This window comes from Xanthomonas arboricola pv. populi (assembly GCF_002939945.1).
In the GTDB taxonomy this organism is placed as follows: domain Bacteria; phylum Pseudomonadota; class Gammaproteobacteria; order Xanthomonadales; family Xanthomonadaceae; genus Xanthomonas; species Xanthomonas arboricola_A.
In genome coordinates, this window is record NZ_MDEB01000004.1 from 337,122 (window position 1) to 389,963 (window position 52,842).

General features: G+C 65.7%; 42 protein-coding genes and 1 other RNA gene. 29 read left to right on the forward strand and 14 right to left on the reverse strand.

Annotation, left to right across the window (positions count from 1 at the left end; translation table 11 throughout):
• Positions 1–31: 31 nt before the first annotated feature.
• From XaplCFBP3123_RS13715 to XaplCFBP3123_RS13720, 3 genes are all read left to right on the forward strand, one after another.
• Positions 32–2,923, forward strand: coding sequence for a TonB-dependent receptor plug domain-containing protein (locus XaplCFBP3123_RS13715; RefSeq protein ID WP_104534528.1), 2,892 nt, complete (start codon positions 32–34; stop codon positions 2,921–2,923).
• Between the two features lie 495 nt (positions 2,924–3,418).
• The gene (locus XaplCFBP3123_RS21245; protein ID WP_146091345.1) at positions 3,419–3,628 is read left to right on the forward strand and encodes a hypothetical protein; all 210 of its coding nucleotides are present in this window, start codon (positions 3,419–3,421) and stop codon (positions 3,626–3,628) included.
• A 27-nt stretch (positions 3,629–3,655) separates the two neighbouring features.
• Entirely contained in the window at positions 3,656–4,729 is a 1,074-nt protein-coding gene (locus tag XaplCFBP3123_RS13720; protein ID WP_104534529.1) for a 3-deoxy-7-phosphoheptulonate synthase, read from the forward strand.
• A gap of 412 nt (positions 4,730–5,141) precedes the next feature.
• On the opposite strand, the gene XaplCFBP3123_RS13725 is transcribed toward XaplCFBP3123_RS13720, so the two are convergent.
• The gene (locus XaplCFBP3123_RS13725; protein WP_102596496.1) at positions 5,142–6,656 is read right to left on the reverse strand and encodes an acetyl-CoA hydrolase/transferase family protein; all 1,515 of its coding nucleotides are present in this window, start codon (positions 6,654–6,656) and stop codon (positions 5,142–5,144) included.
• Between the two features lie 403 nt (positions 6,657–7,059).
• Between XaplCFBP3123_RS13725 and XaplCFBP3123_RS13730 the strand changes: the two genes are divergently transcribed.
• From XaplCFBP3123_RS13730 to glnE, 9 genes are all read left to right on the forward strand, one after another.
• A complete protein-coding gene (locus XaplCFBP3123_RS13730; protein WP_104534530.1) occupies positions 7,060–9,237 on the forward strand; it encodes a hypothetical protein in 2,178 nt (725 codons plus the stop codon).
• 205 nt (positions 9,238–9,442) lie between these two features.
• Complete coding sequence (locus XaplCFBP3123_RS13735; RefSeq protein WP_104534531.1) at positions 9,443–11,857, forward strand: hypothetical protein; 2,415 nt, start codon at positions 9,443–9,445, stop codon at positions 11,855–11,857.
• A 420-nt stretch (positions 11,858–12,277) separates the two neighbouring features.
• The gene (locus XaplCFBP3123_RS13740; RefSeq protein ID WP_104534532.1) at positions 12,278–12,787 is read left to right on the forward strand and encodes a sigma-70 family RNA polymerase sigma factor; all 510 of its coding nucleotides are present in this window, start codon (positions 12,278–12,280) and stop codon (positions 12,785–12,787) included.
• A gap of 9 nt (positions 12,788–12,796) precedes the next feature.
• On the forward strand, positions 12,797–13,846 hold the full coding sequence (locus XaplCFBP3123_RS13745) for a FecR domain-containing protein (protein WP_104534533.1): 1,050 nt from the start codon (positions 12,797–12,799) through the stop codon (positions 13,844–13,846).
• A 119-nt stretch (positions 13,847–13,965) separates the two neighbouring features.
• Complete coding sequence (locus XaplCFBP3123_RS13750) at positions 13,966–16,497, forward strand: TonB-dependent siderophore receptor (protein WP_172453260.1); 2,532 nt, start codon at positions 13,966–13,968, stop codon at positions 16,495–16,497.
• A gap of 64 nt (positions 16,498–16,561) precedes the next feature.
• Positions 16,562–18,160, forward strand: coding sequence for a PepSY-associated TM helix domain-containing protein (locus XaplCFBP3123_RS13755; RefSeq protein ID WP_253254207.1), 1,599 nt, complete (start codon positions 16,562–16,564; stop codon positions 18,158–18,160).
• A complete protein-coding gene (locus tag XaplCFBP3123_RS13760; RefSeq protein ID WP_104534535.1) occupies positions 18,157–18,480 on the forward strand; it encodes a hypothetical protein in 324 nt (107 codons plus the stop codon). The genes XaplCFBP3123_RS13755 and XaplCFBP3123_RS13760 overlap by 4 nt, the downstream gene beginning before the upstream one ends.
• The gene (locus tag XaplCFBP3123_RS13765; RefSeq protein WP_104534536.1) at positions 18,468–18,818 is read left to right on the forward strand and encodes a DUF3325 domain-containing protein; all 351 of its coding nucleotides are present in this window, start codon (positions 18,468–18,470) and stop codon (positions 18,816–18,818) included. Before XaplCFBP3123_RS13760 ends, XaplCFBP3123_RS13765 begins: the two co-directional genes overlap by 13 nt.
• Before the next feature lie 238 nt (positions 18,819–19,056).
• The gene (gene glnE, locus XaplCFBP3123_RS13770) at positions 19,057–21,888 is read left to right on the forward strand and encodes a bifunctional [glutamate--ammonia ligase]-adenylyl-L-tyrosine phosphorylase/[glutamate--ammonia-ligase] adenylyltransferase (RefSeq protein ID WP_104534537.1); all 2,832 of its coding nucleotides are present in this window, start codon (positions 19,057–19,059) and stop codon (positions 21,886–21,888) included.
• Between the two features lie 135 nt (positions 21,889–22,023).
• Here the strand turns inward: glnE and XaplCFBP3123_RS13775 are convergent, their stop codons facing one another.
• From XaplCFBP3123_RS13775 to XaplCFBP3123_RS13790, 4 genes are all read right to left on the reverse strand, one after another.
• Positions 22,024–22,581, reverse strand: a complete 558-nt coding sequence (locus XaplCFBP3123_RS13775; protein WP_104534538.1) for a VUT family protein — start codon at positions 22,579–22,581, stop codon at positions 22,024–22,026.
• 287 nt (positions 22,582–22,868) lie between these two features.
• Entirely contained in the window at positions 22,869–23,372 is a 504-nt protein-coding gene (locus XaplCFBP3123_RS13780) for a hypothetical protein (RefSeq protein WP_104534539.1), read from the reverse strand.
• Complete coding sequence (locus XaplCFBP3123_RS13785; RefSeq protein ID WP_104534590.1) at positions 23,369–24,232, reverse strand: DUF2145 domain-containing protein; 864 nt, start codon at positions 24,230–24,232, stop codon at positions 23,369–23,371. Before XaplCFBP3123_RS13785 ends, XaplCFBP3123_RS13780 begins: the two co-directional genes overlap by 4 nt.
• A gap of 50 nt (positions 24,233–24,282) precedes the next feature.
• Positions 24,283–25,230, reverse strand: coding sequence for a mitochondrial fission ELM1 family protein (locus tag XaplCFBP3123_RS13790; RefSeq protein WP_104534540.1), 948 nt, complete (start codon positions 25,228–25,230; stop codon positions 24,283–24,285).
• Between the two features lie 136 nt (positions 25,231–25,366).
• Between XaplCFBP3123_RS13790 and XaplCFBP3123_RS13795 the strand changes: the two genes are divergently transcribed.
• Together XaplCFBP3123_RS13795 and XaplCFBP3123_RS13800 are read left to right on the forward strand one after the other, a co-directional pair.
• Entirely contained in the window at positions 25,367–25,957 is a 591-nt protein-coding gene (locus XaplCFBP3123_RS13795) for a malonic semialdehyde reductase (RefSeq protein ID WP_104534541.1), read from the forward strand.
• A 231-nt stretch (positions 25,958–26,188) separates the two neighbouring features.
• A complete protein-coding gene (locus XaplCFBP3123_RS13800; RefSeq protein ID WP_104534542.1) occupies positions 26,189–26,908 on the forward strand; it encodes a YceI family protein in 720 nt (239 codons plus the stop codon).
• Positions 26,909–27,001: 93 nt separating this feature from the next.
• Here the strand turns inward: XaplCFBP3123_RS13800 and XaplCFBP3123_RS13805 are convergent, their stop codons facing one another.
• The 5 genes from XaplCFBP3123_RS13805 to XaplCFBP3123_RS13820 form a co-directional block, all read right to left on the reverse strand.
• Entirely contained in the window at positions 27,002–27,430 is a 429-nt protein-coding gene (locus XaplCFBP3123_RS13805) for a twin-arginine translocation signal domain-containing protein (protein WP_146091346.1), read from the reverse strand.
• A gap of 279 nt (positions 27,431–27,709) precedes the next feature.
• Entirely contained in the window at positions 27,710–28,387 is a 678-nt protein-coding gene (locus XaplCFBP3123_RS21250; RefSeq protein WP_146091347.1) for a radical SAM protein, read from the reverse strand.
• 811 nt (positions 28,388–29,198) lie between these two features.
• Positions 29,199–29,962 (reverse strand): IS5 family transposase gene (locus tag XaplCFBP3123_RS13810; RefSeq protein ID WP_104534543.1). Its coding sequence is split into 2 segments (ribosomal slippage): positions 29,199–29,647 and positions 29,647–29,962, totalling 765 coding nucleotides; the frame shifts between segments, so codons are not numbered across the junction.
• Between the two features lie 147 nt (positions 29,963–30,109).
• Positions 30,110–30,898 (reverse strand): siderophore-interacting protein, encoded by a 789-nt coding sequence (locus XaplCFBP3123_RS13815; RefSeq protein WP_104534544.1) that lies wholly within the window; start codon positions 30,896–30,898, stop codon positions 30,110–30,112.
• Positions 30,899–31,251: 353 nt separating this feature from the next.
• Entirely contained in the window at positions 31,252–31,794 is a 543-nt protein-coding gene (locus XaplCFBP3123_RS13820; protein ID WP_104534592.1) for a PadR family transcriptional regulator, read from the reverse strand.
• 192 nt (positions 31,795–31,986) lie between these two features.
• Between XaplCFBP3123_RS13820 and mdcA the strand changes: the two genes are divergently transcribed.
• The 9 genes from mdcA (at position 31,987) to XaplCFBP3123_RS13865 (ending at position 40,901) form a co-directional block, all read left to right on the forward strand.
• A complete protein-coding gene (gene mdcA, locus XaplCFBP3123_RS13825) occupies positions 31,987–33,633 on the forward strand; it encodes a malonate decarboxylase subunit alpha (RefSeq protein ID WP_104534545.1) in 1,647 nt (548 codons plus the stop codon).
• 9 nt (positions 33,634–33,642) lie between these two features.
• On the forward strand, positions 33,643–33,960 hold the full coding sequence (mdcC, locus tag XaplCFBP3123_RS13830; RefSeq protein WP_104534546.1) for a malonate decarboxylase acyl carrier protein: 318 nt from the start codon (positions 33,643–33,645) through the stop codon (positions 33,958–33,960).
• 124 nt (positions 33,961–34,084) lie between these two features.
• On the forward strand, positions 34,085–34,987 hold the full coding sequence (locus XaplCFBP3123_RS13835; protein WP_172453271.1) for a biotin-independent malonate decarboxylase subunit beta: 903 nt from the start codon (positions 34,085–34,087) through the stop codon (positions 34,985–34,987).
• A complete protein-coding gene (gene mdcE / locus XaplCFBP3123_RS13840; protein ID WP_104534548.1) occupies positions 34,978–35,682 on the forward strand; it encodes a biotin-independent malonate decarboxylase subunit gamma in 705 nt (234 codons plus the stop codon). Before XaplCFBP3123_RS13835 ends, mdcE begins: the two co-directional genes overlap by 10 nt.
• A 2-nt stretch (positions 35,683–35,684) precedes the next feature.
• Positions 35,685–36,326, forward strand: coding sequence for a malonate decarboxylase holo-[acyl-carrier-protein] synthase (gene mdcG, locus XaplCFBP3123_RS13845; RefSeq protein WP_104534549.1), 642 nt, complete (start codon positions 35,685–35,687; stop codon positions 36,324–36,326).
• Positions 36,327–36,676: 350 nt separating this feature from the next.
• Positions 36,677–37,489, forward strand: coding sequence for a triphosphoribosyl-dephospho-CoA synthase MdcB (mdcB, locus tag XaplCFBP3123_RS13850; protein WP_104534593.1), 813 nt, complete (start codon positions 36,677–36,679; stop codon positions 37,487–37,489).
• A gap of 178 nt (positions 37,490–37,667) precedes the next feature.
• Positions 37,668–38,588, forward strand: a complete 921-nt coding sequence (gene mdcH, locus XaplCFBP3123_RS13855) for a malonate decarboxylase subunit epsilon (RefSeq protein WP_104534550.1) — start codon at positions 37,668–37,670, stop codon at positions 38,586–38,588.
• Positions 38,589–38,746: 158 nt separating this feature from the next.
• Positions 38,747–40,102 carry an SLC13 family permease gene (locus tag XaplCFBP3123_RS13860; protein WP_104534551.1) on the forward strand — a complete coding sequence of 452 codons (1,356 nt, stop codon included), beginning with the start codon at positions 38,747–38,749 and terminating at the stop codon, positions 40,100–40,102.
• Positions 40,103–40,181: 79 nt separating this feature from the next.
• Complete coding sequence (locus XaplCFBP3123_RS13865) at positions 40,182–40,901, forward strand: GntR family transcriptional regulator (RefSeq protein ID WP_104534552.1); 720 nt, start codon at positions 40,182–40,184, stop codon at positions 40,899–40,901.
• 175 nt (positions 40,902–41,076) lie between these two features.
• On the opposite strand, the gene XaplCFBP3123_RS13870 is transcribed toward XaplCFBP3123_RS13865, so the two are convergent.
• From XaplCFBP3123_RS13870 to XaplCFBP3123_RS13885, 4 genes are all read right to left on the reverse strand, one after another.
• A complete protein-coding gene (locus tag XaplCFBP3123_RS13870; protein WP_104534553.1) occupies positions 41,077–41,697 on the reverse strand; it encodes an HAD hydrolase-like protein in 621 nt (206 codons plus the stop codon).
• Positions 41,698–41,939: 242 nt separating this feature from the next.
• Positions 41,940–42,359, reverse strand: a complete 420-nt coding sequence (locus XaplCFBP3123_RS13875) for an STAS domain-containing protein (protein ID WP_005923815.1) — start codon at positions 42,357–42,359, stop codon at positions 41,940–41,942.
• Positions 42,356–42,787 (reverse strand): ATP-binding protein, encoded by a 432-nt coding sequence (locus XaplCFBP3123_RS13880; protein WP_104534554.1) that lies wholly within the window; start codon positions 42,785–42,787, stop codon positions 42,356–42,358. The genes XaplCFBP3123_RS13875 and XaplCFBP3123_RS13880 overlap by 4 nt, the downstream gene beginning before the upstream one ends.
• The gene (locus tag XaplCFBP3123_RS13885) at positions 42,784–44,736 is read right to left on the reverse strand and encodes a SpoIIE family protein phosphatase (protein ID WP_253254210.1); all 1,953 of its coding nucleotides are present in this window, start codon (positions 44,734–44,736) and stop codon (positions 42,784–42,786) included. The genes XaplCFBP3123_RS13880 and XaplCFBP3123_RS13885 overlap by 4 nt, the downstream gene beginning before the upstream one ends.
• Positions 44,737–45,032: 296 nt before the next feature.
• Between XaplCFBP3123_RS13885 and XaplCFBP3123_RS13890 the strand changes: the two genes are divergently transcribed.
• The 6 genes from XaplCFBP3123_RS13890 (at position 45,033) to XaplCFBP3123_RS13920 (ending at position 52,824) form a co-directional block, all read left to right on the forward strand.
• Positions 45,033–45,632: a hypothetical protein gene (locus tag XaplCFBP3123_RS13890; RefSeq protein WP_172453261.1), complete on the forward strand. Its 600-nt coding sequence runs from the start codon at positions 45,033–45,035 to the stop codon at positions 45,630–45,632.
• Positions 45,629–46,951 (forward strand): XVIPCD domain-containing protein, encoded by a 1,323-nt coding sequence (locus XaplCFBP3123_RS13895; protein ID WP_104534556.1) that lies wholly within the window; start codon positions 45,629–45,631, stop codon positions 46,949–46,951. Before XaplCFBP3123_RS13890 ends, XaplCFBP3123_RS13895 begins: the two co-directional genes overlap by 4 nt.
• Before the next feature lie 85 nt (positions 46,952–47,036).
• Positions 47,037–47,112: non-coding RNA, sX9 sRNA (locus XaplCFBP3123_RS13900), on the forward strand.
• Between the two features lie 837 nt (positions 47,113–47,949).
• Positions 47,950–48,951, forward strand: a complete 1,002-nt coding sequence (locus XaplCFBP3123_RS13910) for an arabinogalactan endo-1,4-beta-galactosidase (RefSeq protein WP_104534558.1) — start codon at positions 47,950–47,952, stop codon at positions 48,949–48,951.
• Between the two features lie 500 nt (positions 48,952–49,451).
• Positions 49,452–52,139: a pyruvate dehydrogenase (acetyl-transferring), homodimeric type gene (gene aceE, locus XaplCFBP3123_RS13915; RefSeq protein ID WP_024937855.1), complete on the forward strand. Its 2,688-nt coding sequence runs from the start codon at positions 49,452–49,454 to the stop codon at positions 52,137–52,139.
• 229 nt (positions 52,140–52,368) lie between these two features.
• On the forward strand, positions 52,369–52,824 hold the full coding sequence (locus XaplCFBP3123_RS13920; protein ID WP_216361733.1) for a hypothetical protein: 456 nt from the start codon (positions 52,369–52,371) through the stop codon (positions 52,822–52,824).
• The last annotated feature ends 18 nt before the right edge of the window (positions 52,825–52,842 follow it).

The window sequence follows — 52,842 nt, forward strand, 5'->3', positions numbered from 1 at the left end:
GCCGGCCATGCCGGCCTCTCCCGGGGATCTTATGAACTGCCGCAGCCATCGCCTTGCCTTGTCGATTTCCTTGTCCCTTGCCCTGACCGCCGCCGTCGCACCGTCGGCGGCTGCCCAGCAGGCCGAGCCGGATCCACCGCGCGCCACCTCCACCCTGGACGCGGTCAGCGTCACCGGCTCGCGCATCAAGCGCGCGCAGGTCGAAGGCGCCCAGCCGGTGGTCACCATCTCCGCACAGCAGATCCAGCAGGAGGGCTTTGCCACCGTCTACGACGTGCTCAACAGCATGAACCAGCAGGGCTCGGTGGAGGCCGATACGCAGTGGGGCTCGCATACGCCCAACGCCTCGCCGATCAACCTGCGCGACCTGGGGCCGGGCCGCACGCTGCTGCTGGTCAATGGGCACCGCGTGGCCGATTACCCGCTGCCGTACGGCGGCGAAAGCAACTTTTCCAACTACAGCAACATCCCCTCCGCGGCGGTGGAACGCATCGACATCCTGACCGGCGGCGCCTCGGCGATCTACGGCTCGGACGCGGTGGCCGGCGTGGTCAATGTGATCCTCAAGCGCGACTATCAGGGCGACCAGGTGCGGCTGCGCGGCGGCACTGCGACAGAAGGCGGGCGCGACAGCTTCGACGTGTCATGGGCAGGCGGGCGCACCGGCGAAAACTGGAGCCTGACCTACGCGCTGCAGGCCACCCGGCGCGATCCGTTGAGCGGGCGCGATCGCCCCGAGATGGACGATTCCGACGACATGGCCTATTCCAACTGGACCGGCCAGAACCGCCGCTACGGCTTCAACCCGTTCACCGGCCTGAGCCTGGTCGATGCCAACACCAACGAACGCCTGGCGCCACCTGCCGACACCTGCGCGCGCTTTGGCGGCGAGTTCATCGACGCGCAACGGCTGAGCTACGACCAGAACACCGGGGTGGTCACCAATGCCGGCGATTATTGCGGCGTGGCGCGCGACTACGGCGACTGGGGGCTGGTCACCGGCAGCGAGGACTACTCGGCCTATCTCTACGGCACCTGGAAGTTCGGCGAGCACACCGAAGCCTGGGCCACGCTGTCGGCCAACCGCAGCATCGGCCGCTGGACCTACGACCCGCCGTACGTGTACCTGGGCCCGTTCCAGGACGCCGACACCGGCCGCTCGCTGTATGCGATCCGGCAGCTCACCCGGCGCGAGGCCGGTGGCTGGGACCGGCTGGCCAACTACAACAAGGAGCAGTCCTGGGACCTGAGCGCCGGCTTGCGTGGCGTGTGGGCCGACCGCTTCGACTGGGAGCTGAGCGTGGGCCGCTCGCGCTACACGGTGGACGAATACGTGCGCACCGTGGATACCGCACGTGCCACCGAGTACTTCCTCGGCAGCCCCACCGGCACCGCTGCCGATGGCGCGCCAATCTACGCGATCAACGAAGCACGGCTGTATGCGCCGCTGTCGTCGAGCGAATACGACGACCTGGTGGCCAAGTCGCACAACTCGGCGTATTCGTGGGTGAACCAGGCCAGCTTCAGCCTGAGCGGCGATCTGGTGCAGGGCTGGGCCGGGCCGATCCGCTTCGCCACCGTGGCCGAAGTCGCCAAGCAGGGCTACCAGCTGTCGCCCGACCCCTGCGCCAACGAGTGCTATCCGGTCGATGTGGTGGACAGTGGCGGTGGCGAGCGCATGCGCAGTTCGGCCGGGCTGGAACTGCAGATTCCACTGCTGTCGACGTTGAGCGCGAACGTCGCCGGTCGCTACGATCGCTACGGCAGTTACCGCTCTTCGGCCGCGATTGCGACCGATGTCGGCACCCAGAGCGACACCACCTGGAGCGCAGGTCTGGAATGGCGCCCGGTCGACAGCCTGTTGTTGCGCAGCACGCTGGCCACCAGCTTCCGCGCGCCGGACATGCATTACGTGCTCGGCGAACCCAGCTCCACCAACCAGACCGTGATCGATCAATACCGCTGCATCGCTACCGGCGCGTATCTCACCGGCGGGTGCAACGACGAGAACAGCAACATCTACTACACGGTGGATGTGAACCGTCGCGGCACCCCGGATCTGCGCTCGGAAACCGGCCGCTCGTTCACCGGCGGGGTGGTGTGGGACATCGTGCAAGGCCTGTCGCTGAGCGTGGATTACTACCGCATCGAGCTGGAGGAAATGATCAAGGATCTGGACCGCGACGAGATCCTGTCGGCCGAAGCCGGCTGCCGCACCGGCACCACCATCAGTGGCGGCGCCTGGAACAATCCCGGCGGTGCCGGCTATTGCGACACCATCACCTCGCGCGTGCTGCGTAATGCCGACGGCACCATCGCCAGCATCGAGCGCGGCCCGATCAACCTGGCGCAGATGGAAACCTCCGGCATCGACGCCTCGCTGAAATACCGGCTTGCCACGGCGGGTTGGGGCAACTTCCAGCTGTCGCTGGACTACAACAGCCTGTTGGCCTATCGCGAGCAGATCTACCGCACCGACAGCGACGAAAACCGCCGCGACGAACGCGTACGCAGCCGCGTGCGTGGCAGCGTGCATTGGGACAACGGCGGCGCCTGGGACTGGACGGTGTACTTCCGCCGGCTCGGCTCCATGCGCGCGGTCAACTGGGGCACCTGCGCGCGCTTCGACGACGGCTATCAACCCAGCGCCGCCGACGCATGCGTGGTCACCGACACCGCCAACGTGCATCTGGGCCAGAGCAGCAAGCGCTACTTCGGCCGCGTCGGCCCGGCGATCTACTGGAACCTCAGCACCGGCTACAGGATCACCGACCACGCCAAGGTCAACTTTTACGTCAACAACGTGTTCAACGAAGTGGGCTACGAGAACAAGGAGCGCTTTTACGGCTATGGCTTCTACAACACCACCTTGTTCAACCCGATCGGCCGCGAAGTGGCGGCGGAATATGTGTTCACCTTCTGATTGACGTGGCAGCCGCACCACACGTCACGGCATAGCGCCGTGACGTGTGGTGCAGGCAAAAACGGGCGCGCCGTTTGTCGTCCACCCTGCAGCAGGTGGGGTTGCGTGGTCACCGACGATGGTCGACACGAAACTTTTTTGCCGCAGGGCCTGACTGGATCTTGGCAGCGCGGGAGTTACCGCTACTTGTCGCTGGGTACGTTGTCCGAGTACGCAGCGCAGTGACCCAACATCGAAGCCGGCGCTGGTTGAAGCCATGTAAGGGAAAGAGGGCTGCTCGGGTGTACCGCGCCCAGTCCTGAAGTCCGCGGAGTTGGTGATCGATTGTTCGCATCGTCATGATCGGCCGTGCTTATGCCCGCGGCGTATCGGCGTTGCATCCCTGCGCAGGTTGCGTCTGAGACGCCGCAATTGCAGGGGTTTGGAAACGATAAAGTGCGGATCAGGCAATCGACCCGGATGGCGCCGGCAGCGCGCTGCAATGTTCCGTTGCCGATGAAACAGTGGCAACGTCGAAACGCGCGTGGTATCAATGCACCCAATGAACGCACCCCGCAGCCAGTTTTATTTTTGGTACTACGGTTTTCCGATGCCGCTGGCGGAGGACGGATTGCGCTCACCCTGAAGAAATCTTCAGCAGCATTCCCGAAAAGCCGCCAGCGCACACTGGCGGCTTTTTTGTTGCCGCCGCGCCTGGCTCCCTGATGCAACACCGCCCACCGAGACACTGTTATGCCGCCTGTGACCGATGACCTGCGTATCCGCAAGATCGAAGCCCTTGCCCCGCCTTCGCAGCTGCTGTCGCTGCTGCCCTGCGACGAGCGCGCTTCCGAGACCGTGACCAATTCGCGCGCCGTCCTGCACGCCATCCTGCATGGTCGCGACGACCGCCTGGCGGTGGTGATCGGGCCCTGCTCGATCCACGACCCGGTCGCGGCGATGGACTACGCGCACCGCCTGCGCCCATTGCGCGAGCAGTTCGGCGATGCGCTGGAGATCGTGATGCGGGTGTACTTCGAAAAGCCGCGCACCACCATCGGCTGGAAGGGCCTGATCAACGATCCGGATCTGGACGGCAGCTTCCAGATCAACAAGGGCCTGCGGGTGGCGCGCGGTCTGCTGCGCGACATCAACAACCTCGGTCTGCCGGCCGGCGTGGAATTCCTCGACATCATCTCGCCGCAGTACATCGCCGACCTGGTGGCCTGGGGCGCGATCGGCGCGCGGACCACCGAGAGCCAGGTGCATCGCGAAATGGCCTCGGGCTTGTCGTGCCCGGTGGGCTTCAAGAACGGCACCGGCGGCGACGTCAAGATTGCGGTGGACGCAGTCGGTGCGGCCTCGCATCCGCATCATTTCCTGGCCGTGACCAAGGACGGCCACACCGCGGTGGCCGCGACGGCGGGCAATCCGGATTGCCATGTGATCCTGCGCGGCGGCAAGCAGCCCAACTTCGACGCGGCCAATGTGGAAGCGGCCAGCCAGGTGCTCACTAAATCCGGCCTGCCGGCGCGCCTGATGATCGATGCCAGCCATGCCAACAGCGGCAAGAATCCCGAGAACCAGCCCAAGGTCATCGACGACATCGCCACGCAGCTGGAAGGCGGCGAGACGCGCATCGTCGGCGTCATGGTGGAGAGCCACCTGGTCGGCGGACGCCAGGAACTGGTACCGGGCTGCGCACTGACCTACGGCCAGAGCATTACCGACGGCTGCCTGGGCTGGGACGCCTCGGTGCAGGTGCTGGAGCGTCTGGCGACCGCCGTGCGTGCACGTCGTGCAAGGCGGGTTGCCGAAGCTGCGTAATGGTTGAGGCGGTGGGGTGAGCACATCCGGAATAGCGCTCGCTTGCGGCGACCAGCGGCCAACACGCCTGTCGAGCAGCCTGGCAATGAACACTGCCGTGCTGATGGCCGCTCCAAAACAAGAACGCCGGGCCGGCGCAGGGAGCCGGCCCGACGGATTGGACACCACCCAGTGATGACCCGTCGCGCCCAGCGGCAGGAGGGGGAGAGAGCCGTCCTGCCGCCGAATGCGAGCGGGCAGGAACGTTATCCGCCACCTGCGTGACATCGCGATGTCGCAGCATGTCGATGCCAGCAATGAAGTTCGCGAAGCGTTAAACACCGGCATGACGGCCGTGCTCCGATCTCTCTAGCAACACCGTCACGCTGGACTACAACCGCCGATTCCCGATTCCCGATTCCCCAATCCGCGCTCACCCCAACATATCCCCCGTCTCCAACCAGCGCTGATGCCACGACAATGCCTCGGTCAGCAGATGCGGGGTGTGCTTGCCATAGCTGTCGCGATTGGCGCGCGCCACATAATCTTCCAGCGCATCGCGGTAGCGCGGGTGTACGCAGTGATCGAGCAACTGGCGTGCGCGTTGCTTGGGCGTGAGGCCGCGCAGATCGGCCAGGCCTTGTTCGGTGACGATCACCGAGACGTCGTGTTCGGTGTGGTCGACATGGCTGACCATCGGCACGATCGACGAGATGCTGCCGGCCTTGGCGATGCTGGGGCTCAGGAAGATCGACAGGAAGCCGTTGCGCGCAAAGTCGCCTGAGCCGCCGATGCCGTTCATGATGCGGCTGCCCATCACGTGGGTGGAATTGACGTTGCCGTACAGGTCGGCCTCGATCATGCCGTTCATGCCGATGCAGCCGAGCCGGCGCACCAGCTCGGGATGATTGGAAATCTCCTGCGTGCGCATGATGATGCGCTGCCGGTAGAAATCGATATTGCGCTTGAACTCCTCGTTGCCCTCCGGGCTGAGCGCAAAACCCGTGCAGGAGGCGTAGCGCAGCACGCCATCGCGCAGCAGCGCGAGCATGCCGTCCTGGATCACTTCGGTGAACGCTTCCAGATCGCGGAAGCCGCTGCGTGCAAGCCCCGCCAGCACCGCATTGGGAATATTGCCCACGCCCGATTGCAGCGGCAGCAAACTGGCCGGTAGCCGGCCCTTGCGCACTTCATGGCGCAGGAACGCGATCAGGTGTTCGGCGATGCGTTCGCTGCTGTCGTCGGCGGCGGCGAACGGGCTGTTGCGGTCCGGGCCATGCGTGCGCACCACTGCCACGATCTTGTCCGGATCGCAGCGCAGGCTGGGCTCGCCGATGCGGTCGTCGCCGTGCACCAGCGGGATCGGCTTGCGCTGCGGCGGCAGTGCGGTGCCGTAATAGACGTCGTGCATGCCATCCAGGCCGGCCGGCTGCCAATCGTTGACCTCGATGATCACCTTGCTGGCCAGGTCCAGCCAGGTCTTGTTGTTGCCGATCGAGGTGGACGGCACCAGGCTGCCATCGGCGCGGATCGCCGAGACTTCCACCACGGCGGTGTCGATCTGCCCGTAGAAACCGAACCACACGTGCTGGGCGACGTGGCTGAGATGGATGTCGATATAGTCCAGCGTGCCGGCGTTGATGCGTTGGCGCGCGTCCGGGTCGGACTGGAACGGCATGCGCATGGCGATGCCGTCGGCCTTGGCCAGCGCGCCGTCCAGCTCCGGTGCGGTGGAAGCGCCGGTCATCAGCTTGATCTGGAACGGCTGGCCCTGCAGATGCGCCGCTTCGATGCGCTGCGCCAGCGCCATCGGCACCGCCTTGGGGTAACCGGAGCCGGTGAATCCGCTCATCGCCACGGTCTCGCCGGGCTGGATCAATGCGGCAGCGGCCTCGGCAGAAACCAGGCGCTCGCGCAGCGGTGCGTACAGGATGCGTTCGTCGGACATGGGCGGCACAGCGAGACAGGGAAGTCCCATTATCGCAGCTGCGTGCGTCGGCCGCGCTGCGACCTTGGTGCAATGCAACTGTGCGGACAGCGGCGAACGCATGCGAGGCGGCCTGTTGCGTAACGGGCCAGGGACGCAATACACATCCGGTACGTGGCCCCGCTTTCGCTGCCGCATCCGGGCGCTGGCGTAAGCGGGTTGTCCTCGCCGACCGCAGGCGTGCGGTTGCCTGGTGTGCCCGTGCCGGCCAGCCCTGTCGCGCACCACCCGCGCTGCGGCGCTGAATCCCCGTGCATCCCCAGCTGCTGCGCAGCGCGTCCGGTAACACGCCACCGGCCGCGTTCACGCCTCGCCGCCAGCGCAACCGCGATAGTGACGGCAGACTCGACTTCTGCCCGCGCCCATGCCCTCTCTTCGCGATCGCTTCCAGCGCTGGCCCCGGCCGTGGCGCATTGCAGGGAGCGTGCTGGTGGCGCTGTATGCGCTGTATCTGCTGGCCGGCAACCTGTTTCTCAACACGCCGCTGTTCGATGCCGTCACCAACCGGCAGCCGCATAAATTCACCCTGCAGACGGGTCCGGCACTGACCGTGTTTCCGGGGCAGGTGATGGCCTGGAACGTGCGCATGCGCGGACAGGCCAACCGCACCGTGTACGTGTTTCACGCCGATCGCGCCAATGCGCGTGTGGCCTTGCTGCCGCTGTTGCGGCGCGAGGTGCGCCTGCCGTGGTTGCATGCCACCGGACTGAGCGCGGAAGTGGAAACTTCCGACACCCCGATTCCGCCACCGCCGCGCGGCGATCAGGGCTGGACGCTGCGCTTCGATGCGATCACCAGCAACAGTATCCGCAGCGCGCGCCTGGGCAAGTTGCTGATCGCCGGGCAGGGCCACGGCAGCGTCGGCTTCCTCAAGCAGCTCAAGGGCGGCCCGTCGGAGCTGTTTCCTTCCGAAGCGGGCTTTCGCGATGCGGTGGTCAGCTATGACGGGGTGCAGGTGTTCAATGGGGCGCAGCTGGATGCGCAATTCCAGTTTCCGCGCCACTACCGCGACCAGGCGCCGGGGCTGCGCAAGCTCGGCATCACCCATGCGCGCCTGCGGCTGAAGGCCGCGACCGTCGCGTTGAAGATCGACACCGGCGCGCCGCATGTGGACATCCGCAGCGGGCCGTCGGCAGCGCGGGTGGAGGCCGACATCACGCTGGATCGCGGCACCCTGCAGGAGAGCAGTCATGCGGTCTGGCGCCTGCCGTTGATGGCCGGCGTCGGCGCGACCGACCGCGGCATGCTGGCGCTGCAGCTGGATGTGGCGCGCGACATCCGCGTGCAGGCGCGCCTGCCGCGCGACGAAAAGACGGGCAGCGAGCTGCATGCCGATCTGCGTATCGCCGGACGCAGCATTCCCTTCCAGGATCCTGCGCAGGTGCTGCCGCGCCTGTCCGGGCAGGTGCGTGGGCGCTGGCAGTTCGAATCGCTGAACTGGATCGCCGAGCTGTTCGTGCGCAAGCCCTGGTTCCAGCTCGCAGGTGGCGGCCTGGTCGAGGCCGACCTGCGGCTGGCGCAGGGCCGGCTCGCCAGCGGCAGCAGCCTGGAGATTCCGCGTGTGGAGGCAGTGGCGCATGTGTTCGATACGCGGCTGGCCGGTATCGCCAAGGCGCACGGACGCATCGACGATGCCGCCACGCCGCAGGCGCATCTGGACGTGAGCATCCCCACCTTCAAGGCGGCGCCGCGCGATGCGCCCAGGCAGATCCTGCTGGACGGCCGCGATCTGCAGCTGGCCATGCATGGCGACGCCGAACTGGCGCGCCTGCGCGACACGCTCAAGGCGCAGCTGCGTTTCAGCGATGCACGCGTCCCCGATCTCACCGTCTACAACCGTTACCTGCCGGGCAAGAACGTGCGCCTGCTCGGCGGTAGCGGCAGCCTGACCGGCGATGTGGCGCTCAATGCCTCCGGCGATGTGGGCAGCGGCCACGCCAACCTGCGTGGGCAGGGCGCGCATCTGGCGCTGGCCGGCGTACAGATGCGCGGCGACGCCGACTTGCAGGCGCAGCTGCAGCGTGCCGATTTCAAGAACAAGTTCTTCGACCTCAGCGGCACGCGCGTACGCCTGCGCAACATGCGTGTGGGCGACGACAGTGCGGATGCCAACTGGTGGGGGCAGATGCAGGTCGGTGCCGGCACGATCCAGGCCAGCGCGCCGTTCCAGGTGGATGCCGACGCGGCGATCCGCATGCGCGATGCTGCGCCGCTGCTGTCGGTGTTTGCGCAACGTGCCGACTATCCGCGTTGGGTCTTGGGCTTGCTGGATTCGGGCGAGCTCGATGCCACCGGCAGGGTGCGTTGGCGCAAGCAGCAAGTACTGATCGACGACCTGCATGCGGAGAATGCGCGCCTGTCGCTGCGCGCGCGGCTGGCCTTGAACGACGAGCAGCGGCGCGGCGATCTGTATCTGCGCTGGGGCGTGCTGGGCGCCGGGATCGAACTCGATGGCAAGCAACGCCAGTGGCACCTGGCCGGCGCGCGCGAGTGGTACGACGCGCAGCCGGGATTGCTGCCGGCGGTGTCGAAGGCGAAGTAAGCGGTTCGTTGTTTGAGGCTTGCGTAACGCGGACAGCTTCGCCGTCTTTGAAGAGGCAGTGCGCGCACTGCCGCGCGTGTAGGACATCCAATGCGCACCAGGCAGCCTGCCGGTGCCCCGCCGCAATCGCCGCTGCGCACCGCGCTCACGGTTTCCTTGGCACACTGCGCCACGCCGCGTGCGCGGTCTTCAGGAGCCTGCCGTCATGACGATGCCCGTTCGCGCCCGCTGGCAAAGATTGCCCCGCCCGGTGCGTTGGCCATTGCTGGCGTTATTGGTGGTGTACGCAAGCTATCTGCTGCTCGGCAACCTGTTGCTCAACACGCCACTCGGGCCGGCCGCGCTCAATCGCAAGCCGGACAGGTTCACCATGCACTGGGGCCCGGCAGTGACCTGGTGGCCGGGCCGTCTGGTGTTGTGGAAGGTGGAGTTGCAAGGCCGCTCGACACGCAACAGCTGGAACGTCAGCGCACAGCGCATGAGCGGGCAGGTGCGGCTGTTGCCATTGCTGCATCGGCAGTTGCTGGTGCCGGAGCTGCATGCGCAGGGTGTGCGTGGCGGCATGCAGGCGGCTGTGCCAACGCCCGGCGCTGCAGCGACGCAAGCGCCAGCGACGGGGCCGAACATGCAGGTGGCTGCCGCTCCGCTGACTGGCGCAGCCGGTACGACGCCGCCAACGACAACGCAGCACAGGATACCCACACGCACCACAGACGCCGCGGCAGGCACGCAGCCGTCCACACGGATGGCTGACGCGGCCACCAGCATGCCGCCATCTGCCCAGGTTGTCAGCATCGCCGGCGGACCGGCGGGTCCGCCATCGACCGCTCCGGCCTGGACCCTGCAGTTCGACCGCATCGTCGCCGATCAGGTCCAGGCAGTGACGCTGCGTCAGTTGCAGATCGAAGGCGATGGTCAACTGCAGCTGGGCCTGTTCAAGCGATTGCGCGGCGGGCCGATGGAACTGTTCCCCTCGCGGGCGCGCTTCGACAACGCACGGATGCGCTGGGGTGGTAGCGAAGTGCTGCGCAACGGCCAGCTGCGTATCGACGCCAGCATCGCGCGCCATGCACCGGACCAGGCGCGCGGGCTGGCAGTGCTGCGGCTTGCCGATGCGCAGGTGAGCGTGCATGGCGACACCGCGGCGCTGGATGTCATACGCAATGCGCAGGGACGCCACACGCTCGCCACACGTGCCGGCAAAGGGCGTGCGGATGGACAGTTGCGCTGGACGCGTGGCGCCTTGCAGCCCGGCAGCCAACTGCAATGGCGCGCACCGCTGCACGACAGCACGCGCACACCGGCTGCCCTGCTGGGCGAGCTTGCAGCGCAACTGCAGGTGGATCAGGACATGCGCCTGCAAGTCAGCATGCCCGAGCCGGCCGATGCCGGGCTGACGCTGGATGCCGATCTGCGCGTACAAGGCCGGCAGTTGCCGCTGCAATCGATGCGCAGCCTGTTGCCGCGCACCTCCGGGCATGCGCGCCTGCACTGGCAACTGTCCTCGCTGAGCTGGATTCCGGCGCTGTTTCCGGACGTGGACTGGCTGACGCTGGAAGGCGATGGGCTGGTGGATGCGGATCTGCGCATCGATCGCGGCCAGCTCGGTGCCGGCAGTCGCCTGCAGGTGCCGCACGTGCGTGCGCATGTCGGCGTGATGGGCCATGCGATCGATGGGCAGGCCAGTGCCGATCTGCGTGTCGATGCAGATGCCAACGGGCAATTGCTGCCTGCACTTGCCTTGCAGATGCAGCAGTTCTCGATTGCGCACAGCGATGCGCCCACGCGCCCGTTCGTGCAGGGCCGCGATCTGCGTCTGGAGCTGCAGACGCGCGCCGATGCGCGCAATCTGGCCACGCTGCGCGACGCCACGCGCGCGCATCTGGTGTTCGCCAATGCGCGTGTGCCGGAGCTGCGTGCCTACAACCGCTATCTGCCGCAGCAGCAGTTGCGCTTCGACGGCGGCAACGGTGTGCTCAGCGGCGATCTGCAGATCGAACCCGGCGGCCGCATCGGCAAGGGCGGCCTGCGCATCGGCGCACGTGCGGCGCGGCTGCAGTTTGCCGGCCTGGCACTGCGTGGCGATGTGGATGCGGATCTGCGTTTGCAGCGCGGCGATCTGCGTGCGGAAAACTTCCGCCTCGATGCCAGCACCATCCAGCTGCGCAATATCGGATTCACCGGACCGGATGGTCAGCGTCGCGATGGCTGGTGGGCGCGCATCGTGTTGGACGATACCCGCATGCAATGGCACCAGCCGGTCGGTGTGGATGGACGCGTACGCATCCAGGTGCGCGACCTGGCGTTCCTGATGTCGCTGTACGCGCGCGATCGTTCGATTCCGAACTGGATGCTGCGGCTGGTGGATGCAGGCCAGGCGCAGGTGACCGGGCGTGTGCATTGGCAGGGCGACACCGTCATCGTCGATCGGTTGCAGGCGCGCAACGAACGCTTCCAGGTGGATGCGCGATTGCGGTTGCAAGGCAGCCGACGCAGCGGCAGCCTGCTTGCGCGCTGGGGTGTGTTGAGCGCGGCCGTGGGGTTGCGCGGCGAGACCCCGGAATGGCACCTGCTGCGTGCGCCGGAGTGGTATCAGGCCCAGCCCGATCTGCTGCACTGAGGCTGCCGCGCGCCAACGCGCCGTGAAGGAAAAAGATCCAGTTCTGTACTGCCTGGTGTTGTTTTGCAGTGCAGCGTGCAAGTGGCGTTCGGGGCGCGCACTATGCTCCTGCATCCCGACGTGGGGGAGGGAGCAAAGCCCGCTGGCAGTTCGCTGCAAGCGGGCTTTTTTATTGCCTGCGGTATGCCGAGCCGAGCCACTGCATCTCCGCTCACCGCGCAAGACGCCCAGCTGTTGAGGGGTTGTCCAGGACACTCCTTGGTCGCCGTGTGCGTCATCGGCTCGCAGGTCGTCCAGCCGCACGATGGGATTGGACGGCGGCTGTGCCTGCACGCTCGACGGGCTTCCGCTAGAATGAGATCAATTCTCATTTATCGCCGGGCGCCTTGCCGTCCGGGCTCAGCCGTTCAGGAGGTCATCGTGTCGGTCACGCAAGGCGCGCTTCATCAACAGGTGGAGCGCCTGTACACCGACCACCACGGCTGGCTGCAGGGCTGGCTGCGGCGCAAGCTGGGCGATGCGTTCGTGGCTGCCGACCTGGCGCAGGACACCTTCATCAGCGTGATCAGCGCCGGGGCCGCCGACCAGATCCGCGAGCCACGCCCGTTCCTGGCCACCATCGCGCGCCGCTTGATGGCGCACCGGCAGCGGCGCAAATTGCTGGAAACCAGTTACCTGGAACTGCTGGCTGCGCTGCCGGAAGAACTGGCGCCGTCGCCGGAGCTGCAACTGCTGGCGCTGGAAGCGGTGCAACAGGTGGACCAGGCGCTGGATGGCCTGCCGCCCAAGGTGAAGGAAGCCTTTCTGCTGGCGCATCTGCAGGAGCTGAGCTACGCGCAGATCGCGCAGCGGCTGGGCGTGTCCAGCAGCTCGGTCAAGCAATATCTCACGCGTGCCAACCGGCATTGCCTGTTCGCCCTGTCGGCGTGAGCCGCACGGATGGCTGATGCCGCCTCACGCCGCGCGCGCGCCGCCGGTGACCAGCGAGCACCGCTGGCCGGCGGGCAACCGATCAGTGCGCAGGTCGCCGATCAGGCTGCCGAGTGGCTGACGGTGCTGATGTCCGGTACCGCGAGCCAGGCGCAGCTGCAGCGCTGGCAACAGTGGCGCGATGCGCATCCGGACCATGCGCGGGCGTGGGCGCATATCGAGGCGGTGACCGGGCGGCTGAAGACGCTGACCCCGCAGGCGGCCTATCGCAGCCTGTCGCCGTATGCCGGCAGCAACGGGCAGGCATCGCCGGGCCGGCGCAAGGCGCTGAATCTGCTGCTGTGGGGCGGGGTGGCCGGGGCCACCGGCGTGCTGGCCTCGCGTACCGAACGCTGGCAGCGCGCCACCGCCGATTACGCCACTGCGACGGGGCAGCGCCGCGAGGTGCAGTTGCAGGACGGCAGCCGCATCACCCTCAACACGCGCAGCGCCATCGATGTGCGGTTCGACGCGCAACAGCGGCTGCTGCAGCTGCTGGCCGGCGAGATCATGGTGACCAGCGCGCACGCGCTGGGCGCGGGCCACGATGCACGGCCCTTGCTGGTGCGCACCGCGCAGGGCGATATCCGCGCGCTGGGTACACGCTTTTGCGTGCGCCAGGACGAGCACGACACCCAGCTGAGCGTGCTGGAAAGTGCGGTGGAGGTGCGGCCACATGCTCTCGCGCAGGCCGTGGGGCGCGTGCAGGCAGGGGAGCAGTGTCGTTTTACTGCCGATGCGCTCGGCGCCATCGCGCCGGTCGATGCACAGGCCGCGGCCTGGGTGCGCGGGCAGCTGATCGCCGACGAGTGGCGCCTGGATGCCTTTATCGCCGAACTGGGCCGTTATCGCTCCGGGCTGTTGCGCTGCGACCCGCAGGTGGGCGGCCTGCGCGTCTCCGGCGTGTTTCCGCTGGACGACACCGAGCGCATCCTGGCGATGCTGCCCAGCGTGCTACCGGTGCGGGTGAGCCGGCGCAGCCGTTACTGGGTGACAGTGCAGGCGGCCGGGCAGGGCTGAGGCGCTGCCAGGCGGCACGTCGCCGAAAAAAAGTTCGCATCCGGGCTGCCCGATCGCCGCAGTTGTGGCACCTCCCCAATGACGGTGTCAGTGCGACACCAAACCTTTGTGGAAACAGCATGTCGATCCCTGCCCGCCGCCGCGGCCAACTCTCTTCTTCGTCGTTGCAGCGCAACGCCCTGGTGCAGGCCGTGCCGCGGCCCCTCGGCACGGCCGTGGCGGTTGCGCTGTGCAGCCTGGCCTTGTGTGCGGGCATGCCCGATGCAAGCGCCCAGACCTCCCCTGCCACGCAGGATGCACGCCAGACCTATCGCATCCCCGCCGGCCCGTTGGCACCGGCGCTGCGTCAGCTGGCCGGTTCGGCCAACCTGTTGCTGAGCTTCACTGCCGCGCAGACCGACGGCAAGACCACTGCCGGGCTGGAGGGCAGCTATACCGCACCGGCCGCCCTGGTTGCGCTGCTGGCTGGCAGCGGCTTGCAGGCCGTGCAGCTGCAGACCGGCGGCTACGTGCTGCGCGCCGCGCCGCAGCCAAGCGCGACCAAAAGCGAGGTGGAGGCGTGGCTGTTACCCACCATCAAGGTGACCGCGCAGGCCAACCGCAGTGCGACCACCAGCGGCACCGGCAGCTATACCGCGCGTGCGGTCAGCATCGGCCGCGGCGAGCAGTCGCTCAAGGACATCCCGCAGTCGATCAGCGTGGTCACCCGTCAGTTGATGGACGAGCAGAACATCACCTCGGTCTACGACGCGCTGGCCAGCACCACCGGCATCACCATCGTGCAGAGCCCGCAGGGCGGCAAGTACATCTATTCGCGCGGGTTCGACATCACCACGGTGCAGTACGACGGCGTGCCGCTCAATCGCGGCATGTATGGCCGGGCGAGCAACTACAGCGCCAACATGGGCATCTACGATCGCGCCGAAGTGCTGCGCGGTGCGGCCGGCCTGCTGCAGGGCGCGGGCAATCCCGGTGGCGCGGTGAACCTGGTGCGCAAGCGCCCGCTGGATGTGCCGGGTGTGAGCGTGATGGTGCAGGGCGGCAGCTGGGATCGCTACGGTGCGCTGATCGATGGCAGCGCCAACCTCAGCGCCGATGGCGCACTGCGCGCGCGCGGGGTGATCGATTATCAGGACCAGCGCGCGTTCGTGGATGGCGTCAAACGTCGCACGCCCACGTACTACGGCACGCTCGATTACACGCTCTCGCCGCAGACCCAGCTCAGCCTGGGCGTGAGCTACGAACAGGTGAAAGGCCGGCCGTTCTTCGGTGGTTTGCCCAGTTTCAGCGATGGCCGCGATATCGGCCTGCCGCGCCAGACCAATCTGGGTGCGTCCTGGAACCGGCAGTCCTCGTCCAATCGCGGGCTGTATCTGGACCTCGACCACCGCTTCAATGCCGATTGGGTGTTCAAGCTCAGTGCGGTGCAGGTACGCGAACTGCACGATCTGAAATACGCCAGCTCCAGCCGCGCGATCAATCCGGCCACCGGCACCGGCGCCTTGTTGGCGGCGCGCACCATTTCCGATGCGGATGCGTTCGGCTTCGATGCCAATGTGATCGGGGACTTCAACGCGCTGGGCCGCCGGCATGAGTTGGTACTGGGCAGTAATTTCGCCGAGAACACGGTCGATACCGTTTACGGCAACAAAAACAACTTCCAGACTTTCAACGTGTTCGATCTGCAGCGCAATGTGCGGGCGATCAGCGACGAAGAAATCTTCGCCAACGCACGTGAGGCGCGGCATGGTACCTCGCGCGAATTCGGCTTGTACGGCGCCTTGCGTTGGCAGCTGACTGATCCGCTGAGAGCCATCGTCGGCACCCGCGTGAGCTGGTACGACACCCGCTGGAACACCACCACCACAGGGCTGTCGCCGTCGCAATCGGTCGAGCACACCCGCGAGACCGGGCAGGTCACGCCGTACGCCGGCCTGTTGTACGACGTGAGCCCGACCTGGTCGGCCTACGCCAGCTACGCGGACATCTTTCAGCCGCAGAACGCGCAGACCGAAGCCGGCGAGATGCTCAAGCCGATGACCGGCGCCAACTACGAGCTGGGCATCAAGGGCGAGTGGCTGGAGGGGCGCATCAATAGCGCGTTCGCGCTGTTCCAGATCGAGCAGAAAAATCGCGCCCAGGCCGACCTGAGCACCGGCCCCACCTGCCGCAACAACGACTTCTGCTACATCGACAGCGGCAAGGTGCGCAGCCGCGGGTTCGATGCCGAAGTCAGCGGCGAGGTGCTGCGCGACTGGAACGTGTTTGCCGGTTACACCTTCAACCGCACCACCTACCTGCAGGATGTCAGCAGCCAGGGCCAGACCTTCAACAGCTACACGCCCAAGCATCTGCTGCGGGTATGGACCACCTACCGCCTGCCGGGCGTGCTGCAGGATGTCACCGTCGGTGGCGGTGTCAGCGCGCAAAGCGCAGCGTATCGGCAGATCGGCACTGCCACCGCGCCGATCCAGGGGCGTGCGGTCTGGAATGCATTGGCGCGGTATCAGTTCAACCGGCAATGGTCGGTGGCGGTCAATCTCAACAATGTGTTCGACAAGCACTACTACACCACCTTGTCGAGCTTCGTTAACGGGCGCTATTACGGCGAACCGCGCAATGTGATGGTGACCCTGCGCGGCGCGCTGTGATGCGTGCACCCGTGCTGCGGTGGTGCATGGCGCGTGCCGGATGAAAGAAGGCTTTCGCCAAAGCATGGCCTGGCTGCACACCTGGTGCGGCCTGAGCTGCGGCTGGTTGCTGTGCGCGATTTTCCTGACCGGCACGCTCAGCGTGTTTCGCGATCCGATCACCAGCTGGATGCAGGCCGCACCCGCCCTGCCGAGTGCGAGTACGCACACGGTCCTGTCGGAAGACGCGCTGGTGCCGCGTGCACTGGCGCAGCTGCATCAGCTTGCGCCGCAGGCGCGCATGTGGCGGATCACCTTGCCCGCGCATCGGGGTGAGGCGCTCACGCTGTTCTGGCGCACATCGGATGGCCAGGATCAGGCAGCGCTGGACCCCGGGAGCGGCGAGCTGCTGCCGCCTCCGTGGGGCCGGCAGACCGAAGGCGGCCGGCATTTCATGAGCTTCCACTACACCTTGCACGGCGGCATTCCCGGCTATTGGCTGGTGGGCTGGGTATCGATGTGCGGGCTGATCGCGCTGGTGTCCGGGGTGATCGTACACAAGCGGATCTTTCTGGATTTCTTCACCTTCCGCCCGGGCAAGGGCCAGCGTTCGTGGCTGGACGCGCACAACGCCACGGCGGTGCTGACGCTGCCGTTCCTGCTGATGATCGTCTACACCGGCCTGGCGTATTTCTACACCAGCTACATGCCCGCGCCGTTGCGGGCGCTGTATGGCAGCGACGAGGACGCGTCCACGCGTTATGCCGATGATCTGTCGTCGGCATTGCCTGCGGCCAGCGCAGGCAATGCCGCGGTCAACAGCGTGCCCGCCTATCTGCCGGAGCTGGTGCAGCGTGCAGACTCGCTCAACGGTGCGCCTGCGCGAACGCTGGTGATCGAGCGACCCGATCGACCCGACAGCAGGCTGCGCGTGATCGCGCGCGTGGGCGAGACCGGCAGCTCGCGGCGCCTGCTCAATCCAGCCAACAGCATCGTATTCGACGCGAACAGCGGCGCGCTGCTGGAGCGGCACGCGGATGCCGCACGTGCGGAGCTGCACGCGCAGGATGTGGAAGAGGTCGTCAAGACCTTGCACGTGGCCGGTTTCGGCGGCTGGACCAGCAAGTGGCTGTATTTCGTCTGCGGCCTTGCCGGAACGTTGATGATGGCCACCGGCACGGTGCTGTTTTCGATCAAGCGGCGTCGGCGTAGCGAGCAGGAGTTCGGCGCGGCCACCGCCGGCATCTATCGGGTGGTGGAAGCGCTCAACGTCGCCGCGCTTGCGGGAACCGCGTTGGCCAGCATCGCGTATTTCTATGCAAACCGCCTGGTGCCGGCTGCGCAGGCCGCGCGCAGCCAGATCGAAATCCACGCATTCCTGTGGGTATGGGCGGCCACGCTGCTGCATGCGCTGCTGCGCCCACCCGCGCGTGCATGGGTGGAGCAACTGGCGATGACCGCGCTGCTGTGTGTCGGCTTGCCCCTGCTCAATGCGGTCACCACCGGGCAGCATCTGGGCGTGTACCTGGCTGCGGGCGACCCGCAACGCGCCGGGGTCGAGCTGGTCTCGCTCGTCTTCGGCGTTGCATTTGCCTATGCGGCGCATCGGTCGCACCGCAATGCCGTGCGACCGGTGCCGGCACGCACCAGGCGTGGCGCCGCTGCCGCGATGGACGTGTTGTGAAGCGTGCTTCGAGTACCGCATCGGTGACGCGCTACCGCTGGTCGGTTGCCGGTCGCGTGCTCGCTGCCAGTGCCGGCGGCTATGCGCTGACGTCCACTGGCTGCAGTGTGCTGGCACAGCTGCTGTCGCGGTTTGCCGGCGTGTCGCCTGCGGTATCGGTGCTGGGCACGACCTTGCTGAGTTTCGCCATCTACACGGTCGTCGTGTTGTGGATGTTTCGTGCGCGCAGTGCATTGCGCATGTGGGGCTGGCTGGGCGTGGGCATCGCCGCGCTGGGTGGTGCGAGCTGGTTGCTGGGACATCCACCATGGATGGGTTGATCACCGCGCTGCTGGGCACCGCGCTCTGCCACGCCGCAATGATGGCCCTGGCGGTGGCGATGCATCGCCACTACGAGCAGCTCAGCGGTCGCCGCACTGCGCCGACCATGCAGCGATGGTTGCTGCGTGCGATGGCTGTCTGTCTGTTGATCGCCGCGCTGGTGCTGTGCGTGCTCGCTTGGGGCGGCACGGTGGGCACGTTGTTGTGGCTGGGGTTTGTCAGCGTGGCCGCGCTGTGGGTGGCGTTGGGCCTGGCGTACGCGCCGCGCTGGAGTGCGTGGCTGGCAGTGCTGGTGGGCTGCGTCGCATGCGGCGTGATGGGTTGGCACGTGCTGTAGTTTGCTGTTGTTTGAAGGCCACACACACCGGTCATCTTGACTGGTCCTTGTCCGCCCACCGTGGCGGGACCTTACGCGGCATGGATGCCGCGTAAGAGCTACATGGACGTACTTGCAGCGTGTCCTGCGAGGGTGGGCGGGCAAGGGCCCGGCAGCCAAGCTCCAGATCGACTGCTCTACCGCTAAGGACCAACTGCAGGCACGTGCCGCCATCGCGCAGGGATGCCAGAATCGGCGCATGTCGCCGCCTACCTCATCCGTGTCTCCTGCGCTCACCGCCCTGATCGAGCGGGCTGTGGCGCGTGTCCGTCATGCCGTGCCGGCCGACCAGCCCTGGCCGGGCGATGACGTCGATCGGCGGCTCGAACAGGTCGCGCTCGCCAGCGAGTTCGCGCTCGATACCTTGGCGCGCCAGCCGGCATTGCTGCAGCACCTGGCGCAGCCGGATCCACCGCCGTTGCCACTGCCGGTGCTCGACCCCGCACAGCCCCAGGCCTGGCCGGCGCAGTTGCGGCGCTACCGCAGTGCCGAATCCACGCGCCTGGTCTGGCGCGATGTGCTCGATCTGGACAGTGTCGATGCCACCCTGGCCGGTGCCACCCGCCTGGCCGAAACCTGCCTGCAATGTGGGCTGCAGGCGTTGGAGCAGCAATTCCGCGATCGCCACGGCCAGGTGATTGCCGAAGACGGCAGTGTGCAGCGGCTGGTGGTGTTCGGGCTGGGCAAGCTCGGGGGGGGCGAGCTGAATTTTTCCTCGGATGTGGATCTGGTCTATGCGTATCCGCAGGGCGGCCAGTCCGATGGCGACCGCCCGCTGGCGGCGGAGGAATATTTCGCACGCCTGGGCCAGCAGCTGGCCAAACTGCTCGACGAAACCACCGCCGATGGGTTCAGCCATCGCGTGGACCTACGCCTGCGTCCATTCGGCACGGCCGGGCGGGTGGCCTTGTCGTTCACCGGCATGGACCAGTACTTCCAGCGCGAAGGGCGCGACTGGGAGCGCTATGCCTGGCTCAAGGCGCGCGCGGTGGCCGGCGATATCGACGCCGGCGAAGCCTGGCTGGAAACGCTGCGCCCCTTCGTCTACCGGCGGTATCTGGACTTCACCGCGCTGGACGGCTTGCGCGAGATGAAGGCGGCGATCACTGCAGAAGTCGCCCGGCACGATCGTCTGGACGACATCAAGCGCGGGCCGGGTGGCATTCGCGAGATCGAGTTCCTGGCGCAATCGCTGCAGCTGATTCGCGGCGGACGCGAACCGAGCCTGCGCGAGCGTCGCCTGCTGCCTGCCCTGCAGGCGCTGGTCGACGCAGGCCAGATCGATGCGGACAACGGGCACGCATTGACCGAGGCGTATCGCTTCCTCCGCCGGCTCGAAAATCGTCTGCAGATGTTGCGCGATGCACAGACGCATGCCTTGCCGCAGGCGCCACTGGATCGCGAACGTATCGCATTGGGCCTGGGCCATGCGGATTGGCCGGCCTTGTTGCAGGCACTCACGCCGCAACGCGCGCGCGTTGCCGCCGAATTTGCCGAGCTGCTGGCACCGCGTGTCCGCACCAGCGCGCCCGATGCGCTTGCCGATTACTGGCGCGCCTTGCCCGAAGGCGATGCCGCACCGTTGGCCGGCATTGGATTGCACGACCCAGGTGGCGCGCATCAGGTGCTGGCCGATTTTGCGCAGTCCTCCGGCGTGCGTGCGCTCTCTGATACTGCAAGCGCGCGACTGGACCGTGTCATGCCGGCGCTGTTGCATGCGGCCACCCGCGCCAGCCAACCCGATGCCGCCGTGCGCCGCATGCTTGGCCTGCTGCAATCCACCTTGCGCCGCACCAGCTACCTGGCCCTGCTGGACGAACAACCCAGCGCGCTTGCACGCCTGGTCGATGTGCTCTCGCGCAGCGCCCTGCTGGCCGAGCGCCTGGCTGCGCATCCGCTGTTGCTGGACGAACTGCTCGACACCCGCATCAGCGGTCCGTTGCCCGACCGCGACGCATTGCAGGCTGCGTGCCTGGGCACCCTGCGGATCGAGGATACCGAAGCGGCGCTGCGCGAACTCAACGAGCGCCGGCTCGCCCTGAGCTTCCGCATTGCATTGGCCACGCTCGATGGCCGCCAGCAGGCCGTGGACAGCACCCAGCAGCTGGCCTGGCTGGCCGAAGCAGTGGTGCAGACGGTGCTGCAGCTGGCGCGCCGCGAACTGATCGCCGCGCACGGGCAGGTGCCGGGCGGTACGTTCGCCATCATCGGCTACGGCAGTCTGGGTGGCCTGGAACTGGGCTTCGGCTCGGACCTGGATCTGGTGTTTCTCTACGACCATCCACGCGAGGTGGAAGCCTCCGATGGCAAGCGACCGTTGGACGCCGGGCGCTGGTTTGCGCGGCTGGCGCAGAAGGTGATGACCTTGCTGGCCGCCGAAACCGGCGCCGGCCGTCTCTACGAGATCGACGTGCGGCTGCGCCCGGACGGCGGCAAGGGTGCATTGGTGTCCTCGCTGGCCAGTTACCGCGACTATCAGCACGCCCGCGCCTGGACATGGGAACATCAGGCGCTGGTGCGTGCGCGTGCGGTGGCCGGCGATGCGGCGCTCTGCGCGGCCTTCGCGCAGGTGCGTGGCGACACGCTGACACGCGTGCGCGACACCGCGCTGCTGCACGAGGACGTGCGCAAGATGCGCGCGCGCATGCGCAGCGAACTGGATCGCAGCGATGCGGGGCGACTGGATCTCAAGCAGGGCGCCGGCGGCCTGGTCGATCTGGAATTCGTCCTGCAGGCCGGCGTGCTCGGCCAGGCCGCACACCATCCGGCGCTGCTGCTGGCCTGCGCCACGCCCGCCTTGATCGATGCATTGGTGCAGGCGCAATGGCTGCCGGCCGAGCGTGCCGCACCGCTGCAGCAGGCGCATGCCACCTTGGTGGAAGCGGGCCTGAGTTGCACGCTGGATCGCCGGCCGCGGCTGATCCCGCCAACGCCTGCCATCGAGCAGGCACGGCACAGCATCTTCACTACCGCGCACGCACAAGGGCTGGAGTTTCCGCTCGGCAAGGACGCGGCAACACCACCGCCTTGATTGGCCGGTAGCTGGCGTTGCGGGGTGAGACGAGTGCAGCGCGCAGGCCGGGTTGGCAGAAACGCGGGTGCGTTGGAATGGCGTCCCTGCACCGCGCCTAGTGTTGGCCTGATTGCCTGTGCGCAGGCGAGCCGGTCAGCCCTGCGGTCGCGGCGCACTGCGCCACAGCAGTGCGCGGAACGGGCCGAGCAGGAACACGCCCATGCCGAGCTTCACTGCCAGGTCGCCGGCCGCCCAGCTGATCCACGGCAGGCCCGCGCCGGCAAAGGCGATGCTCCAGAAGATCGTCGTATCCAGCGTGGCGCTGCAGGTGGTGGCCACGATCGGCGCGCGCCACCAATTGCCACGGCGCAGCCGGTCGAACACGCTGATATCCAGCAACTGCGCGGCGATGAAGGCGGTGCACGAGGCCGCCGCAATGCGCGGGGTGGCCAGCCACAGCGACAACGCCACCGCGAGCGCAAAGCCGCACCAGGCGACCTTGCGCGCCGCGCGTGGGCCGAAGCGGCGATTGATCAGGTTGCTCACCAGAAACGCCAGCGGATACGAGAACGCGCCCCAGGTCAGCCAATCGTTGATCGGGTACTGCACCAGGATGTTGGACAACAGCACCACCGCGCCCATGGCCAAGACCGCCCACGCCAATGCGCGCGCAGTGAGTGGGGTGAACGGCGTCGGCGTGCTGCTGGACATGACGGTGCGGCAGTGACAGGGCAGCGCGGATTATCCGCGCGTTGGCGCATGCGGGCCAGTGCGCCAATGCGCATGCACGAGACGGCAGCGTGCTGCCGGTTCAACCAGCGTGCCGGTCAACGCATGGCCGCCAGCAGGGTGGGGTGACGCAATCCGGATCGCTGATGGTGCGCAACTACGCGATGCGTTCGCGATCCTGCGTGGCGTGGCGCTGCAGTTGAGCGCCTGCCGACGCGCCACCAGTGTCAGTCAGCAACGCCAGCACGCACACGCCGCCGAAGACATCGTCACCAGGTCTTGCTGCTGTTCTGCGCAGCGGATTCTGCAGTCGGCACGAACGCCAGCGCCTGGCCTTGTGGCGATTGCACCGTCCAGCCGGCACCGGCCGGGCTCGGCTGGAAGGTCACCGTCTCGCCAACGCGAAAGCCCGCAGTCGGGTCGTCCTGGCGTGCCGGCCAGCGCAACAGTGCCGTGTTCTCGGCGTTTGCCGGATCCTGCAACTGCACTTCGCAGCCGTCGTCGGTGGTTTTCTCCACCGACTTGACCCGCATCGGCGGCAACGGCCCGGCGGAGGCCTTGTGCGATGCGTCGCTGAGTGCTTCCGAGCCTGCGACCGCACTATGGCCCAGCGCCAACGACACGAAATACGGCGCGGAGATCACCAGGATCGCCGACATCGCAGAGGCATCGCCGCGGGTGATCGTGGTCAAGCCTGCGTTGGCCGGCAGCGGCTGGCCGAACGAGACGGCCAGCAACAACCCGAGGCAGGCAGATCGAAGAGGAATGTTCATGGGGACGCTCCGTGCGTGGTGACGCTGTGTGGAATGGAATGATCCTGCTGCAGCATCTGTTGTTGCTGCAGGAAATCGAACACCGACTCGACCGTGATCACCGAATAATTGCCGGAGATGCGCTCGCCGGCGGGATGGTCGGTCACTGCGGCATTGGCGACGAAGAAACGTGCGCCGATGCGCTTGCTCAGATCCAGATGCAGGCGCGTAGGTTGGTAGCCGTTGCGCTTGAGCCAGGCTTGTGCGCTGCGACGATCGCTCACCGGTGCAGATGTCGCATCTGCTGCGTTGGTCGCGGCCAAAGCCGCCGCCAGCACTTCGAGCACCCACTGGTTGGAGTTCTGATAATCGGTGGAGAACGGGTAGGCAATCATGCTGTAGCGCGCTTCGTGCAGCGCATGCGCCAGCGTGGCTGGATCCTGCAACAAGGTGCGTAGTTGCTGCTGCAGCGCCGGTGCCAGCACGCCAACGCGCAGATCTGCGGTGAGGGCGCTTTCGCCGATGAAGTTGCTCAGGCCTTCGTGATACAGCTCGGAGTTGTCCGACTTGCAGTGATTGAGCAGGTGCTTGACCCGCCATGTGCCGTCGTCCTCGCGCAGCGCGAAGGCCAGATGGCTGTGTTTCAAGCCATAGCGGCTCAGATCCTGACCACCGCGTGCCAGCAGCACGACCTGCGCATCGTCCACTGCATCCAGCGCCTGTTGGGTTGACCTGGCCATGTCGAACATCGCCGCCAGCGTGGCGGGCGTTGGATAGTGCGGAGTGCATACCGGCGCGGCAAGGGCGGGGAGTGCGCACGTCAGGGAGACGAGCAACAGCGTCGTTGCAGGCCAACCGCGCCGTTTGTGTGCAAGTTGCATGGGGAGTGCATCGTCCTTGTGTCTGCCCCGTGGCATCGGCGGCGGCACCATCATACGTGCAGGCGCGCACGCACCAGTGCGGCGATGCGCTGGGTTTCGCGCAATGGGTGAAGCTGCGGCGGCGCTGCGAAAACATCGCCGGCATCGCACAGACGGCCACGCGCCTGCAGTGCCCGCACATACGTCGCCACCCGGCCTTGCGCCTGTCCGGCAAACGCCGCTGCCACCGGCACCCGAGTGGCGCAGGCTTCGGAGAGCAGGTTGACCGAGTCGGCACTGGCCACGATCGCATCGGCCCAGCCTAGCAGGCCGGCGTACGGGTTGGGCCCGTCGCGCTCGTCGCACCACAGCAGGCCTGGCATGCCTGCACGCGCCTTGCGCAGCGTTGCGATCGCCTCGGGCGGGGTGCGCCGTGAGGTGGTGACCAGCAGGCTGCCGCCGGCCGCGAGTACATGTGCGCGCAGTTGCGTGCACAGCGCCGCAAGCGCCTGGGTGGTCCAGGGCACCTGCGCGGTCGGGCCGCCGATCAACAGCGCCACGCGTGGGCCGGGCAGCGCGCCGAGCGGGGCGAAGGCGGCGCGCCCGGCGGCCAGCCAGGCGTCGTCCACCGGATTCAAGCTGCCGAGTAATGTGATCACGTTCGCGCCACGCAGCGCATCGTGCTCGGGCACGATCAGCAGATCCCAGTGGCGCGGGTCCAGGCGTGGGTCCAGCACTTGCACCACCCGGCTGCCGCGCGCGCGCAGCAGCCGGGTGGCCAGCGCTGCCTGGCGCCCGCAGCCGATCGCCAGCGCCGGCGGCTGCTGCAATTGCCGGGCAAAGCCGGCTCCGAAAGCAGCCTGCGCACGCGGCAACAGACGCGGTGCGGCCCACCGCCACGGTGCGCGGGCCTGTAGATGCAGCGCGGTGACCGGCGCGGAGTGCAGCGCCTGCGCCAATGCCTCGGCCTGGCGTGCATTGCCGGCGCGGCCGTCGCTCACGGCCCAGGTCAGCGCCATCGTTTCAGATCCGACATAGATTTGTTTCAGATTGAGCGTGTGTTGCAGCAATCGCGTCACTCTACACTGCGGGTCTTCACGCTGGCGCCGGTGCTGCACCCTACTGTCGCCCATTCCCTTGCTTCCCGGAGTCTCCATGTCCGACTTGCTCGACGCTGCCGCGCTGGATCAGCTGTTTCGCACCGCCCGCACGCAAAACGCCTTTCTCGACAAGCCGGTGAGCGAAGCGCAGTTGCGTGAGCTCTACGATCTGCTGAAGTGGGGCCCCACCGCGGCCAACGGGTCGCCGGCGCGTTTCGTGTTCGTGACCACGCCCGAGGGCAAGCAGAAGCTCGCCCCGGCGCTGTCCGAGGCCAATGCCGCCAAGACGCTGGCCGCGCCGGTCACGGTGATCATCGGCTCCGATGAGGAGTTCCACGAAAAGCTGCCGTACCTGTTCCCGCATGCCGACGCCAAGAGCTGGTTCGAGGGTTCGCGCGAGATGCGCGTGACCGGCGCGTTCCGTAACAGCTCGCTGCAGGGCGCCTATTTGATCCTGGCCGCACGTGCGCTGGGTCTGGATGCCGGCCCGATGTCCGGCTTCGACAATGCCAAGGTGGATGCGGCGTTCTTTGCCGGTACGCCGATCAAGTCCAACTTCCTGGTCAATCTTGGCTACGGCGATCCGGCCGGGCTGTTCCCGCGGCTGCCGCGCCTGAGCTTCGACGAAGCCGCCCGCTTCGAGTAACAGCGGCGGGCGCAGCGGCTGCGCGCACCGTCGGGCGCGCGCAGCTGGGCCCTCCGGCACGCAGGGAGCCACGTACACTCCGGTTTCGGGGCGTGCCACCCGCACCATCTGACGACCGCGCCTCGTGCCATTCGCCCCAGGCGCACGTTTCCACTTTCCTGCAGTCCTCGTCCGTCTGCGTCTGTTCCATCCGCGTTGATCCAATGCGGTTCCTCATCTCAAGGAGTTTCAATGAAGACCACCCACAAACTGCTGCTGCCACTCGCCCTGACCCTGGCCATCGCCGCCTGCTCCAAGCCGGCCGACAATGCTGCCGCGCCGGCCGCCGAAACCCCGGCCGCCACCGCACCGGCCGATGCCGCTGCTGCTCCGGCACCTGCTGCCGCCGAGTCGACCGCGCCGGCGGTGGAAGTTGCCTCGGGCACCTACACGCTGGACCCGAGCCACACCGACGTGCTGGCGCAGTGGAGCCACTTCGGCTTCTCCAACCCGACCGCGCACTTCGGCAATGTCGACGGCACCCTGGTGTACGACGCGGCCGATGTGACCAAGTCCACCGTGCAGGTCACCCTGCCGCTGTCGGGCCTGAACAGCTTCACCGCCAAGTTCGACGAGCACCTGAAGAGCGGTGACTTCTTCGACGCGGCCAAGTTCCCGACCGCCACCTTCAAGAGCACCAAGGTCGAAGCGGCCGGCCCCAACAAGCTGACCGTCACCGGCGACCTGACCATCAAGGATCAGACCAAGCCGGTCGTGCTGGACGTCACCCTCAACGGTGCCGGCGAGCACCCGATGAAGAAGGTGCCGGCCGCCGGTTTCGACGCCACCACCACCATCAAGCGCACCGACTTCGGCGTGGGCCAGTACGCTCCGAACGTCAGCGACGAAGTGAAGATCCGCATCACCACCGAAGCCCTGCAGGCCAAGGCCGGTGACGCTGCTGCGAAGTAAACAATTGCGCGCATTAGGGCCCGCCATTGGCGGGCCCTAATTTTTTTTGAATGAATTTCAAGAATATGGTCCCCTGAGATCTTTTATCGCTGATCAGGTGGCCTGTTCTATTGAGAGAAGATATATCTGAACGCTGTGGTCGCTGAATGTCGCGGTGGTGTTTCCCGCAATATTCATTTCCGCAAGGGTCTTTCCATTTGCATCTGCCAAAACAAGCGCATAGATGTGTCCGAACCGAGGGTCCGTGCGGATTATTGAGGCCTTTACTCGATATTTTCTGTTGTTGGGCAAGCTTAAGACGGGGGAAATTTCGCCGGGGATTAGCTGAAGGTCAATTTCTCTCCCGCTCAAATCGCCACGAACCTTGAGTTCTAATGTCTGACTTTCAGGAATTGCCCGATGTACCGCATTAGAGTCTGCTTGCTGTGCCGAGTAAGCGGCGATAGGCGATGCTGCTAGAAGCGCTGTAGTAGCTGCTCCTTTCAAAAAGCGGCGACGTTCATCTGCCTTCATGTTTTTCATCGGAAGCCTCTCAATTAATTGCGCCCACCAGGCGGGCTTGGCGTGAAACACGCTCCACTATTGCTACACCTTGTGTTGCCAGAATTAGTGCAATTAGAGGTATTTGAGCAAGACAAATTTTCTCCGTTACATACGCTGTTCGTGGTCGCCTGAGGGGAGAATAATTGTCGAGCGATAGCATCGATTCGCGATATGACTGACGGATCGTCTATCTTGGGTGTTCCATCACTTTGCAAAGTCACTTTTTTGGGATCAATGCGGATGGGCATCGTCGCCTCGTCATGTGAGCGTGGATAAAGGACAGCCTAAACTTTGCGCCGATAGTTCAGGAAAGCCATGCATCCACTTCCTTAATTTTTCGTTTTTTATGTCCAGTTCTCCATTTTCTTGGAGAACTCCGATGTCATTTCTCTCGTCGTTCAGTGCTACCGTGCATTTCGCCACACCTCCATTTGCACGAATTACAAGCGAGTTGGGTTTTGATGCATAGCAAATATAGTTATCAAGGTGCTCTTCCGATAGAGGTCTTCCTGGGCTCGATATCGACTGGTAGTCCTGCACCACATAGTCAATTGCGTCCAAGTAAGATTTTCGATCAAGAGGTATTATGGGAAAAACTTCGCTAGTGCCTCCCAAATTTGAGACTTTGTGAAAAGAAGCAGAGAAGCGCTTGTCTGTAAGTATGTGCTCGGCGAGCATGGAATATAAGCGTTTCATGGAGCTTATATTTTCTTGGTGTAGATGAAGTCTTAGCGATATATCAAAATCGAATGGCAATTTCTTATATGAAATTAGGTTGCCCCAAATTTTTTCGAAAGTACCCTCTTTCTTTGCTGTTATTCTTGTTTTGTCATGCCACTCTTTGTCTCCGTCCAAGGTAATCTGATATTCGGAGTGAGATATTTCTAAAAGTTCCTCAAGAAGTTTAGCTGTCAAAAGGTAGCCATTTGTAGTCATGCCCGCTCTGAATTTAATGCCATGTACCCCGCTGACAGCATGGGCATGACGTCCGACTTCTCTTATTACTGATTGTGCTAGTAAAGGTTCTCCGCCAAACCATGAAATGGAAAGGCAGTCTATATGTGGTGCGCGATTATTGATAAAATTATTGAGTCCCCTAAATTACGGGGGCTTGCATTCTTCCTATGCTGAAATCCTCATAGCAATATGCACATCTAAAATTACATTTCTCGGTAGGTAAGACGATGAGAGACTGAATTCTCGGTGACAACGCTTCCGCAATATTTTCGTCTGAAAACATGTGTCGCCTCGCAATCAACGCGGAGGGGGGGATTTCACGTTGCAGGTGCCGACGTTGGTAGTGCCAGAACAGTTGCCAGAGTTCGTACAGTTCATGTTTTGTCCGCTGCAACTTCCACCGTTTGTGCAGCTTCCAAAATTATCTGCGGCGGGGCGTACGTACGCTCTATTTGCAAGCTGGGTAGATGCAGCTCTCAACTGCATATTTTGAAATGTTATTGACCCATCTGAATTTAATGTGATTCCTCCAGGGTCTATATCTCGGAATGTAGCATTCATCACTCACGCTCCTTTACCTTTCTTGGCATGTATCAGGGCATTGCGTTCTGAATTTCTGGTCAATTTTGATGCTATCTGCTATTTCATAACAAATAATTTCACAGCTTGAACACCACACGCTGGCGTTCTAGCAAATTATGATGGCGCACGTCAACAGCTGTTGTGCTCGCCTGCTCAAATTCGTAACGCTGACGAATTTTTCGTGCGTCCAGTTGCTACCTAGGGCCTGTTAACACATCCGAAGCCCATCAACGACTAGGACGAAGCTGAGGAATCCAAGAAACATGACATCCAGCTTCTTGAAGCGCGAGAAAATCCGGCGGTAGCCTTTCAAGCGACGGAACAGTCTCTCCACTTCGTTGCGCCGCTTGTACATCTCCCGGTTGTACTCCCAAGGCTCGACCCGATTGGATTTCGGCGGGACCACCGGCACGAAGCCAAGATCGAGCGCCAACTGGCGGGTTTCGTTGCCTTCGTAAGCACGGTCCATCAACAACTGAATCGGCCGCTCCACTGGCCCCAAGTGTTCAAGCAACGCGCGGCCTGCAGGTGCATCATGCACGTTGCCAGGCGTCAGTCCAAAGGTGATGGCTGTTCGAGCATCTGCGGCAACCATATGAATCTTGGTGTTCCATCCACCGCGGGACTTGCCGACGGCCTGCGGGCCGTTTTTTTTAATGCGCCCGTGCCATCGGGATGGACCTTGACGCTGGTGGAGTCCAGCGAGACTGCTTCGATTTTGATGCGCACGATCTGGGACTTCTGCAATTGGGCGAACATCCGGTCCAGCACACCCGCCTTGGCCCAACGGTTCATGCGTGTGTACACCGTGTGCCAGTTGCCAAAGCGCTTGGGTAGGCCGCGCCATTTGCAGCCATGCTCGGCAACGTAAAGGATGGCGTTGACCACTTGCAGGTTGGTCATGCTGACATTGCCGCGCTGCGCCGGCAGGCAGTGTTCGATTAGAGAAAATTGTGCTGGCGTGATCTCCATGCCCGACAGTTTAATCGCTCGGGCCATTAGTGTTAACAGGCCCTAGCTTTATGGGTTTAAGTTTACGAATCTGAAGGCCTGCTCGTCGTCAGATGCGACGTAGTTTGTGGCTACTCTCGGCTGATCGCCAGGTCAGGGGCATTGGCTTTACTCCGCTTCCGGATTCGCCTTCCAATATCCTTTCGCGCGCACCGCGTCCTTGTCCACGCCCATGTGCTCTTCGAGAAACTTGCGCATCGCACGCGCGCGCATGGATTCGGTGCCGATCCAGTAGAACGTGTCGCCGTCATGCGGCTCGTAATCGCGCAGGCTGTCTTCCAGCAAGGTGCTGCTGGCGGCATCGAAGCCGTTGCGTTCCAGCCAGTACACGTCCACGTCGGCGGCGCTGAGCAGGTCCTGGCGCTCGCCGGCATCGGCGATTTCGATAAACACCTCGGCATGCATGTCGGCGGGCATGGCTTCCAGCCAGCGGCCGATCGCGGGCAAGGCGGTTTCATCGCCGATCAGCACGTAGTGGTCGTAGTCGTCGGCAACCAGGAACGAGCCGCGCGGGCCCCCGATCGTCAGCGTGTCGCCGGGCTGCGCCTGTGCGGCCCAGCTGGAGGCCACGCCATCGCCATGCAGCACGAAGTCGATGCTCAGCTCGCCGCTCTGCGGGTCGAATGCGCGCGGGGTGTAATCGCGGCCGGGCGAGGGCAGGGCGCCTTCGGCATAGCGCGGGCCGTCCGGCGTCATCGTCGGCAGTACGAAGGCGCCATCGGCATTGGGGAAGAACAGCTTGACGTGGTCGTCCGGTGCCTCGCTCTGAAAGCCGGCAAGCTCGCTGCCGCCGAACACGATGCGGCGCATCTGCGGGGTGATCGATTCGCAGCGCAGCACCTGCACGGAACGCAGGCGAAGGTCGCGGCGGAGTTGGGTGTGGGTGTGGATGGCCATGTGATGCGATTCCTGGATGTGGCGCGCAGCTGCGCGGCGGGGGAGTGACTGCAAACGATGATGCGACGATCTAGCCAGCCAACTGGCGAAAAACAGCGGTTGTTGCTCACCCTTCTCCCATCGGGAGAAGGCGCCCCACTGGGGCGGCTGAGGGTACGGGCGAAGCCTCGCGCATCTGCCAAAAGCAAGGTCGATTCTTGCAGCTACACGCTGATCAAATCGCAGAACAGCGCAGGTACAGCAATTCATGCATGCCACTGACGCCGCGCAACGCAAACACTGCGATGACGCGTCACTGCCGCAAGGCGCAATCAAGCCGGCATCGGTTGGCGCAGGCACAGCGATAGGTGCGCTCAGCCCTCATTGCGTTCCATGCCATCAGCGGCGGCGTTGAGTAGCGCGGCAATGCGTGTGGTTTCTGCATCCGTCCATTGCCCGTGCCGCGCGAACAGGCCGTGTTTGATGCGGTGAATGGCCTCGCGAATCGGCGCCGGGGTCTGCGCCTTGATCAGCTCGCGCGCGCGGCGGTGGGTGCGGGCCAGTGCCGCGTCGAGTGCCTCGCGCTGCTGTGCCACGTGCGTGCGGCCGGACGCGGTGACCTGATAGCGCTTGCGGCCCTCGTCCAGCGCGGTCTGCACCCAGCCATCGGCTTCGAGTTGCGCCAGTGCCGGATAGATGGCGCCCGCGCTAGGGGTGTAAAGGCCTTTGAACAGCGCGGTGATCTGCCGCATCAATTCGTAGCCGTGGTGCGGCTGTTGCTCGATCAGCGCCAGCAGCAATAGGCGCAGGTCGCCATGTTCCAGTGGTCGCGCGCGCCCACCGCCGCCGCGGCGCTTGGCGGTGGGCACAAGGGACGGATCGAGCTCGTTCGGCAAGTCGTGCTGGCAGGAGCGCATCGTCATTCGATATATCGAATCATAGAGAAAAGATATATCGAAGCGAGGCTGCCCGCAAGCACGGACTGTCGCCCTGGCTAGTCAGCCTGCCTGTGCCTGCGCCCGTGCTGCAATGCGACTAGACACCGCCACCCCCCATAATTACGATGTAATTAATCGGAGATTACGGGCGCCGCCCGGTGAGGCAGACGCATGAGTCGACAGTGGGACACCCAGGCCGAAAGCCGGCGCCAGCGCCTGCAGCGGGCCGCCGCGGTGGCGCCGCAGGGGCGCGTGGTGGCCGCCGACGACGTGGTGGCGCTGCTGGAAGCGGTGATCGAGCCGGGCGACCGCGTCTGCCTGGAAGGCAACAACCAGAAGCAGGCCGACTTCCTGGCACGCTGCCTCACCGAGGTGGCCCCGGCGCGCGTGCACGACCTGCACATGGTGCAATCGGTGTTGTCGCTGCCCGCGCATCTGGATGTGTTCGAGCGCGGCATCGCCAAGCGGCTGGATTTCTCGTTCTCCGGCCCGCAGGCCGCGCGCCTGGCCGGGCTGGTCGGCGAGGGCCGCATCGAGATCGGCGCCATCCACACCTACCTGGAATTGTTCGGCCGCTACTTCATCGACCTGACACCGCGCATCGCGCTGGTCACCGCGCAGGCCGCCGACCGCCACGGCAATCTCTACACCGGCCCCAACACCGAAGACACTCCGGTGATCGTGGAGGCCACCGCGTTCAAGGGCGGCATCGTCATCGCGCAGGTCAACGAGATCGTCGACACGCTGCCGCGCGTGGATATCCCGGCCGACTGGGTGGACTTCGTTACCCAGGCGCCCAGGCCCAACTACATCGAACCGCTGTTCACCCGCGACCCGGCGCAGATCTCCGAGATCCAGGTGTTGATGGCGATGATGGCGATCAAGGGCATCTATGCCGAGTACGGCGTGGACCGGCTCAACCACGGCATCGGCTTTGACACCGCCGCGATTGAATTGCTGCTGCCCACCTATGCCGAATCGCTGGGGCTGAAGGGCAAGATCTGCCGGCACTGGGCGCTCAACCCGCATCCGGCGCTGATCCCGGCGATCGAATCGGGCTTCGTGCACTCGGTGCATTCGTTCGGTTCGGAACTGGGCATGGAGGCCTACATCGCCGCGCGCCCGGACATCTTCTTTACCGGTGCCGACGGCAGCATGCGCTCCAATCGTGCGCTGTCGCAGACCGCCGGCTTGTACGCCTGCGACATGTTCATCGGCTCCACCCTGCAGATCGATCTGCAGGGCAACAGCTCCACCGCCACGCGCGACCGCATCGCCGGTTTCGGCGGCGCGCCCAACATGGGCTCGGATGCGCGCGGCCGCCGGCACGCCAGCGACGCCTGGCTCAAGGCCGGGCGCGAGGCGGCGCGTCCCGGCGAGATGCCGCGCGGACGCAAGCTGGTGGTGCAGATGGTGGAAACCTTCCGCGAGCACATGGCGCCGGCCTTCGTCGACAGGCTCGATGCCTGGGAACTGGCCGAGCGCGCCAACATGCCGCTGCCGCCGGTGATGATCTACGGCGACGACGTCAGCCATGTGCTCACCGAAGAAGGCATTGCCAACCTGTTGCTGTGTCGCACGCCGGAAGAGCGCGAACAGGCCATTCGTGGCGTGTCCGGGTATACCGCCGTCGGCCTGGGCCGCGACAAGCGCGCGGTGGAAAACCTGCGCGATCGCGGCGTCATCAAGCGGCCGGACGACCTGGGCATCCGGCCACGCGATGCCACGCGCGACCTGCTCGCCGCGCGCACGGTCAAGGATCTGGTGCGCTGGTCCGGCGGGTTGTACGACCCGCCCAAACGTTTTCGCAACTGGTAGGGGCACGGCATGGAAACCCTGCGGTATCGCTTCAATGGCCAGCATGGCGCGCGCGCCGGGCTGGAGCATGCGCTGGTCGGCGTGGTCGCCTCCGGCAACCTGGAAGTGCTGGTCGAGCGCGTGCCGCTGGACGGCGCGATGGAGATCGAGATCCTCACCGCCGCACGCGGTTTCGGCGCGATCTGGCAGGCGGTGCTGGACGATTTCGCCGCGCGCCATCCACTGCGCGATGTGCGCATCAGCATCAACGATGTCGGCGCCACGCCCGCGGTGGTGAGCCTGCGCCTGGAACAGGCGCTGGACGCCCTGCAGGGAGCTACCGCATGAGCCGCCGCAGTCACCCCGTAGGAGCGCACCCGGGCGCGACAGGCTTTCCCGGTAATGCCCCGGTCGCGCCCGGGTGCGCTCCTACGCCAGTCATCCGGAGCCACGCATGAGCACCACCATCCCCATGGCCGAGCGCAGCTATTACGAAGCCGACGCACGCGAACGTATCGATGGCATGCTGGATGCCGGCAGCTTCGACGAATTCGTCGGTCCGCGCCGTCGCCTGATCAGCCCGCATCTGGCCCAGCTCGATACGCCCGGCGCCTTCGATGACGGCATCGTCGTCGGCGAAGGCACGCTGCGTGGGCGCACCGTGCTGATCGCCGCGCAGCAAGGCGCTTTCATGGGCGGCGGCGTCGGCGAGGTGCATGGCGCCAAGCTCACCGGTCTGCTCGAACGCGCGGCGGCCACGCAGCCGGACGCGGTGCTGTTGCTGCTCGACACCGGCGGCGTGCGCCTGCACGAAGCCAACGCCGGCCTGATCGCCATCTCCGAAATCATGCGCGCCACCTTGGACACGCGCGCCGCCGGCGTGGCGGTGCTGGCCTTGATCGGCAGCGGCAATGGCGCCTTCGGCGGCATGGGCATCGTGGCGCGCTGCTGCAGCGCGGTGATCATGTCCGAAGAAGGCCGCCTGTCGTTGTCCGGCCCGGACGTGATCGAAACCGTGCGCGGTGTGGAAGAGTTCGACGCACGCGACCGCGCCCTGGTGTGGCGCGTCACCGGCGGCAAGCACCGCTATCTGCTGGGCGAGGCGCAGACGCTGGTGGCCGACCGCATCGCCGCGTTCGCCGATGCCGCCGCGCAGGCGCTGGACACACTGACCGAGCCGGCGGGCGAGGCCGCACTGCAGGCATTGGAAGTGGCGCATCAACAACTGTCCAGGCGCATCGCCGCCTATGGCGATTGCCGCGATGGGCTGGAGATCTGGCAACGCCAGGGCATCGTCGATGCGAAGCGGCTGCCGCTGCTGGACACCGACGCCTTCCTTGCCGCCACCGCCGACCGGAGCACGCCATGCAACTGAGCCAACTGCTGGACCAGCTGTTTCCGCTCGGCCACGCCATCGCCCGCAACGACGATGTGCTCACCGGCAGCGCCACCACAGCCGCGGGCGAGGTCACCGTGATCGGCACCACCAACAAGCTGGAAGTCGGTGTGGACCACGCGCTGGCACTGGCGGCGACCGTGTTGGCGAGCACGCGCGCGCATCCGCAGCGGCCGATCGTGATGCTGGCCGATACCGCCGGGCAACGGCTGGCGCGCCGCGACGAGCTGCTCGGCATCAATGGTTACTTCGCGCATCTGGCATGCACGCTGGATCTGGCGCGCAAGCGCGGCGCGCGGCTGGTCACGCTGGTCTATGGCGAATCGGTCAGCGGCGGCTTTCTGTCGTTCGGTCTGATGGCCGACCATATCCACGCGTTGCCGGATGCGCAGATCCGCGTGATGGATCTGCGCGCGATGGCGCGCGTCACCAAGCAGAGCGTGGACACCTTGCAGGCGCTGAGCAAGAGCTCGCCGGTGTTCGCGCCCGGAGTGGAGAACTACGTGCGCATGGGCGCGGTGGAGTCGCTGTGGGACGGCGACCTGGCGCAGGCACTGCTCGACGCCCTGGCCGCGCCCAGCGATGGCGACCAACGCCGGGCACTGGGCGCGCAGCGTGGCGGGCGCACCCTGGCGCGCGATGTCGCTGCGGCCGTGGCCGCAGGCGAGGCCTGAGCATGCCCGCCCGCCATGCACTGGTGTGGTTGCATCCAGGCGCGCGCTGGCAAGCGCTGACGCCGGGTGCGCAGCCACGGCTGCAGCAGTGGTTTGCTGCAGGTCTGCCGGCAGTGGTGGCGCGTTGCGATGGTAGCGAGGCACCCGGCAGCCTGCGGCTGGGCGTGCCGTTGCCGCCAGACGAAGGCAAGCAGCGCCTGGCATTGAGCGCCAGCATGGACGAGGTCGCGCGCAGCACCGCGCCATTGGCGCTGGATGCCGTGATCGCAGCCGCACCCGCCGCGATGCAGCCTGCATTGCAGGCCTTGCTGGCGCAGTGCAATGCCAACGCTCTGCAGCCGCGTGTCTTTGGCAGCGTTGCATGGCAGGCCATTACCGGGCTTGCGTATGTGCACGCGCAATCGGATCTAGACCTGTTGTGGTCCATCGCCACACCCGAGCAGGCGCAGGCAGTGGTGATAGTGCTGCAGCGCTGGGAACAGCGCCACGGGTTGCGCGCAGACGGCGAACTGCTGCTGCCCGACGACACCGCGGTGAACTGGCGCGAATACGCCGGCAGCGCGCAACAGATCTTGGTGAAGTCCTTCAACGGCTGCCGCTTGCTGCCGCGCACCGCGCTGTTTCCGGTATGGAGCGCGGCATGAGCACACTGGCCGAACGCACTGCCGATGCCAGGCGCTCCGTGACGCCTTGCAACGCGGTGGAGCGGCAGCGGCGAGTGACAGGAGCGAAAGAAACAGGCATCGCACCATCCCTGGTTAATGCGGCCAGCCAATCGACGCACCTGATTCGTGCCGATCGCGAAGCGACGCTCGCACCGACACCGGCACCGGCGCACGACGTACCACCGCAGCCGCTACTGCGCCTCGCGCTCGAAGGCGCTGGTTCGAACCGCGTGCATGCGTCATCGCGCGCTGCACGCACGCATGGCGAGCTGCAAGACAGTGCAGCCAGACAAGACGCATCGCATCCCGAAGCCGGCACCGCCAGCGCACTGGCGCATCGGCTGGGTCGGCTGGCGGTCGCCGCCCTGCATACGGAACTCGGCTGCGCGCCCAAGCCCGGCCTGGTCACGCCGTTCGACAGCGGCAGCCATGCCGATATGGACGCGTCGACATTTCTGCGCAGCCTGTTTGCCCTGCGCGGCTACTTCGTCGCGATTGCACAGGCGGGCATCGATAACGCCCCGTTCGAGCAATTGCGCCAGCTCGGCATCGCGGCCGAAGCGGCGATGCTGCGCGCCACTGGCGGCATCAATACCCACCGCGGTGCGATCTTCAGCCTCGGTTTGCTCACTGCGCAGGCGGCGCGCCTGCGTATCGTGCATGGGCATGCCCCTACCGGCGAAGCAGTCTGCAGCGCGGTACAGGAGTGGCGCGACGCATTGCAGGCCGCGCCGTTGGATCCACGTAGCAATGGCCAGCGCGTGCGTGCGGCGTTTCGGATCGGTGGCGTGCGCGAGCATGCTGCGGCCGGGTATCCATTGCTGCGCGAGCTCGCATTGCCGTCTCTGCGCAGCGCACTGCACAGCGGCGCCACCCGCGAGGCCGCACTGGCACAGACCTTGATGCACCTGATTGCCGAGGTCGACGATCTCAACCTGTTGCATCGCGGCGGGCAGGAAGGGCTGGCTTACGCAAAGGCGCAGGCGCGTGGATTTCTCGCCGAGGGCGGCATCGCGCAACCGCAGTGGCGTGATCGCTTGAATGCCATCGGCAGGCAATTCGTCGCGCACCGCCTGAGCCCGGGCGGCAGCGCCGATCTGCTGGCCTGCGCCTGGTTCCTGCACTGCCAGGAGACGGCATGAGCCTGTGTCGACCACTGGCAACCGCGAAGGCAACGTCCACGCAGGCGTGTAGGGGCGCTGCCCTTGGCACTGCCTCAGGAAACCGCGTCCTTGTCCTGGTCGCGCGAGAAGAAGCCCGCAGCGCGGATGAGGACGGCACCAGCACAGCGCCCGCCGCTGCCTGCCAGCAGGCCACCGCATGAGCCTGGCCGTGCTCTGTCCCGGCCAGGGTGGGCAACATGCGGCGATGTTCGCGCGTGTCGCCGATGCGCCTGCCGCGGCCGGCGTGCTCGCTGCCGCGAGCAAGGTGCTCGGCGCATCAGTACAAACGCTTGCCGCAGACAACGCTCGCTACACCAATGCCATCGCACAGCCACTGGTCTGCGCCGGCACCCTGGCGCACTGGCAGGTGCTGCTTGCGCAACTGCCCACGCCGGTGTTGGTGCTCGGCTACAGCGTCGGTGAGCTGGCCGCGCATGCGGTGGCCGGCAGCATGGAGATCGCCACCTGCCTGCAGCTGGCCGCCACCCGCGCACGCCTGATGGACGCGGCCAGCCCGGAACATGCGGGATTGATGGCGGTGGCCGGCCTGCCGCTGCGTGTGCTCGAAGCGCTGTGCCGGACGCATGGCGCGGCCATCGCCATCGTCAATGGCGACGACCACGCCGTGCTCGGTGGCCCGCAGGCTGCGCTGCAGGTACTGGGCGATGCAGCGCAGGCGCAGGGCGCACGCATCACGCAGTTGCCGGTGAGCGTGCCGGCGCATACGCCGTGGTTGCATGCGGCGGCCGATGCCTTCGCCGTCGAATTGAACAACGCGGCCGTGCACGCGCCCAGGCTGCGCGTGCTGGCCGGCATCGATGCACGTGCCGTCACCACGCAGGCCCTGGTGGTGGACATGCTGGCCGCACAGATTGCGCAGACCGTGCGCTGGCAGGACGTGCTGGTGCAGGCCGCCGAACGCGGCGCGCGCGTGTTTCTCGAACTGGGGCCAGGCAGCGCATTGGCGCGCATGGCGCGCGAGATCGTGCCGGGTTGCGAAGCGCGCTCGGTGGAGGACTTCCACAGCATGCAGGGCGTGGTGGAGTGGGTCGATGCTGCGTGCGAGCGCGCGGCATGAAGTAACGCTAGAAGCGGCGAACCAGGCGTGGCGAATAGGCAACCGCCTGGCAGCTGCCCCGTAAGTCTGTCAGCCGCTCTGCGTGTCTGACCAGGTGTGACCCTTGGGTGGCGGGTGGCCATCCGTGCTGTACGCGTATCAGGTGTCTGGGAGGGCGCATGACCCCGCAAATTGCAACGATTCTTGGCTTGGTGATCATGTTCATCGTCGCCACTGCATTGCCCATCAACATGGGGGGGGTGGCCTTCGCGCTGGCCTTCATCATCGGCGGCGTGTGGGTGGGGCTGGACGGCAAGGAGGTGCTGGCCGGCTTTCCGGGCGACCTGTTCCTGACCCTGGTCGGCATCACCTACCTGTTCGCCATCGCACAGAAGAACGGCACCATCGATCTGCTGGTGCACTGGGCGGTGCGCGCGGTGCGCGGGCGCATCGTGGCGATTCCCTGGGTGATGTTCGTGATCACCGGCCTGCTCACCGCCTTCGGTGCGCTCGGGCCGGCGGCGGTGGCCATCATCGGCCCGGTGGCGCTGCGCTTTGCCAAGCAATACCGCATCAATCCCCTGATGATGGGCCTGCTGGTGATCCATGGCGCGCAGGGCGGCGGGTTCTCGCCGATCAGCGTGTATGGCGGCATCACCAACAAGGTGGTGGAAAAGGCCGGGCTGGACGTTACCGAGATGGCGGTGTTCCTCACCAGCCTGGGCTTCAACCTGATGATGGCGATCATCTGCTTCTGCGCCTTCGGCGGGCTCAAGCTGATGCGCCGGCAGGAGGTGTCGCTGGCCGATGCGCAGTACGTGGCGGTGGCGGACGACCAGGCCTCCAAGCGCCCGTTCGCGATCGAAGGGCATGGCTCCTTGGTGGCTGCCGGTGGCGGCACCTTGTCGACCAATCCGCTGGCGCTGGAGGCAGTCGCCATCACGCGCGATCGGGTGATCACGCTGGTCGGCCTGCTCGGCCTGGGCATCGCCGCGCTGGTCTACAACCTCAACGTCGGCCTGGTCTCGATCACCGTGGCGGTGGCCCTGGCGCTGATCTCGCCCAGCGCGCAGAAGGGCGCGGTAGACGGCATCAGCTGGTCCACGGTGCTGTTGATCAGCGGCGTGGTGACCTACGTGGCGGTGCTGGAAAAGGCCGGCGCGGTGGACTACATCGGCACCGGCGTGTCGCATATCGGCATGCCGTTGCTGGGTGCGCTGCTGGTCTGCTATGTCGGCGGCATCGTGTCCGCGTTCGCCTCGTCGGCGGCGGTGCTGGGCGCCACCATTCCGCTGGCGGTGCCATTTCTGATGCAGGGCCAGCTCAGCGCGGCCGGGGTGATCTGCGCGCTCGCGGTGTCGTCCACCATCGTCGATGTCAGCCCGTTCTCCACCAACGGTGCGCTGGTGGTGGCCTCGGCCGCCAAGGAAGAGCGCGACGCGCTGTTCCGTCGCTTCCTGGTGTACAGCGGGCTGGTAGTGCTGCTGGGGCCGTTGGTGGCCTGGCTGCTGTTCGTGGTGCCGGGCTGGCTGTGATCCGGCCCGCGTTCGGCAGGGTATCGGGGCGCCCCCGTAGAATGGGCGCCTCCACGCCAGCATCGACGACCCGCCTGCCATGACCCTCGCCCCTGATTCGCGCACTGCCAAAAAGCGCGTACCGCTGTACGAGGAAGTGGCCGAGCGCCTGCGCCAGAAGATCTACGACTACGCGCTGCCGCCGGGCGAGTGGATCGACGAGCCGGCGCTGGCCGAGGAGCTCGGCATCAGCCGCACCCCGCTGCGCGAAAGCCTCAAGCTGCTCGCCGCCGAAGGCCTGGTGCAACTGGACGCCGGCCGTGGCAGCCGGGTCACGCGGTTGACGCTGGAAGACCTCAACCAGTTGTTCCCGGTGATGGCCATGCTGGAAGGCCGCTGCGCCCACGATGCGGTCAAGCGCCTCGACGTGGCCGGCGTGCAACGCCTGGAAGACCTGCACGCGGCGATGGAAGCTGCCGCCGCCGCCGGCGATCTGGCCGAGTACTACCGCAACAATTATCTGATCCATGAAACCGTGCAGCAGTATGCCGGCAATCCGTGGTTGATCCGCGTCACCCACGATCTGCACCGCATCCTCAAGATGCACCGCGGCCGGCAGCTGTTGACGCCCGGGCGCATGGCGCAGTCGCTGGCCGAGCATCGCGAGCTGATGGCATGCGTACGCAGCCGCGACGCCGAAGGCGCCGAGCGCACGATGCACGGGCATCTGTTGAGCCAGGGGCAGGCCTTGGCGGCGTATGTGGCGGCGGGAGGCATGTTGAATGTGCCGGCACCCTTGCCGAGGGTCGGCGGGGTGTAGACGTCGGCGCGTGGCTCCCGGCGACCATTCAGTGCATGGCATCCGTTTCCCTTCTCCCTCCGGGAGAAGGTGCCCGAAGGGCGGATGAGGGAACGCGCGCACGCAGCACCGGCGGGCTTCTCGCTCTAGCGAATCCCCAATCCCCAATCCCCAATCCCAGCCGCAAAAAAACGGGCTACTCCGCCAACCCAAGCAACGCCTCCACACGCTCAACCACCTGCGCCCCCGCCAATCCCGCAAACACCTCCGGATGCGCATAGCCCCAGGCCACCGCAGCAAACCGCAGTCCCACCGTTTGCGCCGCTTCCCAGTCGGCGACCTGATCGCCCACATACACCGCCTGCGCTGCGGTGTATCCAGTGCTGCGCAGCACGCGGCGCAAGGCGCGCTGTTTGCCCAGCAAATGCGCGCCACCGTCGATGAGGGCGAACATCGCGCTCAGCTCCTCGCCTAGCGCGCGTTGCACATTCTCCACCGAGTTGGACGACACCAGGGCCAGGCAGGTGCCGCGGGCGTGCAGTGTGTGCAGCACCTCGGCAATGCCGTCGAACAAGGCCATCGGCGGGGCGGCGCGCATCAGGCGGATGAAGTCGGCAGCCACCAACGGGATGCGCCATGTGCTCAGACCCGATTCCTTGAGCAGCGCGCGGGTGCTCAGGCGGCGTGCGGCGTCCACTTCATGCGCCTGCGCGGCGCGGAAGCCGTGCCGCTCGGCCAGCACGCGCTGCGTGCTCACAAAGAAACCGAACGAATCGGCAAGGGTGCCGTCGAAATCGAAGATGATCAGCTTGGGCATCGCACGCGAGGGATCAGGGCGCCATAGCCTAACCACTGCCGCGCACACGCCGCACGCACACAGGCCCACATGTGGTCGCGCAGGCGGGGCGATACCGACGGCGGCCAACACAACCACTGCACACATCGCCAGGCGCGCGCGCGTTCAGCGCCGCAAGTCGGCATGTACCGCGCGTGCACTTCCGCCATGCGCGTGCCTTCCGCATCCAGCCGGCGCCCGTTCGCTACGCGTCGTCGCCCCTCTCAAGCCTCGGCAAAATGCGGCACGATCGGCGTATCGCCTTGCGCATGCTGTTCGATGACCTTGCGCTGCATCGCCGCCAGGTAGGCATCCAGCTCTTCGGTGGAGGCGAAGACATCGCTCAGCGGCACTGCCTTGACCATGTCGAAGACCTTGCGGATCTGCGGCTGCGGGTTGGTCACCAGCACCTTGCCCTGGCGCGTGGCCAGGGCCTTGCGTGCCTTGAAGATGCAGCGGATGCCGGCGCTGGAGATGTATTCCAGCGCGGTCAGGTCCAGCACCAGCGTGGTGATCAGGGTGCCCAGCAGCGGCGACAGCGCCGCGTCCAGATCCTGGTAGGTGTGGGTGTCCAGGCGCCCGGTCAGGATGACGCGTTGACGGGTGTCCTGCGGCGGGTCGATCTGGATGGCGAGCGTGGTCATGACAGTGCCTCGGGGACGGGGGCGTACGGGTGGAGCAGGGTGACGCGCACCACGTTATATGCACCATCGCGGCGGTAGTCGATGTGATCGGCGAACTGATGTACCAGAAACAACCCCAGTCCGCCGATCGCACGCGCGTCGAGCGCGGCATCCAGTTCCAGCTCCGGCAGCGCGCGGGGGTCGAACGCGCTGCCGGGGTCGCTCAGCTCCAGCACCAGCGCCTGCGGGTCCAGCTGCAGCTGCAGGCGTAGCGGCTGCTCGGCGCATTGGCCGTGGGTGAGCGCATTGCAGCCGAGCTCTTCCACGATCAGCCGCACCTGGCCGATGCGCTCGGCGTGCAGGCCTTCCCGCGTGAGGGAGTGTTCCAGCGCGTCGTTGGCGCCGGCCAGCTGGGCCAGCGAGGGCGCGATGGCCAGATCGAGCTTCATCGGGTCGTTGCCTTTGCGGGTGCGTCCCGGCCAGCGTCTGCGACCCGTCCAGCATGCTCCTGGCGCAGCCGGATCGCCAGCAGGGTGATGTCGTCGTACGGGTCGGCCTGGCCGGTGAAGTGTGCGATGTTGGCGATCACCGCCTTGCACTGCGCCGCCGCGCTGCGGCGTGGCCGCAATGCGCCGAGCAGGCGCTCCAGCCCGTAGCTGGCGCCCCGCTCGTCCATCGCCTCGGTCACCCCGTCGGTATAGCCCAGCAGCGTCTGCCCGGCGCTCATGCGGCCCTGCAGCACCGGGTAGGCCACCTGCGGCTCGATCCCCAGCGGCGCGCCGGTCTCCAGCGGCAACGGCCGCGCGCTGCCGTCGATGTCGATCAATACCGGCGGCTCATGGCCGGCACTGGCCAGCCAGTAGTCGCCAGTCACCACGTTGATCACCCCGCACAGCACCGTGGCGAACATGCAGGTGTCGTTGTTTTCCGCCAGCCGCGTGGAGGCGGCGATCAGGATGCTGTCCGGGCGCGTATGCCGGCGCGCGGCGATTTCCAGCACGCTCACCGCCCGCGCCATGAACAGGGCCGCCGGCACGCCCTTGTCGGACACATCGCCCACCACAAACCACAGCAGCCCCGGCTCGGTCTCGACGAAGTGATAGAAGTCGCCGCCCACCGCCTTGGCCGGCTCCAGCCACGCGCAGGTTTCCAGATGCGAACCGGCGCGGTCGAAGGTGCGCCCGGAGGGCAGCATCGCCTGCTGGATCTCGCGCGCGATCTGCAGCTCGCTGTGCATGCGCTCGCGCGCGGCGGTCATCTCGCCGATCTGCGCGATGTGGTCGCGGATCGCATCGCGCGCGCTGTCGAACGCGCGCGCCATCACGCCCACTTCGTCGCGGCGTTCGATGTGCGGCAACGGGTATTCGAATTCGCCACGGCGGAAGTGCTCGGCGGTGTCGGTCAGTTCCTCGATCGGCCGCGTCAGCTTGCGCGTGATCCGCCCCATCAACCACCACCACACCACCGCGCCCAGCAACGCGGCCAGCGCCACCCACGCGGCCAGCCAGTTCAGGCCCGCCAGCACATAGCCTTCCGAGGCGGACAGCACAAAGGTCCAGCCGCTGCGTCCCACCGCCGCGCTATGGGTCAGAAAGCGCTCGCCATCGGGAGCGGTGTGCGCGAACGAGATCGGCTGGCCTGCAGCCACCGCGCGCTGCAACGGCAGCAGGTCGGGCCGCGCATGCGCCACGTAACGCTCCAGCGTGTCACGCAGGTTGAGCTCCGGGTCGGGGCTGAGCACCAGCATGCCTTCGGGCGAGAGCAGCATCGGCTGGATGCCGATGTCGCGCGGCAGCTGGTCGATGATCTCGCGCAGGTGCTGCAGCGGCAGGTCCACGCTGACCATGCCCACCGGCGCGGCATCCACCGCATCGCCCGGGCGGCGCAACGGCAGGTTGTAGCTGGTGTACAGCGCGCTGCCGCCATTGGTGTCGAGGGACGGCTCGGACCACCACGCGCGCCCTTCGCGCTGGGTGCGCAGATACCACGGCATCGCGCGGTAGTCGTCGCCCAGGTCCTGCACCGATTTCTCCAGCACGCGCGTGCCGTCGCGATGCACGTACCAGACAAACCCGGTGTCGCGCGCCTTCTGCGTGCGCGGCTCGATGATCAACCGCGCCGCGCCGATATCCGGGTCGCCGCTGAGCGTGGCCAGCAGCAGGGCGCGCAGATTGAACGGCTGCAGCCCCACCGCGCTGCTGCTGGCGGCCAGCGTGCGGCCGCTCACCTGCACCGAATCCAGCATCGCCGCCAGGCTGCGCGCGGTCTGCTCGGTCAGGCCATCCACCTCGGTGCGCGCCGCCTCCACCAGCTCGGCGCGTGCGCCCAGGTAGAACACCGTGCCCAGCACCGCCAGCAACACCACCAGCAACGCGGTGGCCGCCAGCAACACCCGCATGCGCAGGCTGTGCCGCCAGTGCACCCGCGGGGTGACGGCCACGCCGTCGGCTGGCGATGTGGGACCGGTGGCGATGACGCGCTTCCCTGGCGGCGAATGGCCCCGATCATGGCAGTTTTCCGCCCGCCGGCAACCGGCTCACGGCGGCCTCATCCTCAGCTGCCGTAAATTGACCCCGGCGGGTCAGCGAACTAGATTGACTCCCCCTATCGCCATGGAGGCCGGCCTTGCGCCAGATTCTGACCCCGAGCCTGCTGGCCCTTTTGCTTACGGCCTGTAACGCCCCGGAGACCAGCATGACCCAGACCCAATCCCCCGCAACCGAGGCCGCCGCAGAAGCCGACGTGGAGGCGGGTGGCCGCGGCCTTGCCAAGTTGAATCCCAACCCGCGCAAGGCCTTCGAGGTCACGCTGACCCTGGACAAGGCGCCGGGTGCGTTCGGCCTGGTGCAGGGCGCGGCGCAATACGACGTCAGCAACGAAGCCGAATGCGGCAAGATCCAGCCCGAAACCGGCACCGCCGGGCGCATCACCAGCCAGGAAGACTTCGCACTCAAGAAGATCTCCGATACCGAGTACCGCGGCACCGTCTACCTGGACCTGATGCAGGACGAGGACTATTACGGTCGCGGCGTCTGCCACTGGGAATTCAGCGGCGCCAGCGTGTTGTTGAAGGCGACCGGTGCTGAAGAAGAAACCCGCTTCCTGTCGTTTATCGAAGGCAAGACGGTGCTGGCGCAGCAGGCTTCGACCAAATATTACTGGAGCGAGCGCTATCCGCGTTCGGGCATGAGCGACTTTCCAGACATGGGCGAGCCCGATACCGAAAAGTTCAAGCCTGATATCCGCGACAAGCTGTTCACCATCACATTGGCTGCCAAGGAAGCGACGCCATGACCATCCCCTCACAGCAGTATGCTGATCTGTCCAACGACATTTATGAGGATCGTGCGGTAGGGCGGCGTGCTCCGAATCAGAAAGAACTTTTTGAAACCGGAGGCGAGCAATACGCCGTTCTGGAGCATGTCAACAATAAGGTTACTGGCTATCAGGGCACCATCTATCGCCGGGAAAGCACCGGCGAGATCGTGGTCTCGCATCGCGGCACCGAGGGCAAGCTCGATGACATCCTTACCGATGGGGCAATGGTGCGCAGCCGGCATAACCCACAAGCCGACGAAGCATTGGCCCTGACCAAGCATGCTTTGGACTACGCAAAAGAATACGGTGAGCAGAACGGCCGCACGCCAGCAGTGACCGTCACCGGCCACTCCCTCGGTGGCGCACTTGCGCAGATCACCGCACATCACTACGACCTCAAAGGCGAGACCTTTAACTCGTATGGCGCAGCCAGCCTGTCCTATCGGATTCCGGAAGGCGGTAACAACATGGTCAACCATGTGATGGCGTCCGATCCGGTGAGCGCAGCGTCGCCGCATTTCGGCCAGGTGCGCATCTACGCAAAGCCGGACGAGATCAGTACGCTCGGTCACGCCGGTTACAGCAACAGCAGGGCCAATTTCCTGATTCCCGATTCACCGGTCGTCGCCGCTGGTGCATCGCTGGGTGCGCATAAGCTCGGCAACTTTCTGGACGAAGGTTCCGTCCTCAGCGATCCAAATGCACGCACGCTTGCGGAAACGAACAAGCGCATGATCAACGAGTACCGCACCGATCTGGATCAGATCCGCGCGGGCATTACCGTGATCAGCCGTAGCAACCTTGGCCTGGGCAAGGACATCATCGACGCCGTTCGCGGCCCGCTCGCCCCGGGCGAGCCCGCCAGGCGCGACGCGCGCGAGCATGGCAACGACCACACCTCGCTGCGCATCGATCAGCCGGGGCATGTGGGCAATGGCTTGTTCCAGGACGCGCAGCGTGGCGTGCAGGCACAGGACGCGCGCGCAGGGCGCACGCCCGACCAGCAAAGCGCCCAGTTATCCGGCTCGCTCGCCTCGGAAATGCACGCCGCCGGCGGCCAGCGCATCGACGCGGTGATGATGAGCCCCGATGCCGCGCGCACCTTCGCCGTGCAGGGCCGTGTGGACGACCCCGCGCAGCTGCGTGTCAGCGTGGAAACCATGACCGCGATGAACACCCCGCTGGAGCAGAGCAGCCAGCGCGTGGCCGACAACGCCGCACGCCAGTCGGTGGCGCTGGAGCAGCAGCAAACGCAGACCCAGCAACAACAGCAGGGCGCACGCGCGCTGGGCTGAGTGCGCGCATGCAGGCGTGGCGCAGAGCGGCCGACAAAACGGCTACGCAGCCGTCAGGCGGGCGCGGCCGCTGCCCGGAGTCGGCATGGACCACGCGGGCACTGCGTTCTGGGCGTGTAGTCCGCACCCACCTGACGATCGCTCACTACGTGTTGTTAGCCGCTCTTGCTGCGTTGAATGCGCCCGACCAATAGGGCCTGATGCGGCGCCGCTTCAAACTGCCAACCGCCGCCATCGAGTAGTGCACAGGAAAAACGCCGGCTTGCCCGGCGTTTTTCGTTCGGTCGCTGCCGATCCCCGGACGCGAGCTTGTCGAGTGCCCCGAGCGGGCAGGGCAGCAGGAAGGCGTGGCGGCCTTTATCCGTCGGGCTGCTGCTGTCGAGCTGGAATCGCAGCTTGTCGCGTAGCGCCAGTGACGGTGATCGAGCCAGGGTTGTCGTTACAGAATCAGCTGTCAGCTGTCAGCTGTCAGCTACAGCTACAGCTACAGCCACAGCCACAGCCACAGCCACAGCCACAGCCACAGCGCGCGGTGAGCGGTGAGCGGCGTGCGTGCGTGCGGCAGTGGTGTGCGCTGCCAGCAACGCAACGCGGTGCTGGGAAGCCTGCAGCGCGTCGTCGTGTCGCGTCGCATCAAGCCCGGATGCATGTGCTGTCGCAGACAGTCGACCATGCCGGTCGTTGCAGCGACGTATCGCCACTGACAGACGCGCCGCGCACTACCGCGCCGGTTTTCTGTTGCATCCGCACAACAACGCGCTGGCGAAAATACCGCCAGTTCGCTGGCGCAAGGTGTTTGCCGCCGCGAGATATGCCGCAATCACGCAGCACCTATAGCCAGCGCGACCGCATTGTGCCGCCGTGCTGCAATCGCCACCGTTTCGCGGCGTGCCTGGCCGCTGCGGGCATCGCCGCATCGCCACACGCACGCGGCGAGTTCAGGGGGACCGGGCAGGGCGCCAGGTGGCGCGACATCCATCGATCAAGGGAGAGGGTTCATGCACGTTCTTCGTAAGGGGTACCACCGTTTGCTGCTGGGGCTGCTGCTGGGTGGCCTCAGCGCCGGCGCCGGCGCGCAGGGCATCGCCAAGGGCGCCGATGTCAGCTGGCTCAACCAGCAGGCTGCGGCCAACCCGCCGCAGGTGTTTCGCGATGCGGCCGGCAACACCACCGACTTCATCAAGCTGTTCAAGGACGTGGGCGGCAACGCCATCCGCCTGCGCGTGTGGGTCAACCCGTCCGGCGGCTGGAACGACGGCCGCGACACCCTGGACAAGGCCAAGCGCGCCGCCGCGCAGGGCATGCGCATCATGATCGACTTCCACTACAGCGACAGCTGGGCCGACCCGGGCAAGCAGACCAAGCCGGCCGCCTGGGCCGGCCACTCCGTCGCCCAGCTCAATACCGATGTCTACAGCCACACCCAGGGCATCCTCAACTACCTCAAGGACAACGGCATCACCGTCAGCTGGGTGCAGGTGGGCAACGAGATCAACAGCGGCATGCTGTGGAACGAGGGCAAGACGCCCAACTTCGCCACGCTGGGCCAGTTCATCAACAGCGGCTACAACGCCACCAAGGCGGTGTACCCCAATGCAAAGGTCATCGTGCACCTGGCCAACGGCTACGACAACGCCAACTTCCGCTGGTTCTTCGACAACCTGCGCTCGGCCGGCGGCAAGTGGGACGTCATCGGCATGTCGCATTACCCGCCGGTGGGCAGCTGGCAGGACTACAACACCCGCCTGGACACCAACATGCGCGACATGATCTCCCGCTACGGCAGCGACGTGGTCGTGGCCGAGGTCGGCATGGACTGGCAGCAGGCCGCCACCACCCGCGCCATGCTCACCAACCTGCTCAGCCGCAGCAATGCCATCGGCGCGCGCGTGCTCGGCGTGTTCTATTGGGAGCCCAACGCCTACCCCGGCTGGCAGGGCTACACCATGGGCGCAGTCAACAACAACGGCCAGCTGACCGAAGCCCTGCAGGCGTTCTGACCAACCCGCCCCCGTAGGAGCGCACCCGGGCGCGACAGGCGTGACCGGGAATGCCCGTCGCGCCCAGGTGCGCTCCTACGGTTGGGCGTGCCTAGCCCCGAACTGGCCGCGCAAATCGCTAGCTCGACAGCACCTGCCCGCCAGCGTCAATGGCCGGATGTCCCACCGAAGACCGCCGGCTGTCGTAGGAGCGCACCCGGGCGCGACAGGCGTTACCAGGAATGCCCGTCGCGCCCAGGTGCGCTCCTACATCGGTCCGTTCCGCGCCGGGCCCGGCGGCAATCGCCCGCCGCTGGCCCTTATCCTTTGGTCGTACACCGGCAGCGCCTGCTGCGCTGGATCGCCGCCCAGCCGGCATCGATCCCTCACCCACGCACGACACCGTCCCATTCCATACGCCCCCGTAGCGAGGAATGGCAACAGGTGCGTGCGGTACACTTGGGGGTTCACGAATTCACGATGTCGACACACCCGCGGGGTGTGTCCCCCCGGGAGCGCTAATGAACTGGTTGAACGAAGTGCTGCACAACGATCCGAACCCGCTTGAGACGCAGGAGTGGCTCGAATCGATCAAGGCCGTCATCGACGTCGAAGGCCCGGAGCGCGCCCATCAGCTGCTGGAAGGCATGGTCGAGCAGACCCGCCGCGCCGGCGCTTACCTGCCGTTCTCGCCCACCACCGAGTACGTCAACACCATCGCACCGGCCAACGAGGCCAAGAACCCCGGCGACTCCGCGCTGGAGTGGAAGATCCGCTCGATCATCCGCTGGAACGCCATGGCCACCGTCGTGCGGGCCAACCGCAAGCCGGGCGACCTGGGCGGCCACATCGCCTCGTTCGCCTCCAGCGCCACGCTGTACGACGTGGGCTTCAACCACTTCTGGCGCGCGCCCAGCGACCAGCACCCGGGCGATCTCCTGTTCATCCAGGGCCATAGCGCCCCGGGCGTCTACGCCCGCGCCTTCCTGGAAGGCCGCATCAGCGAAGCCCAGCTGGACAACTTCCGCATGGAAGTGGACGGCCAGGGCATCTCCTCCTACCCGCACCCGTGGCTGATGCCCGAGTTCTGGCAGACCCCCACCGTGTCGATGGGCCTGGGCCCGCTGGCCGCCATCTACCAGGCGCAGTTCATGCGCTACCTGGAAAACCGCGGCCTGATCGAGAAGTCCGACCGCAAGGTGTGGTGCTTCATCGGCGACGGCGAGAGCGACGAGCCGGAAACCCTCGGCGCCATCGCGCTGGCCGGCCGTGAAGGCCTGGACAACCTGATCTTTGTGGTCAACTGCAACCTGCAGCGCCTGGACGGCCCGGTGCGCGGCAACGGCAAGATCATCCAGGAGCTGGAAGGCGTGTTCCGTGGCGGCGGCTGGAACGTCATCAAGCTGCTCTGGGGCGGCTACTGGGATGCCCTGCTGGCCAAGGACACCGACGGTGTGCTGCGCAAGCTGATGATGGAAACCGTCGACGGCGAATACCAGAACTGCAAGGCCTTCGGCGGCGCCTACACGCGCGCCAACTTCTTCGGCAAGTACCCGGAGACCGCGGCCATGGTCGCCGGCCTGTCCGACGACGACATCTGGCGCCTGAACCGTGGCGGCCACGACCCGCACAAGGTGTACGCCGCCTACCACCAGGCCGTGAACACCAAGGGCATGCCCACCGTGATCCTGGCCAAGACGGTCAAGGGCTACGGCATGGGCTCGGCGGGTGAGGCGCTCAACCCCACCCACCAGACCAAGAAGCTGGACGACGCGGCGGTCAAGCACTTCCGCGACCGCTTCAATATCCCGGTGACCGACGCCCAGCTGGAAGACGGCCAGGTGCCGTTCTACCACCCCGGCGAAGATTCCCCGGAAGTGCAGTACCTCAAGGAGCGCCGCAACGTGCTGGGCGGCTTCCTGCCCTCGCGCCGTCCCAAGGCCAGCAAGTCCTTCGTCGCGCCCACGCTCGACAAGTTCGAGCGCCTGCTCAAGGACAGCGGCGAGCGCAGCTATTCCACCACCATGTCCTTCGTGCAGAGCCTCAACATCGCCCTGCGCGACAAGGAACTGGGCCCGCGCATCGTGCCGATCGTGGCCGATGAGGCGCGCACCTTCGGGATGGAAGGCATGTTCCGCCAGATCGGCATCTATGCCCCGTTCGGCCAGAAGTACAAGCCGGTCGACGCCGACCAGCTGATGTACTACCGCGAAGACCAGACCGGCCAGGTGCTGCAGCAGGGCATTAGCGAGCCGGGCGCCATCGCCTCGTGGATGGCCGCCGGCACCAGCTACTCGGTGTCCGACGTGCCGATGCTGCCGTTCTACATCTACTACTCCATGTTCGGCTTCCAGCGCGTGGGCGACATCGCCTGGCAGGCAGCGGACATGCGCACGCGTGGCTTCCTGCTCGGCGGCACCGCCGGCCGCACCACGCTCAACGGCGAAGGCCTGCAGCACGAAGACGGCTTCAGCCAGGTCATTGCCGGCTCCATCCCGAACGTGCGTAGCTACGACCCGACCTTCGGCTTCGAAGTCACCGTCATCATGCAGCACGGCATGAAGGCAATGATGGAAGACCAGATCGACGAGTACTACTACATCACCCTGATGAACGAGAACTACGCCCACCCCGGCATGCCGGACGGCGCAGCCGAGGGCATCATCAAGGGCATGTACCTGCTCAAGGACGCCGGCAAGCCCAAGAAGGGCGAGCTGCGCGTGCAGCTGCTGGGCAGCGGCACCATCCTGCGCGAAGCCATTGCCGCGGCCGAGCTGCTGGACAAGGACTTTGGCGTCACCGCCGACATCTGGTCCTGCCCCAGCCTCAACGAAGTGCGCCGCGACGGTTACGCCGTGGAACGCTGGAACCGCCTGCACCCGGAGGCCGAACAGCGCAAGCCGTACGTCACCCAGCTGCTGGAAGGCCGCCAGGGCCCGGCCATCGCCGCCACCGACTACGTGCGCGCCTTCGCCGACCAGATCCGCGCCTTCGTCCCGATGACCTACACCGTACTCGGCACGGATGGGTTCGGTCGTTCGGATACGCGTGCCAACCTGCGCCGCTTCTTCGAGGTCGACCGTTACTACATCGCGCACGCGGCGATTGCCGCGCTGGCGAAGGATGGCAAGATGACGGGTAAGGATGTGGCCCGGGCGATCAAGCAGTACAAGATTGATCCTGAGAAGGCGAATCCTGTTGGGGTTTGATTCTGGCTTATTAGTAGGGAGTCGCGCACCCTGTAATACGCCATAACTACGTCTAGATCGTCCATCAGAAACGTGGGCAGTTTTTGGTTGATATCGCAAAGTTAGAAGAGCCGCTCCCGAAACGGAGCGGCTTTGCTTTTGGTGGCTTACTGCAGTCTCGTAGTGGCCTGACTTCACGGACTGGGTGTCCGTGGATAAACTTGAAGAAAAAATTAGCGAGTAAATTCGAATGGCGAACGAGAGGAAGACGGAAGGGCTTGTACGTGACCAACTTCGCGCCCTTGGCTACTACGAGCCTGACAATGGGGTCAGCGTCGAAGAACAAAAGTCTGAAATCGCCAAAATTAGGTTGATGCTAGCGAAGGCTAGCAAGAATGCTAAAGGGAACGCAGGCTATCCAGAGTTCATCATCTCAAATAGAAAGGATGCCGCATTCTTAATTGTTATTGAATGCAAGTCGGATGCAAGGAAGCATGAAAGCACCAAGAGAGATAAGCCCGTTGATTTTGCTGTGGACGGAGTTCTTCATTATTCTAAACATCTTGCTAAATACTATACTGTCGTTGCTGTTGCTGTTAGTGGTTCAACCGCGAGCTCAGTTAAGGTCTCTAATTTCCTAATTCCTGCCGGAAGCAGCGAGGCGAAAGAACTTTCTAGGGATGGTCTGATCAACGCTACCCAATGACGAGACATGTGACATCGG

What these genes read in the sequence shown, in the direction of transcription:
- XaplCFBP3123_RS13715 (WP_104534528.1), top strand. Translation starts at nt 32, where the DNA reads ATGAACTGCCGCAGCCATCGCCTTGCCTTGTCGATTTCCTTGTCCCTT.
- XaplCFBP3123_RS21245 (WP_146091345.1), top strand. Translation starts at nt 3,419, where the DNA reads ATGAAACAGTGGCAACGTCGAAACGCGCGTGGTATCAATGCACCCAAT.
- XaplCFBP3123_RS13720 (WP_104534529.1), top strand. Translation starts at nt 3,656, where the DNA reads ATGCCGCCTGTGACCGATGACCTGCGTATCCGCAAGATCGAAGCCCTT.
- XaplCFBP3123_RS13725 (WP_102596496.1), bottom strand. Translation starts at nt 6,656, where the DNA reads ATGTCCGACGAACGCATCCTGTACGCACCGCTGCGCGAGCGCCTGGTT.
- XaplCFBP3123_RS13730 (WP_104534530.1), top strand. Translation starts at nt 7,060, where the DNA reads ATGCCCTCTCTTCGCGATCGCTTCCAGCGCTGGCCCCGGCCGTGGCGC.
- XaplCFBP3123_RS13735 (WP_104534531.1), top strand. Translation starts at nt 9,443, where the DNA reads ATGACGATGCCCGTTCGCGCCCGCTGGCAAAGATTGCCCCGCCCGGTG.
- XaplCFBP3123_RS13745 (WP_104534533.1), top strand. Translation starts at nt 12,797, where the DNA reads ATGGCTGATGCCGCCTCACGCCGCGCGCGCGCCGCCGGTGACCAGCGA.
- XaplCFBP3123_RS13750 (WP_172453260.1), top strand. Translation starts at nt 13,966, where the DNA reads ATGTCGATCCCTGCCCGCCGCCGCGGCCAACTCTCTTCTTCGTCGTTG.
- XaplCFBP3123_RS13755 (WP_253254207.1), top strand. Translation starts at nt 16,562, where the DNA reads ATGGCCTGGCTGCACACCTGGTGCGGCCTGAGCTGCGGCTGGTTGCTG.
- XaplCFBP3123_RS13765 (WP_104534536.1), top strand. Translation starts at nt 18,468, where the DNA reads ATGGATGGGTTGATCACCGCGCTGCTGGGCACCGCGCTCTGCCACGCC.
- glnE (WP_104534537.1), top strand. Translation starts at nt 19,057, where the DNA reads ATGTCGCCGCCTACCTCATCCGTGTCTCCTGCGCTCACCGCCCTGATC.
- XaplCFBP3123_RS13775 (WP_104534538.1), bottom strand. Translation starts at nt 22,581, where the DNA reads ATGTCCAGCAGCACGCCGACGCCGTTCACCCCACTCACTGCGCGCGCA.
- XaplCFBP3123_RS13780 (WP_104534539.1), bottom strand. Translation starts at nt 23,372, where the DNA reads ATGAACATTCCTCTTCGATCTGCCTGCCTCGGGTTGTTGCTGGCCGTC.
- XaplCFBP3123_RS13785 (WP_104534590.1), bottom strand. Translation starts at nt 24,232, where the DNA reads ATGCAACTTGCACACAAACGGCGCGGTTGGCCTGCAACGACGCTGTTG.
- XaplCFBP3123_RS13790 (WP_104534540.1), bottom strand. Translation starts at nt 25,230, where the DNA reads ATGGCGCTGACCTGGGCCGTGAGCGACGGCCGCGCCGGCAATGCACGC.
- XaplCFBP3123_RS13795 (WP_104534541.1), top strand. Translation starts at nt 25,367, where the DNA reads ATGTCCGACTTGCTCGACGCTGCCGCGCTGGATCAGCTGTTTCGCACC.
- XaplCFBP3123_RS13800 (WP_104534542.1), top strand. Translation starts at nt 26,189, where the DNA reads ATGAAGACCACCCACAAACTGCTGCTGCCACTCGCCCTGACCCTGGCC.
- XaplCFBP3123_RS13805 (WP_146091346.1), bottom strand. Translation starts at nt 27,430, where the DNA reads ATGAAAAACATGAAGGCAGATGAACGTCGCCGCTTTTTGAAAGGAGCA.
- XaplCFBP3123_RS21250 (WP_146091347.1), bottom strand. Translation starts at nt 28,387, where the DNA reads ATGACTACAAATGGCTACCTTTTGACAGCTAAACTTCTTGAGGAACTT.
- XaplCFBP3123_RS13815 (WP_104534544.1), bottom strand. Translation starts at nt 30,898, where the DNA reads ATGGCCATCCACACCCACACCCAACTCCGCCGCGACCTTCGCCTGCGT.
- XaplCFBP3123_RS13820 (WP_104534592.1), bottom strand. Translation starts at nt 31,794, where the DNA reads ATGCGCTCCTGCCAGCACGACTTGCCGAACGAGCTCGATCCGTCCCTT.
- mdcA (WP_104534545.1), top strand. Translation starts at nt 31,987, where the DNA reads ATGAGTCGACAGTGGGACACCCAGGCCGAAAGCCGGCGCCAGCGCCTG.
- mdcC (WP_104534546.1), top strand. Translation starts at nt 33,643, where the DNA reads ATGGAAACCCTGCGGTATCGCTTCAATGGCCAGCATGGCGCGCGCGCC.
- XaplCFBP3123_RS13835 (WP_172453271.1), top strand. Translation starts at nt 34,085, where the DNA reads ATGGCCGAGCGCAGCTATTACGAAGCCGACGCACGCGAACGTATCGAT.
- mdcE (WP_104534548.1), top strand. Translation starts at nt 34,978, where the DNA reads ATGCAACTGAGCCAACTGCTGGACCAGCTGTTTCCGCTCGGCCACGCC.
- mdcG (WP_104534549.1), top strand. Translation starts at nt 35,685, where the DNA reads ATGCCCGCCCGCCATGCACTGGTGTGGTTGCATCCAGGCGCGCGCTGG.
- mdcH (WP_104534550.1), top strand. Translation starts at nt 37,668, where the DNA reads ATGAGCCTGGCCGTGCTCTGTCCCGGCCAGGGTGGGCAACATGCGGCG.
- XaplCFBP3123_RS13860 (WP_104534551.1), top strand. Translation starts at nt 38,747, where the DNA reads ATGACCCCGCAAATTGCAACGATTCTTGGCTTGGTGATCATGTTCATC.
- XaplCFBP3123_RS13865 (WP_104534552.1), top strand. Translation starts at nt 40,182, where the DNA reads ATGACCCTCGCCCCTGATTCGCGCACTGCCAAAAAGCGCGTACCGCTG.
- XaplCFBP3123_RS13870 (WP_104534553.1), bottom strand. Translation starts at nt 41,697, where the DNA reads ATGCCCAAGCTGATCATCTTCGATTTCGACGGCACCCTTGCCGATTCG.
- XaplCFBP3123_RS13875 (WP_005923815.1), bottom strand. Translation starts at nt 42,359, where the DNA reads ATGACCACGCTCGCCATCCAGATCGACCCGCCGCAGGACACCCGTCAA.
- XaplCFBP3123_RS13880 (WP_104534554.1), bottom strand. Translation starts at nt 42,787, where the DNA reads ATGAAGCTCGATCTGGCCATCGCGCCCTCGCTGGCCCAGCTGGCCGGC.
- XaplCFBP3123_RS13885 (WP_253254210.1), bottom strand. Translation starts at nt 44,736, where the DNA reads ATGCGGGTGTTGCTGGCGGCCACCGCGTTGCTGGTGGTGTTGCTGGCG.
- XaplCFBP3123_RS13890 (WP_172453261.1), top strand. Translation starts at nt 45,033, where the DNA reads ATGACCCAGACCCAATCCCCCGCAACCGAGGCCGCCGCAGAAGCCGAC.
- XaplCFBP3123_RS13895 (WP_104534556.1), top strand. Translation starts at nt 45,629, where the DNA reads ATGACCATCCCCTCACAGCAGTATGCTGATCTGTCCAACGACATTTAT.
- XaplCFBP3123_RS13910 (WP_104534558.1), top strand. Translation starts at nt 47,950, where the DNA reads ATGCACGTTCTTCGTAAGGGGTACCACCGTTTGCTGCTGGGGCTGCTG.
- aceE (WP_024937855.1), top strand. Translation starts at nt 49,452, where the DNA reads ATGAACTGGTTGAACGAAGTGCTGCACAACGATCCGAACCCGCTTGAG.
- XaplCFBP3123_RS13920 (WP_216361733.1), top strand. Translation starts at nt 52,369, where the DNA reads ATGGCGAACGAGAGGAAGACGGAAGGGCTTGTACGTGACCAACTTCGC.